The 48865-nt window shown below is 63.4% G+C and carries 38 protein-coding genes; 22 read left to right on the forward strand and 16 right to left on the reverse strand.

Translation table 11 applies throughout. The features are described 5' to 3' along the window. Window positions 1–904: FAD-dependent oxidoreductase (locus K675_RS0127465; RefSeq protein ID WP_037007306.1), on the reverse strand; the 904-nt coding region annotated here is incomplete at its 3' end. A gap of 166 nt (window positions 905–1070) precedes the next feature. Next, entirely contained in the window at window positions 1071–2087 is a 1017-nt protein-coding gene (locus tag K675_RS0127470) for an FAD:protein FMN transferase (RefSeq protein ID WP_017906673.1), read from the reverse strand. A gap of 317 nt (window positions 2088–2404) precedes the next feature. Between K675_RS0127470 and K675_RS0127475 the strand changes: the two genes are divergently transcribed. Next, a complete protein-coding gene (locus K675_RS0127475) occupies window positions 2405–3691 on the forward strand; it encodes an MFS transporter (RefSeq protein ID WP_017906674.1) in 1287 nt (428 codons plus the stop codon). A gap of 374 nt (window positions 3692–4065) precedes the next feature. Here K675_RS0127475 and K675_RS0127480 read toward each other — a convergent pair whose 3' ends face one another. Beyond that, window positions 4066–5529 (reverse strand): glyceraldehyde-3-phosphate dehydrogenase, encoded by a 1464-nt coding sequence (locus tag K675_RS0127480; protein WP_026145581.1) that lies wholly within the window; start codon window positions 5527–5529, stop codon window positions 4066–4068. Window positions 5530–5880: 351 nt separating this feature from the next. Here K675_RS0127480 and mfd point away from each other — a divergent pair, with 351 nt between their 5' ends. From mfd to K675_RS0127495, 3 genes are read left to right on the forward strand one after another with little or no spacing between them, the layout of a single operon-like run. Continuing rightward, entirely contained in the window at window positions 5881–9330 is a 3450-nt protein-coding gene (gene mfd, locus K675_RS0127485; protein ID WP_017906676.1) for a transcription-repair coupling factor, read from the forward strand. A 12-nt stretch (window positions 9331–9342) separates the two neighbouring features. Next, window positions 9343–9909 carry a CsiV family protein gene (locus K675_RS0127490; protein WP_017906677.1) on the forward strand — a complete coding sequence of 189 codons (567 nt, stop codon included), beginning with the start codon at window positions 9343–9345 and terminating at the stop codon, window positions 9907–9909. A gap of 31 nt (window positions 9910–9940) precedes the next feature. After that, window positions 9941–12619 (forward strand): SNF2-related protein, encoded by a 2679-nt coding sequence (locus K675_RS0127495; RefSeq protein WP_017906678.1) that lies wholly within the window; start codon window positions 9941–9943, stop codon window positions 12617–12619. 124 nt (window positions 12620–12743) lie between these two features. On the opposite strand, the gene nagZ is transcribed toward K675_RS0127495, so the two are convergent. Both nagZ and K675_RS0127505 read right to left on the reverse strand, forming a co-directional pair. Beyond that, complete coding sequence (gene nagZ, locus K675_RS0127500; protein ID WP_198291697.1) at window positions 12744–13742, reverse strand: beta-N-acetylhexosaminidase; 999 nt, start codon at window positions 13740–13742, stop codon at window positions 12744–12746. Between the two features lie 181 nt (window positions 13743–13923). Further along, entirely contained in the window at window positions 13924–14631 is a 708-nt protein-coding gene (locus K675_RS0127505) for a TetR/AcrR family transcriptional regulator (RefSeq protein WP_017906680.1), read from the reverse strand. 239 nt (window positions 14632–14870) lie between these two features. Between K675_RS0127505 and lexA the strand changes: the two genes are divergently transcribed. Next, on the forward strand, window positions 14871–15479 hold the full coding sequence (lexA, locus tag K675_RS0127510; RefSeq protein ID WP_026145583.1) for a transcriptional repressor LexA: 609 nt from the start codon (window positions 14871–14873) through the stop codon (window positions 15477–15479). Between the two features lie 10 nt (window positions 15480–15489). Continuing rightward, entirely contained in the window at window positions 15490–15954 is a 465-nt protein-coding gene (gene sulA, locus K675_RS0127515; RefSeq protein ID WP_017906681.1) for an SOS-induced cell division inhibitor SulA, read from the forward strand. A 128-nt stretch (window positions 15955–16082) separates the two neighbouring features. On the opposite strand, the gene K675_RS0127520 is transcribed toward sulA, so the two are convergent. The 7 genes from K675_RS0127520 to K675_RS0127550 form a co-directional block, all read right to left on the reverse strand. Beyond that, complete coding sequence (locus K675_RS0127520; protein WP_017906682.1) at window positions 16083–16319, reverse strand: hypothetical protein; 237 nt, start codon at window positions 16317–16319, stop codon at window positions 16083–16085. Window positions 16320–16504: 185 nt separating this feature from the next. Then, window positions 16505–17026: a DUF6586 family protein gene (locus K675_RS0127525; protein WP_017906683.1), complete on the reverse strand. Its 522-nt coding sequence runs from the start codon at window positions 17024–17026 to the stop codon at window positions 16505–16507. 165 nt (window positions 17027–17191) lie between these two features. Next, complete coding sequence (gene topA, locus K675_RS0127530) at window positions 17192–19813, reverse strand: type I DNA topoisomerase (protein ID WP_017906684.1); 2622 nt, start codon at window positions 19811–19813, stop codon at window positions 17192–17194. A 115-nt stretch (window positions 19814–19928) separates the two neighbouring features. Beyond that, window positions 19929–20165, reverse strand: a complete 237-nt coding sequence (locus tag K675_RS0127535) for a DUF1653 domain-containing protein (RefSeq protein ID WP_017906685.1) — start codon at window positions 20163–20165, stop codon at window positions 19929–19931. 86 nt (window positions 20166–20251) lie between these two features. After that, window positions 20252–21427, reverse strand: a complete 1176-nt coding sequence (fadA, locus tag K675_RS0127540) for an acetyl-CoA C-acyltransferase FadA (protein WP_026145584.1) — start codon at window positions 21425–21427, stop codon at window positions 20252–20254. Between the two features lie 29 nt (window positions 21428–21456). Next, window positions 21457–23604: a fatty acid oxidation complex subunit alpha FadB gene (gene fadB, locus K675_RS0127545; protein ID WP_017906687.1), complete on the reverse strand. Its 2148-nt coding sequence runs from the start codon at window positions 23602–23604 to the stop codon at window positions 21457–21459. Between the two features lie 457 nt (window positions 23605–24061). Further along, window positions 24062–24499, reverse strand: a complete 438-nt coding sequence (locus K675_RS0127550) for a hypothetical protein (RefSeq protein WP_017906688.1) — start codon at window positions 24497–24499, stop codon at window positions 24062–24064. A 107-nt stretch (window positions 24500–24606) separates the two neighbouring features. On the opposite strand from K675_RS0127550, the gene K675_RS0127555 reads away from it, so the two are divergent. Beyond that, the gene (locus K675_RS0127555; protein ID WP_017906689.1) at window positions 24607–25047 is read left to right on the forward strand and encodes a universal stress protein; all 441 of its coding nucleotides are present in this window, start codon (window positions 24607–24609) and stop codon (window positions 25045–25047) included. 206 nt (window positions 25048–25253) lie between these two features. On the opposite strand, the gene K675_RS0127560 is transcribed toward K675_RS0127555, so the two are convergent. Further along, the gene (locus K675_RS0127560; protein ID WP_017906690.1) at window positions 25254–27173 is read right to left on the reverse strand and encodes an ATP-binding cassette domain-containing protein; all 1920 of its coding nucleotides are present in this window, start codon (window positions 27171–27173) and stop codon (window positions 25254–25256) included. A 229-nt stretch (window positions 27174–27402) separates the two neighbouring features. Between K675_RS0127560 and K675_RS0127565 the strand changes: the two genes are divergently transcribed. After that, on the forward strand, window positions 27403–29331 hold the full coding sequence (locus tag K675_RS0127565) for a transglycosylase SLT domain-containing protein (RefSeq protein WP_017906691.1): 1929 nt from the start codon (window positions 27403–27405) through the stop codon (window positions 29329–29331). Between the two features lie 135 nt (window positions 29332–29466). Here the strand turns inward: K675_RS0127565 and K675_RS0127570 are convergent, their stop codons facing one another. Together K675_RS0127570 and K675_RS0127575 are read right to left on the reverse strand one after the other, a co-directional pair. Continuing rightward, entirely contained in the window at window positions 29467–30273 is an 807-nt protein-coding gene (locus K675_RS0127570; RefSeq protein WP_026145585.1) for an MOSC domain-containing protein, read from the reverse strand. Between the two features lie 115 nt (window positions 30274–30388). Then, window positions 30389–31324 carry a chemotaxis protein CheV gene (locus K675_RS0127575; RefSeq protein WP_017906693.1) on the reverse strand — a complete coding sequence of 312 codons (936 nt, stop codon included), beginning with the start codon at window positions 31322–31324 and terminating at the stop codon, window positions 30389–30391. Window positions 31325–31898: 574 nt separating this feature from the next. On the opposite strand from K675_RS0127575, the gene K675_RS0127580 reads away from it, so the two are divergent. The 3 genes from K675_RS0127580 to K675_RS0127590 all read left to right on the forward strand — a co-directional run bounded on the left by K675_RS0127580 (window position 31899) and on the right by K675_RS0127590 (window position 34380). Then, the gene (locus K675_RS0127580) at window positions 31899–32363 is read left to right on the forward strand and encodes an Hpt domain-containing protein (RefSeq protein ID WP_017906694.1); all 465 of its coding nucleotides are present in this window, start codon (window positions 31899–31901) and stop codon (window positions 32361–32363) included. A 464-nt stretch (window positions 32364–32827) separates the two neighbouring features. Next, complete coding sequence (locus K675_RS0127585; RefSeq protein WP_017906695.1) at window positions 32828–33718, forward strand: sensor histidine kinase; 891 nt, start codon at window positions 32828–32830, stop codon at window positions 33716–33718. Then, window positions 33715–34380, forward strand: a complete 666-nt coding sequence (locus tag K675_RS0127590; protein WP_017906696.1) for a response regulator — start codon at window positions 33715–33717, stop codon at window positions 34378–34380. The genes K675_RS0127585 and K675_RS0127590 overlap by 4 nt, the downstream gene beginning before the upstream one ends. On the opposite strand, the gene yegS is transcribed toward K675_RS0127590, so the two are convergent. After that, window positions 34364–35257 carry a lipid kinase YegS gene (gene yegS / locus K675_RS0127595; protein WP_017906697.1) on the reverse strand — a complete coding sequence of 298 codons (894 nt, stop codon included), beginning with the start codon at window positions 35255–35257 and terminating at the stop codon, window positions 34364–34366. The two genes, K675_RS0127590 and yegS, sit on opposite strands and share 17 nt — an antisense overlap. Before the next feature lie 437 nt (window positions 35258–35694). Between yegS and K675_RS0127600 the strand changes: the two genes are divergently transcribed. From K675_RS0127600 to K675_RS0127650, 11 genes are all read left to right on the forward strand, one after another. Next, the gene (locus K675_RS0127600; protein ID WP_017906698.1) at window positions 35695–37131 is read left to right on the forward strand and encodes an undecaprenyl-phosphate glucose phosphotransferase; all 1437 of its coding nucleotides are present in this window, start codon (window positions 35695–35697) and stop codon (window positions 37129–37131) included. 1 nt (window position 37132) lies between these two features. Next, window positions 37133–38590 (forward strand): mannose-1-phosphate guanylyltransferase/mannose-6-phosphate isomerase, encoded by a 1458-nt coding sequence (locus K675_RS0127605; protein ID WP_017906699.1) that lies wholly within the window; start codon window positions 37133–37135, stop codon window positions 38588–38590. A gap of 69 nt (window positions 38591–38659) precedes the next feature. Next, the gene (locus K675_RS0127610) at window positions 38660–39433 is read left to right on the forward strand and encodes a polysaccharide biosynthesis/export family protein (RefSeq protein ID WP_017906700.1); all 774 of its coding nucleotides are present in this window, start codon (window positions 38660–38662) and stop codon (window positions 39431–39433) included. A gap of 18 nt (window positions 39434–39451) precedes the next feature. Continuing rightward, window positions 39452–41446, forward strand: a complete 1995-nt coding sequence (locus K675_RS0127615; RefSeq protein ID WP_017906701.1) for a GumC family protein — start codon at window positions 39452–39454, stop codon at window positions 41444–41446. Continuing rightward, window positions 41446–42636: a glycosyltransferase gene (locus tag K675_RS0127620; protein ID WP_017906702.1), complete on the forward strand. Its 1191-nt coding sequence runs from the start codon at window positions 41446–41448 to the stop codon at window positions 42634–42636. The genes K675_RS0127615 and K675_RS0127620 overlap by 1 nt, the downstream gene beginning before the upstream one ends. Then, window positions 42626–43960, forward strand: a complete 1335-nt coding sequence (locus K675_RS0127625; RefSeq protein WP_051070776.1) for a beta-galactosidase — start codon at window positions 42626–42628, stop codon at window positions 43958–43960. Before K675_RS0127620 ends, K675_RS0127625 begins: the two co-directional genes overlap by 11 nt. Further along, complete coding sequence (locus tag K675_RS0127630) at window positions 43957–45177, forward strand: glycosyltransferase family 4 protein (RefSeq protein WP_017906704.1); 1221 nt, start codon at window positions 43957–43959, stop codon at window positions 45175–45177. Before K675_RS0127625 ends, K675_RS0127630 begins: the two co-directional genes overlap by 4 nt. Next, the gene (locus tag K675_RS0127635; RefSeq protein ID WP_017906705.1) at window positions 45168–46265 is read left to right on the forward strand and encodes a glycosyltransferase family 4 protein; all 1098 of its coding nucleotides are present in this window, start codon (window positions 45168–45170) and stop codon (window positions 46263–46265) included. The genes K675_RS0127630 and K675_RS0127635 overlap by 10 nt, the downstream gene beginning before the upstream one ends. Beyond that, the gene (locus K675_RS0127640) at window positions 46265–47653 is read left to right on the forward strand and encodes an O-antigen ligase family protein (RefSeq protein WP_017906706.1); all 1389 of its coding nucleotides are present in this window, start codon (window positions 46265–46267) and stop codon (window positions 47651–47653) included. Before K675_RS0127635 ends, K675_RS0127640 begins: the two co-directional genes overlap by 1 nt. Further along, window positions 47650–48471 carry an acyltransferase gene (locus tag K675_RS0127645; protein ID WP_017906707.1) on the forward strand — a complete coding sequence of 274 codons (822 nt, stop codon included), beginning with the start codon at window positions 47650–47652 and terminating at the stop codon, window positions 48469–48471. The genes K675_RS0127640 and K675_RS0127645 overlap by 4 nt, the downstream gene beginning before the upstream one ends. A 9-nt stretch (window positions 48472–48480) precedes the next feature. Then, the coding region (locus tag K675_RS0127650) for a lipid II flippase MurJ (protein WP_026145586.1) at window positions 48481–48865 on the forward strand (385 nt) is incomplete at its 3' end.

Genomic DNA, 48865 nt, shown 5'->3' on the forward strand with positions numbered 1-48865 from the left:
GGCAGGTACGATAGTTCTCGTCGACTTCGATCTGGCCGCGGCCGTTGACCTTGACGCCGATGTTCTCCATGCCCAGCTTGTCGGTGTTACCGGTACGGCCGTTACACCAGAGCAGGGCATCGGCCTTGATTTTCTTGCCCGACTTCAGGTGCAGGATCACCCCGTTGTCCAGGCCTTCGACCCGGTCATACTCCTCGTTGTGGCGCACGGTGATGTTGTTGTTGCTGAAGTGGTAACTCAACGCCTGGGAAATTTCCGAGTCGAGGAAGCTCAGCAACTGGTCGCGGTTATCCACCAGCTCGACCAGCACGCCCAGGCCACTGAAGATCGACGCGTACTCGCAACCGATCACCCCGGCGCCGTAGATGATCAGCTTGCGCGGGGTGTGGCCCAGGCTGAGGATGGTGTCGCTATCGTAGATACGCGGGTGGTTGAAATCGATGTCGGCCGGGCGATAGGGACGCGACCCGGTGGCGATGATGATGTGCTTGGCCACCAGTTTTTCGACCACGCCGTTGGGGCAGACCACTTCGACGGTCTGCTCGTCGGCGAAGCTGCCGGTACCGAAGAACAGGTCGACCCGGTTGCGCGCGTAGTAGCCGGTACGCGAGGCGACCTGCTTGGCGATCACCTTCTCGGCGCTCTTGAGCACGTCCGGGAAGGAGAACCAGCGCGGCTCGCCGATGGCCCGGAACATCGGGTTGGTGTTGAATTGCATGATCTGTCGCACCGAGTGACGCAAGGCCTTGGACGGGATGGTCCCCAGGTGGGTGCAGTTGCCACCGACCTGACGGCGGCTGTCGACCATCGCGACCTTGCGCCCTGCCTTGGCGGCGTTCATTGCCGCACCTTCTCCAGCGGGGCCGGAACCCAGTACCACTACGTCGTAGTTGTAGACAGCCATGCGTACTCCTCAGAACAGGCCGAGGCACCCCTCTGGCACCTGCGGCTAAATCACGTCGCGCCAGCGACATGAAGGATCAAATCTCGGTGTGCAGTCTATAGATGCGTGAACGCCGCGCACATTAACCCTTGGTCGCGTCGTAAGCCAGCTTTGCCTGCACTACATCTTAATGCGCTGTAGCCTTCAGCAATCTGTCAAACGCCAAATTCGCTCGTGTGACGAAGGCTTTATCGGCACGAATCACAAAAAATGCGGCGATATCGTGTTTTTCCGCGTAGTCCCAACCCCGCTCCGGGCCAAGAATCAACAACACTGTCGACAAGCCATCGGCCATCAGCGTCGACGGATGAACCACCGTGACCGCCGCCAGGTCGTGGCTGATCGGTGCGCCGGTCAACGCATCGAAGGTGTGGGAATAGCGCTTGCCATCCTGCTCGAAATAGTTGCGATAGTCACCTGACGTCGACACGCCATAACCGTCGATGTCGATGATCCGTTGCGCGACCCGCCGATCGTCCCGCGGCTCCTCCAGGGCAATACGCCAGGGGCTGCCATCGGGCTTGCGCCCCACCGCCTTGAGCTCACCCGTGACCTGGACGAGAAAACTGTCCACCCCCATCTGCATCAGCCGCGTGGAAATCCGCTCCACAGTGTAGCCGGCGGCGATGCTGTCGAAGTCGACCTGCACCGCGGCGTCCTTGCACAGGCGCTCGCCATCGACATGCAGATGGGCATGGCCCACCCGCTGGCGGACCGCCGCCAGTTGCGCGGCATCCGGCACCTTTTCCGCTCGCCCCTGCGGGCCGAAGCCCCAAAGGTTCATCAGCGGTTCGACTGTCAGATCGTAGGCTCCGCCGCTCGCAACGGACAGCGCCTCCCCCGTGCGTACCAGCTCGAGAATCGACGCCGGCATGACCTGGCAACGGTTGGCCGGCAATTCGTTGAAACGGGCGATGTCCGAGTCGCCGCGATAGGTCGACATCTGCCGGTCGACCCCGGCGAGGATCGCCTCGACCTCATCCTTGACCAGAGCAGGCGCCGGCCCGCCAGCATGACGGACGTACTGAACCGAATAGCTGCTGCCCATGGTCGGGCCGCCAAACCGCTCCAGCGGGTCCTGATCGCCGCAACCGGACAACAGCACCAGGAGCAGCCCCGCCAGCCATTGGCCGGATAATCGCAACACCATCCTGAAGGACTGAAGAAAAGACATAGGCTCGGCAAAGGCAAGGCTCAAAAGCGGGCATTATGCGCCAAACCAAGGCAAGCCCAGTATTCATCAGGGCAACGCATGCTTCCCATCCTCCTCGGATCCACAGCGAGCGCTCTAATCCGTGCCTTATGCCATTTAGCCAGCAGGCTCGTTTTTTTGTTGCCCGGCAACCTTAATACACATATCGTTACAAAACTGTTCTGCCAGCGTGCGTATGCTTGAAAGAGTCAGTAAGGACGAGCAAAACGAAGGATTGCTTATAAGACAGCCAAAGTGAGTGAATAAAAATGGCCTCGAATACGGGCAAGGGCAAGGCGATCTTTCGCGTTGTCAGCGGCAACTTCCTTGAGATGTTCGACTTCATGGTCTACGGCTTCTACGCCACGGCCATCGCTAAAACCTTCTTCCCCTCCGACAGCGCCTTCGCTTCCCTGATGCTCTCGCTGGCCACCTTCGGCGCAGGCTTCCTGATGCGTCCATTGGGGGCGATTTTCCTCGGCGCCTACATCGACCGCCACGGTCGCCGCCAGGGCCTGATCATCACCCTGGCGCTGATGGCCGCTGGTACGGTGCTGATCGCCTGCGTGCCGGGCTACTCGACCCTCGGCGTCGCCGCCCCCCTGCTGGTGCTGCTCGGCCGCCTGCTGCAAGGCTTCTCCGCCGGCGTCGAACTGGGCGGCGTCTCGGTCTACCTGGCCGAGATCTCGACCCCGGGTCGCAAGGGCTTCTTCGTCAGTTGGCAGTCCGCCAGCCAACAGGCCGCGGTGGTCTTCGCCGGCCTGCTGGGCGTGGGCCTGAACCACTGGCTGAGCCCCGAGCAGATGGGGGAATGGGGCTGGCGCGTACCGTTCCTGGTCGGTTGCCTGATCGTCCCGGCGATCTTCATCATCCGCCGTTCGCTGGAGGAAACGCCCGAGTTCCAGGCTCGCAAGCATCGCCCCACTCTGTCGGAGGTGATGCGCTCGATCGGCCAGAACTTCGGCCTGGTACTGGCAGGCATGGCCATGGTGGTGATGACCACGGTGTCCTTCTACCTGATCACCGCCTACACCCCGACCTTCGGCAAGGCCGAACTGCACCTGTCGGACTTCGACGCCCTGCTGGTGACTGTGTGCATCGGCCTGTCGAACTTCTTCTGGCTGCCGGTGATGGGCAGTGTTTCCGACAAGATCGGTCGCAAGCCACTGCTGCTGGCGGCAACCATCCTGGCGATTCTCACCGCCTACCCGGTGCTGTCCTGGCTGGTGGCCGACCCGAGCTTCAGCCGCCTGCTGATCGCCGAACTGTGGCTGTCGTTCCTCTACGGTTCGTACAACGGTGCGATGGTGGTGGCCCTGACCGAGATCATGCCGACCGAAGTCCGCACCACCGGCTTCTCCCTGGCTTACAGCCTGGCGACCGCGACCTTCGGTGGCTTCACGCCAGCCGCCTGCACCTACCTGATCCACGTGCTGGACAACAAGGCTGCGCCGGGCATCTGGCTCAGCGGCGCGGCGGTGCTGGGCCTGATCGCGACCCTGGTGCTGTTCCGTGGCAACAAGCATGCACTGCGTACCGCGCAGACCGCGGCGTGACACAAGGAGAGAGGGGTATCCATATTGCTGTGGCCACATCGCCGTGCCCATACCCTGTGGCAATATCTCTCCCCATTGCCATATCCCTGTGGCGAGCGGGCTTGCCCGCGCTGGGGCGCAAAGCGCCCCTGAAGCCTGCATGCTCGCTTCGCCTGACATACCGCGACTGCTGACCTCGGGGCTGCCTTGCAGCCCAGCGCGGGCAAGCCCGCTCGCCACAAGTGATCACTCACCAGAGCGGCCTATCCAATAGGGTGGTCAGCCCAACAGAGTGGGCTGCCAACCACAAAGGCCGGACCAGACTCAAAGCCAAAACCGGCTCCGGCACAAACAAAAACGCCCCGACAAGTCGGGGCGTTTTCATTTCCAGTCGCTTAGCGCGGGAACGCTGGCGGGTTGACCCCAGCCATGTCTTCCATCACGCGGACCACCTGGCAGCTGTAACCGAATTCGTTGTCGTACCAGACGTACAGAACAACACGGTTGTCATTGCAGATGGTCGCTTCGGCGTCGACCACACCGGCATGACGCGAACCGACGAAGTCGGTGGAAACCACTTCCTGGGAATTCACGAAGTCGATCTGCTTGTGCAGGTCCGAGTGCAGCGCCATGTAGCGCAGGTACTCGTTGATCTCTTCGCGAGTGGTGGCGGTGCCCAGGTTCAGGTTCAGGATCGCCATCGACACGTTCGGCGTCGGAACGCGGATCGCGTTACCGGTCAACTTGCCGGCCAGCTCAGGCAGGGCCTTGGCAGCCGCGGTGGCGGCGCCGGTTTCGGTGATGACCATGTTCAGCGCGGCGCTGCGGCCACGGCGATCGCCCTTGTGGAAGTTGTCGATCAGGTTCTGGTCGTTGGTGTACGAGTGAACGGTTTCAACGTGACCGTTGACGATACCGAACTTGTCGTTGACCGCCTTCAGCACAGGAACGATGGCGTTGGTGGTGCAGGACGCCGCCGAAACGATCTTGTCCTCGGCGGTGATCTCGGCATGGTTGATACCGTGCACGATGTTCTTCAGCTTGCCCTTGCCCGGCGCGGTCAGGACCACGCGGTCGATGCCCGGGCAGGCCAGGTGCTGGCCCAGACCATCGGCATCACGCCATACACCGGTGTTGTCCACCAGCAGGGCGTCCTTGATACCGTACTGGGTGTAGTCCACCTCGGTCGGGTTCTTCGCGTAGATAACCTGGATCAGGTTGCCATTGGCGGTGATGGTGTTGTTTTCCTCGTCGATGACGATGGTGCCGTTGAACGAACCATGCACCGAGTCACGACGCAGCAGGCTGGCGCGCTTGGTCAGGTCGTTGTTGGCGCCCTTGCGCACGACGATGGCACGCAGGCGCAGGCCGTCGCCGCCACCGGTCTTCTCGATCAGGATGCGGGCCAGCAGGCGACCGATACGACCGAAGCCGTACAGCACCACGTCGGTACCCTTGCGAGCGGCAGCGTTCTGCTGACCGACCACGTCGGCCAGCTCTTCACGGACGAACTGCTCGGCGGTACGGCCGTTGCCTTGTTCCTTGAATTTCACCGCCAGCTTGCCCAGGTCCACCGAAGCGGCGCCCAGCTTGAGCTCGCTCATGGCCTTGAGCAGCGGGAAAGTCTCGTGGACGGACAGTTCGGCATCGTCGCTCTGACGATGACGAGCAAAGCGGTGAGCCTTGAGAATCGCGATGACAGACTGGTTGATCAGGCTGCGGCCATAGATCGAACTCACCACATTGTTGTTGCGGTAGAGCTGACCGATCAGCGGAATCATCGCTTCTGCAAGTGCTTCACGATCAATCCACTCACCAAGACACTGGTCGGGCTTCTGAGTCACGGGAACCTTCCACATGTAGGGGCTTAAAAAAGGGGCTACATTATGCCGCCGAGTCGCCCCATGAGCAATGCGCGACTGCCACCCTTCGTCACAGAAAATGCCGACAGAAAAATCTCGAACTCGACGCAGGCCAGTAAACACGCGGCTTCCAGAGCGCCCCATTTTGGGGCGACGATCATGACTTGTCTGTAACCCTCCGAAACACCGCTGTCCTAGCACACTACATATTCAGTAAAAAACCGTCTTTTTTTATCATAGCCACTACATTTCCCCCATCATGCAATCGGCGCAGTCTGCGACTGACAGGCAGCCCCCAGGGCCGTTACAATTGATGAATTTGCCGCAACGCTTGGAGCTCAACCTTCCGTGCCCGTTCTGCGTCTACCGCTACTGCCTGCCGCGACAGGCAAACAACACTGGGGCAACCTCCCCGGTGCCGCCCTCAGCCTGGCCATTGCCGAGGCCGCCAGCGCCGCCAGGCGCTTTACCCTGCTCCTGACCGCCGACAGCCAGAGTGCCGAACGACTGGAGCAGGAGCTGAGTTTCTTCGCTCCCGATTTGCCGGTGCTGCATTTCCCGGACTGGGAGACCCTGCCCTACGATCTGTTCTCGCCACACCAGGACATCATCTCCCAGCGCATCGCCAGCCTCTATCGGCTGCCGGAGCTGGAGCACGGCGTGCTGGTGGTGCCGATCACCACCGCCCTGCACCGACTGGCGCCGACCAAATTCCTGCTGGGCAGCAGCCTGGTGCTGGATGTCGGCCAGAAGCTCGACGTGGAGCAGATGCGCACCCGCCTGGAGGCGGCCGGCTACCGCTGTGTCGACACCGTCTACGAGCACGGCGAGTTCGCCGTACGCGGCGCCCTGGTCGACCTGTTTCCGATGGGCAGCAAGCTGCCGTACCGTATCGACCTGTTCGACGACGAGATCGAGACGCTGCGCACCTTCGACCCGGAAAACCAGCGTTCCATCGACAAGGTCGACTCGGTGCGCCTGCTGCCGGCCAAGGAGTTCCCGCTGCAGAAAGAGGCGCTGATCCGCTTCAAGGCGCGCTTTCGCGAACGTTTCGACGTCGACTTCCGTCGCTGCTCGATCTTCCAGGACCTCAACAGCGGCATTACGCCCGCCGGCATCGAGTACTACCTGCCGCTGTTCTTCGAGGAGACCTCGACGCTGTTCGACTACCTGCCCCAGGACACCCAGGTGTTCTCCCTGCCGGGCATCGAACAGGCCGCGGAAAACTTCTGGAACGATGTGCGCAATCGCTATGACGAACGCCGCATCGATCCGACCCGTCCCCTGCTGCCACCGGCCGAGCTGTTCCTGCCGGTGGAAGACTGCTTCGCCCGGCTGAAAAGCTGGCCACGGATCATCGCCAGCCAGCAGGACGTGGAGACCGGCGTCGGCCGGGAACGCTTCGCCGCCCGCGAACTGCCGAACCTGGCGATCGAGGCCAAGGCCAACCAGCCATTGGCCGCTCTCTCCGGGTTCCTCGACCAGTTCCCCGGTCGCGTGCTGTTCACCGCCGAATCCGCCGGCCGCCGCGAAGTCCTGCTGGAACTGCTGGAACGCCTCAAGCTGCGCCCGAAAACCGTCGACAACTGGCCGGAGTTCGCCGCCGGCCAGGAGCGCCTGGCGATCACCATCGCGCCGCTGGACGAAGGCCTGGTGCTCGACGACCCGGCCCTGGCGCTGATTGCCGAAAGCCCGCTGTTCGGCCAGCGCGTGATGCAGCGCCGACGTCGGGAAAAACGCGCCGACGCCAACAACGACGCGGTGATCAAGAACCTTACCGAGCTGCGCGAAGGCGCGCCGGTGGTGCACATCGACCATGGCGTCGGCCGCTACCTGGGCCTGGCGACCCTGGAAATCGAAAACCAGGCCGCCGAGTTCCTCACCCTGGAATATGCCGAGGGTGCCAAGCTCTACGTGCCGGTGGCCAACCTGCACCTGATCGCCCGCTACACCGGCAGCGACGATGCCCTCGCCCCGCTGCACCGGCTGGGCTCGGAAACCTGGCAGAAGGCCAAGCGCAAGGCCGCCGAACAGGTCCGCGACGTCGCCGCCGAACTGCTCGACATCTATGCCCGCCGCGCCGCGCGCGAAGGTTATGCGTTCAACGATCCGAAGGCCGACTATGCGACCTTCAGCGCCGGCTTCCCCTTCGAGGAAACCCCGGACCAGCAGAGCGCCATCGAGGCGGTGCGCGCCGACATGCTCGCCGCCAAGCCGATGGACCGCCTGGTTTGCGGCGACGTCGGCTTCGGCAAGACCGAGGTGGCCATGCGCGCCGCCTTCATCGCCGTGCATGGCGGCAGGCAGGTGGCGATCCTGGTGCCCACCACCCTGCTCGCCCAGCAGCATTACAACAGCTTCCGCGACCGCTTCGCCGACTGGCCGGTGACCGTCGAGGTGATGAGCCGCTTCAAGTCCGCCAAGGAAGTCAGCGCCGCCGTGGCCGACCTCGCCGAAGGCAAGATCGATATCGTCATCGGCACCCACAAGCTGTTGCAGGACGATGTGAAGATCAAGAACCTGGGCCTGGTGATCATCGACGAGGAACACCGGTTCGGCGTGCGCCAGAAGGAACAGCTCAAGGCCCTGCGCAGCGAGGTCGACATCCTCACCCTGACCGCCACGCCGATTCCGCGCACGCTGAACATGGCCGTGTCGGGCATGCGCGACCTGTCGATCATCGCCACGCCGCCGGCGCGCCGGCTGTCGGTACGCACCTTCGTCATGGAACAGAACAAGAGCACGGTCAAGGAAGCGCTGCTGCGCGAGCTGCTGCGCGGCGGCCAGGTCTACTACCTGCACAACGACGTGAAAACCATCGAGAAGTGCGCCGCCGACCTCGCCGAGCTGGTGCCCGAAGCGCGTATCGGCATCGGCCACGGGCAGATGCGCGAGCGCGAACTCGAACAGGTGATGAGCGACTTCTACCACAAGCGCTTCAACGTGCTGATCGCCTCGACCATCATCGAGACCGGCATCGACGTGCCGAGCGCCAACACCATCATCATCGAACGGGCCGACAAGTTCGGACTGGCCCAGTTGCACCAGCTGCGCGGCCGGGTCGGACGCAGCCACCACCAGGCCTATGCCTACCTGCTGACGCCGGGTCGCCAGCAGATCACCGCCGACGCGGAGAAGCGCCTGGAAGCGATCGCCAACACCCAGGACCTGGGCGCCGGCTTCGTCCTCGCCACCAACGACCTGGAAATCCGCGGTGCCGGCGAATTGCTAGGCGACGGCCAGAGCGGGCAGATCCAGGCGGTGGGCTTCACGCTGTACATGGAAATGCTCGAACGCGCGGTGAAGGCCATCCGCAAGGGCGAACAGCCGAATCTCGATCAGCCGCTGGGCGGCGGCCCGGAGATCAACCTGCGCCTGCCGGCGCTGATCCCCGAAGACTACCTGCCGGACGTACACGCACGCCTGATCCTCTACAAGCGCATCGCCTCGGCGACCGACGAGGAAGGCCTCAAGGACCTGCAAGTGGAGATGATCGACCGTTTCGGCCTGCTGCCCGAGCCGACCAAGAACCTGGTGCGCCTGACGCTGCTCAAGCTGCAGGCCGAGCAACTGGGGATCAAGAAGATCGACGGCGGCCCGCAAGGCGGACGCATCGAATTCACCGCGGACACACCGGTCGATCCACTGGCACTGATCAAGCTGATCCAGGGGCAACCCAACCGCTACAAATTCGAAGGCGCCACGATCTTCAAGTTCATGGTGCCGATGGAGCGAGCGGAAGAACGCTTTAATACACTGGAGGCGCTGTTCGAGCGCCTCACCCCGAAATCTGCCTGATAAGGACGCCGTATGCGCCTGATCCCATCGCTGGCCGTGTTGTTGGCCCTGCTCACCCCGGCCGCCTTTGCCGATGAGCCGTACCAGGTCGAAATGATCCTGGTGCGGCAGAACCTCGAACAACCGTTCCAGAGCCAGCCGGCACCGGAGGACTGGGCCAAGGGGGCGAAAGCCATCACCGCCAGTGACGAGCGCACCCCCAGTCTGAACGACATGGTCGCCAAGCTCAACGCCAGCGGCAATTACGAGGTATTGCTGCACAAGGCCTGGCAACAGAACCTCAGCGACCAGCCGAGCGTGGTCTCGATCACCGCCGGCCAGGAACAGTTCGGCCAGTTTCCGGTGGAAGGCACCCTGAGCCTGACCCTCAAGCGCTTCACCGAGGTGCAGGCACAATTCTGGGTCAACGGCTTCGACAGCAACGGCGTGGTCAATGCCAGCGAGCGCCTGAACCAGACCAGCCAGACCAAGAACGGCCAGCTCAATTTCCTCGATGCCGGCCACCTCGGCCTGTTGCTCAAGGTGACCTCGCTGAACGCCTCCCGTCGCGAAGCGCCATCGCAGAGCCTCGATCAGTGACAGCTCGATGCCCGCGCTCGTGACATCCTCCATGACCAAGCCGCTGGCCCCGTCATGGGCCAGCCGCTTCAAGGAACAGAGTCTGGAGCGCGGTCGCCGCTACGCGATCGAAAACCGGGTGAGGATCGTCGAGGCGGCCGACAGCACCATCACCGCCAGTTGCGAAGGCTCTGGCGGCAATATCTACCGGCAGACCATCCGCCTTCGCGAGTCGGCCAAGGGCACCCTGCTCATCGTCGATGCCACCTGCACCTGCCCGGTGCGCAGCCACTGCAAGCACACGGCGGCGGTCCTGCTGAAAGTCCAGGAGACCCTGGCCTACCCGGCGGCGGAGAAGGACGCCGAACTGCTGGAAAAACTCCAGGCGGTACTCGACTCACGCCCACCACCGCCGCCCGAGCAACTGATCGATGACGTTCAGCCGCTACCGCGACTGTGGCTGGCGAGCGTCGAGTTCAGCGCCTTCGAACCGCGCAACGGGCGCATGCAGCGCTACATCCAGCACCGCGCGGCATTGTCCTTCAACTACCTGGGCGAGTACGCCAGCGGCCAGAAGAACGCCGATATCATCCTGCGCCAGGAACACCAGACCCTGCGCATCAGGCGCCAGCCCGAGGCTGAAAAGGCCTGTCGCGAGCAACTGCGCCTGCTCGGCTTCAAAGTCGCCACCCGGCAGAGCAAGGCCCTGCCGGAAAGCGCCGGCGAGCTGTATGAGATGGTCAACGACAGCGCCTGGCTGAACTTCACCCTCAACGAGCTACCGGGCTTGCGCGAGCTGGGCTGGGAACTGCAGATCGACGAGGACTTCGGCTTCGACCTGAGCCCGGTCGACGACTGGTACGCCACCGTCGACGAAGCGCCGGAGCGCGACTGGTTCGACCTCGAACTGGGAATCATCGTCAACGGCGAGCGCCTGAGCCTGTTGCCGATTCTGCTGAACCTGATGCGCTCGCACACCGAACTGCTCAATCCCGAGCGGCTGGCCCGGCGCCGGGACGACGAACTGATCCTGGTGAACATCCCCGCCTCGCCCAGCGGCAGCCACGGCCCATTGCAGGTCGCCCTGCCCTATGGGCGCCTCAAGCCGGTACTGACCACCCTCGGCGAGTTCTACCTGGAAGAACCCGGCGGCACCACGCTGCGCCTGAGCAATGCCGACGCCACGCGGCTCAACCCGCTCGACGGCCTGCCGCTGCTGTGGGAAGGCGGCGCACAGATCCGCAGCCTGGCCGAACGCCTGCGCGACATCCGCGAGTACAGCGCCAGCGTTCCCGAAGGTCTCAACGCCACCCTGCGCCCCTATCAGCACGAAGGCCTGAGCTGGATGCAATCGCTACGGCAACTGGAGGTCGGCGGGATCCTCGCCGACGACATGGGCCTGGGCAAGACCCTGCAGACCCTGGCCCACATCCTCAGCGAAAAGAACGCCGGCCGCCTGGATCGCCCCTGCATGGTGGTGATGCCCACCAGTCTGATCCCCAACTGGCTCGACGAGGCCGCGCACTTCACGCCGCAACTCAAGGTCCTGGCACTGTATGGCGCGGCCCGCAAGAAGCATTTCGCGCACCTGGGCGACCATGACCTGATCCTCACCACCTACGCCCTGCTACCCAAGGACATCGATAAACTCAAGGCCCAGCCGCTGCACGTGCTGGTGCTCGACGAAGCGCAATACATCAAGAACCCCGGCAGCAAGGCGGCCCAGGCCACCCGCGAACTCGTGGCAAGGCAACGCCTGTGCCTGAGCGGCACGCCCCTGGAAAACCACCTGGGCGAGCTGTGGTCGCTGTTCCACTTCCTGCTGCCAGGCTGGCTGGGCGATGTCAAGCGCTTCAACCGCGACTATCGTGTCCCTATCGAGAAGCACGCCAGTGAAGTGCGCCTGCAGCACCTGAACGGCCGGATCAAGCCGTTCCTGCTGCGTCGCACCAAGGAACAGGTGGCCACCGAACTGCCGCCCAAGACCGAGATCATCCACTGGGTCGAACTCAACGAGGCGCAACGCGACGTCTACGAGACCATGCGCCTGGCGATGGACAAGAAGGTCCGTGACGAAATCACCCGCAAGGGCGTGGCGCGCAGCCAGATCATCATCCTCGAGGCGCTGCTCAAGCTGCGCCAGGTCTGCTGCGACCTGCGCCTGGTCAGCGACGCCACGCCACCGGCCCGCGGCAGCGCCTCGGGCAAGCTCGACAGCCTGATGGAGATGCTCGAGGAACTGTTCGCCGAGGGGCGGCGGATTCTGCTGTTCTCGCAGTTCACCTCGATGCTGTCACTGATCGAGGCCGAGCTGAAAAAACGCCATATCACCTACGGCCTGCTGACCGGACAGACCCGCGACCGGCGTACACCGGTGAAGGACTTCCAGAGCGGCAAGTTGCAGATCTTCCTCATCAGCCTCAAGGCCGGCGGCGTCGGCCTGAACCTGACCGAAGCCGACACCGTGATCCACTACGACCCGTGGTGGAACCCGGCGGCGGAAAACCAGGCGACCGACCGGGCCTACCGGATCGGCCAGGAGAAGCCGGTGTTCGTCTACAAGATGATTGCGCGGGGCACGGTCGAGGAAAAGATCCAGCACCTGCAACAGGAAAAATCCGACCTGGCCGCCGGTGTGCTCGACGGACGCCAGGCCGGTGACTGGCAATTGCAGAACGAGGACATCGAGGCGCTGTTCGCGCCGCTGCCGGACAAGAAAGCCGGGCGTTGAGCCCCCTGAAAGCTTCGCGGGCAAGCCCGACGCCTACAGTGATGAGGTGTCCGCCAATGGTGTGCGCGACGCCCCCTGTAGGAGCCGGGCTTGCCCGCGAATGGGCCTTCGAATATGACGCCACTCAATCGATGAGCTGAGCCTCGCGCAACGCCCCCAGCGCCTCCAGCCACCGCGGCTGCTGGCGATAATCGGTCCGCGCAAACCCCCGCCCACGCATCCGCGCAATTCGCGGCGATGGCGTCACCTTCAGGCGCTGCGCCGCGCTCAAGGCCAGCTCCGCCGCCGCCCGGTCATTGCACACCAGCCCCATGTCGCAACCGGCCGACAATGCCGCCTCGATACGACTGGCCGCATCGCCCACCACATGAGCACCGGCCATGGACAGGTCATCACTGAAGATCACCCCATCGAACCGCAGCTCGCCGCGCAGGATGTCCTGCAACCAGCGCCGCGAAAAACCGGCAGGTTGCGCATCGACCTGCGGATAGATCACGTGAGCCGGCATCACCGCCGCCAGTTGCTGGCTCAGGTGGGCGAAAGGCACCAGGTCATGGGCGCGAATGGTGTCCAGGCTGCGCTCGTCGACCGGGATTGCCACATGGGAGTCCGCCTCGGCCCAGCCATGCCCGGGAAAGTGCTTGCCGGTGGCAGCCATGCCGGCCGTCTTCATACCCCGGATGAACGCACCGGCGAGCAGGGCCGCGCGCTCCGGATCACCTTCGAAGGAGCGACTGCCAACCACCGCACTGCGCTGGTAGTCCAGGTCCAGCACGGGGGCAAAGCTCAGGTCGAGCCCGACCGCCAGCACCTCGGTCGCCATCAGCCAGCCGCAGTGCTCGGCCAGGCGCTCGGCATTCGGGTTATCGGCAATCGCCCGCATCGCCGGCAGACGCACGAAGCCCTGGCGCAAACGCTGTACCCGCCCGCCTTCCTGGTCGACCGCAAGCAGCAGGTCCGGGCGAATCGCGCGGATCGTCGCGCTCAGTTCACGAACCTGGCGCGGGCTCTCGATATTGCGCGCGAAAATGATCAGCCCGCCCACTTGCGGCTGGCGCAACAACTGGCGATCCTCGGCCGTCAGCCAGGTACCGGCGATATCGACCATCAGGGAGCCTTGCAAGGCTGTACTCATAGGAAATCCTTGTGAAAAAGAGCCATCGGAAAAACCGCCAGGCGCGCGAACACCCTGCCGCACAGCGCATCCGGCAGATGAACGCAAAGAAGGGAAAGATCGGCAGGAAAGGAATCGGGCATGGGCGGCAAGCTTAGCCGATCAAGGCCGGCACGCCCACCCGAATGAGTCAGGCCTTGACGACAGGCGCCGCCGATTTACTGCGCGGACGCAATTGCGCGGCAGCCATGGCCTCGTCGGTGACACCGCTGTCGGCGCGCATGCCGGCCGCCAGGAATGGCACCATCAGGCGCATTACCGTCTCGATCGAGGTATTGACGCCGAAGTCGGTCTCGGCGATGGCCCGCAACGCCTTGATCCCGGACATGCTGAACGCCGCCGCACCGAGCATGAAGTGCACGCGCCAGAACAACTCGATCGGCGGGATACGCGGGGCCGCTTCGTTGACCAGCAGCATGTAGCGACGGAACACCTTGCCGTACATGTCTTCCAGGTAACGGCGCAGGTGCCCCTGGCTCTGGCTGAAGGCAAGACCCAGCAGACGCATGAAGATCGACAGGTCGTTGCCGCTGCGCGGCTGCACCACCAGGGCCTGCTCGACGAGGATTTCCAGCAGCTCCTCCAGGGTCGGCTTGACCTCCGGCCTGGCCTGGCGGCGCTCCAGCTCACGATCGAGGCTGACGCAGAACGGCCCGAGGAACCGCGAGAAGACCGCCTGGATCAGGGCCTTTTTCGAGCCGAAATGGTAGTTCACCGCAGCCAGGTTGACCCCCGCCTTGCTGGTGATCAATCGCAACGAAGTCTCGGCGAAACCTTTTTCCGCGAACAATTGCTCGGCAGCATCGAGAATGCGTTCAACGGTTTCCGACTGGGCCATGACTACTCCGCCTGACAAACACTTGTTTGAAACATACGTTTCAGCCCACGGAATGTCAAGTCTGCCGGTCCATTTCCGCCCAGCCAGTCAGGTATTAAATCATAGATCCCGCCCCCTGTAGCGCGGCGCTCGCCACGGATCCCGACAACCGTCCGGCGGGTAGCTTGAAAAGGAGGATTGCCAAGCGCCTCGCACTGTATATAATTCCAGTCACTGTATAAAAAGACAGAGCAATCAACATGCTAAAACTGACGCCCCGCCAAGCTGAGATTCTGGCTTTTATCAAACGTTGCCTGGATGACAACGGCTATCCGCCCACCCGTGCGGAAATCGCCCAGGAACTGGGCTTCAAGTCGCCCAACGCGGCCGAGGAACACCTCAAGGCCCTGGCCCGCAAGGGCGCAATCGAAATGACTCCGGGCGCTTCACGGGGCATTCGCATTCCCGGCTTCGAAGCCAAGGTCGACGAGTCCACCCTGCCGATCATCGGCCGTGTCGCCGCCGGTGCGCCCATCCTCGCCGAGCAGCATGTCGAGGAGTCCTGCAACATCAACCCGACCTTCTTCCACCCCCGGGCCGACTACCTGCTGCGCGTCCATGGCATGAGCATGAAGGACGTCGGCATCTTCGACGGCGACCTGCTGGCCGTGCACACCTGCCGCGAAGCCCGCAACGGCCAGATCGTGGTCGCGCGGATCGGCGAGGAGGTCACCGTCAAGCGCTTCAAGCGCGAAGGCAGCAAGGTCTGGCTGCTGGCGGAAAACCCCGAGTTCGCCCCTATCGAAGTCAACCTGAAAGAACAGGACTTCGTCATCGAAGGTTTGAGCGTCGGCGTCATTCGCCGCTGAAGGAGGCGTCATGCAATTCCAGACTCCACAACATGCCCAACTGCCCCTGTTCGAAGCGTTCATGATGCAGCCGCTGCCCCCCGTCCTGAAGGAGGTGGTCGAAACACACTGGAGCTCCGAACCCGAGGCCTTCAGCGAACTGTCGCTGCGCGGCGGGAATTGCCTGAGCCTGCTGGCCCCCATTCTGCGCGAACTGAGCCAGGACCAGGACGCCCGCTGGCTGACCCTGATCGCCCCACCCGCCAGCGTCACCCAGGCCTGGCTGCGCGAAGCCGGCCTGAACCGCGAGCGGATTCTGCTGCTGCAACCCAGTAGCGCCCAGAATGCCCAGCAATTGGCCTGCGAAGCCTTGCGCCTGGGACGCAGCCATACCGTGGTCAGCTGGCTGAATCCGCTGAGCAGCAGTGCTCGCCAGCAATTGATCAATGCTGCGCGCAAGGGCGACGCTCAGAGCCTGAACATTCGCCTGGGTTGACATCTGGGACAAGGAATAATGGCACGCAGGCTTCTCGGGCCTACTCCACAGGGCTTCTCCAGGACAGAGAAGCCGATCAGGACCAACGATTCATCGCAAAACGCGCCTGATATCAGGCACGAGCGATATCAGTGAAGAACCCTCGGACCGTCTTCTTCTTTCTCGATCTCACCTTCCACCAGACGCCCAGCCATCTGCACACCCACGCTCAACATGGCCTTGGCCACTTCAACATGCTGCCCCTGCAGGAAAGCCTTGGCATCTTCAGAGAAGTTCAGGGTGACCAGAGAACCCTCGTCCTCGGCGCGGCGCAGCTCGATACGGCCGTCCGGCAGCTCGACAATTTCTAGAAAGGACGTAGGCATAAAAGTCTGTTCTCCACGAAAGGCTGGTGGCCTGTACGGTCAATTCGAACTCAAGTACGTGAACTCACCGCATGAGCCACTATTATCATACCAGTCATTCATGGCAACTCGCTCAAGATCTCAACAGCTTTCGTTACCGCTTGATGAACAACTGACAGACGGGACCTACATTCCACCCCCGCAACTCAGCACTCGCTGAGCCCATCACGGAAGCGGATCGCCAGTGCCTTGAGGTTCTGCCGCCAGCTTTCAAGCTCCTCACGCCCCAGTTCCGGAGCAGTTTCCTCATCCAGGCTGACCGCCTCGATCAATGGCTGCAACACGTCGCCCTTGGGCTTCCTGGGCGCCTGGGGCGGCAGGTACAACGCCGAGTGGGCGGCGATCAGCCGGGCCAGCCAGGATTGCGGGCTGTGGGCCAGTTCCACCAGCTCAGCCATTTCCGGAATGGCAATGGACTCCAGTACCTCCCGGGTCAGCAACAGCTCTGCACGCGGAGCACTGGCCTGTGGCAGACGATAGAAACCGGCAATCTCATGGCACAGCCCGAGCAAGGCGCCATAAAGGTGAAATACCGCAGCCTCACGCTCGGCCTGGGTCAGCGCCAGCGCGTTCATCGCCCGGCTCTCCTCGGCCTTGCCAAGGGCTTCCAGGGCCAGGCCGGCGTAGAAGATCTTCTGGTTGGTACGGGTATAGAGTTCGTTGGCCATGCGGCGCACTCCTGAATAAGACCACACGCGCCCCTTGCAGGCGCGCGGCTTGTCCGCGAATGCGCCACCAAGGACGCCAGAAGCTTCGCGGGCAAGCCACGCCCCTACAGGGGCCTGCATCAGGCCCTGGCTTCACGAAGGCCAGGACCTCGACCGGTAAACGAATCAGGCGCCCTGACGCTTGTCTTCCACCTTCCACTTGCCACCGTCGTAGAACGCCTTCCAGCCCGTCGGCTTGCCATCGACCTCACTCTGCACGTACTGCTCCTTGGTCTTGCGGCTGTAGCGGATGACCGCCGGACGACCGTCCGGATCCTTCTGCGGTGCCTCGCAGAGGAAGTGGTACTTCGGATCGATCTCGGCCTTGTGCGGAACGATTTCGAGCACCAGCGGCGCACGGGTCTCGCGGTTTTTCGGGAACTGGCTCGCCGCCAGGAACAGGCCCGAGGCCCCATCACGCAGGATGTAGGTGTCGTCGACCTTCTCGCACTTGAGTTCCGGCATCTTCACCGGGTCCATTTTCGGCGGCGCCGCATCGCCGCTTCTGAGCAGCTTGCGGGTGTTCTTGCAGGTCGGATTGGTGCAACCGAAGAACTTGCCGAAACGACCGGTCTTGAGCTGCATCTCGCTACCGCACTTGTCGCACTCCAGGCTCGGCCCTTCGTAGCCCTTGATCCGGTAGCTACCTTCTTCGATCTCGTAGCCGGCGCAATCCGGGTTGTTGCCACAGATGTGCAGCTTGCGCTTCTCGTCCAGCAGGTAGGCATCCATCGCCGTGCTGCAGATCGGGCAGCGATGCTTGCCACGCAGCACCAGGGATTCCGATTCGCCCTCATCGTCCGCGGCGATCTCGTCGCCTGGCACCAGGTTGACGGTGGCCTTGCAACGCTCTTTCGGCGGCAGGCTGTAGCCCGAGCAACCGAGGAACACACCGGTCGAGGCGGTACGGATCTGCATCGGCCGGCCGCAGGTCTGGCATGGGATATCGGTCATCACCGGCTGATTGGCACGCATGCCGTTTTCCGCACCCTCGGCCACTTCGAGCTTCTTCTTGAAATCGCCGTAGAATTCGTCGAGTACGTTCTTCCAGTCACGCTCGCCCTGGGCCACGTCGTCGAGGTTCTCCTCCATGTCCGCAGTGAACCCGTAGTCCATCAGGTTCGAGAAGCTCTCCGCCAGGCGCTCGGTGACGATGTCGCCCATCTTCTCGGAGTAGAAGCGACGGTTGTGCAGGGCCACGTAGCCGCGATCCTGGATGGTGGAGATGATCGCCGCATAGGTCGAAGGACGACCGATACCACGCTTCTCCATTTCCTTGACCAGGCTGGCTTCGGAGTAGCGTGCCGGCGGCTTGGTGAAGTGCTGGCTCGGATCGAGCTGGATCAGCTTCAGCACCTCACCTTGGGCCATGTCCGGCAGGACGTCGTCGTCGCCCGGCTTGCTCAGTTGCGGCAGCACCCGGGTGTAACCGTCGAACTTGAGGATACGGCCCTTGGCACGCAGCTCGAAGTCGCCGGCAGCGACGCTGACGGTGGTCGACAGGTACTGCGCCGGCAACATCTGGCAGGCCACGAACTGGCGCCAGATCAGCTCGTACAGGCGCTCGGCGTCACGCTCCATGCCCGACAGCTTGCTCGGATCGGTGTTGACATCCGACGGCCGGATAGCCTCGTGCGCCTCCTGGGCGCCTTCCTTGCTGCTGTAGACGTTCGGTGCGGACGGCAGGTATTTCGCACCGAACTCGCTCTCGATATAGGTCCGCGCCATCGCCACGGCATCAGCCGAGAGGTTGGTCGAGTCGGTACGCATGTAGGTGATATAGCCGGCTTCGTACAGACGCTGGGCCATCATCATGGTCTTCTTCACCCCGAAGCCCAGGCGGTTGCTCGCCGCCTGCTGCAGGGTGGAGGTAATGAACGGTGCCGAGGGCTTGCTGCTGGTCGGTTTGTCCTCGCGCTTGGCGATGGTGTAGGCCGAGGCCTTGAGCTTCTCCAGCGCCGCCATGGCCTGGGCTTCGTTCAGCGGCTTGAAGGTCTCGCCGTTCTCGCGAGCCACCTCGAAGCGCACCTTGGCGCCCTTGCCCGTACCGAGGTCGGCATGCACTTCCCAGTACTCTTCCGGGATGAACGCACGGATCTCCCGCTCACGCTCGACCACCAGTTTCACCGCCACCGACTGCACACGGCCGGCGGACAGGCCACGGGCGATCTTCGCCCACAGCAGCGGTGAGACCATGTAGCCGACCACGCGGTCGAGGAAACGTCGCGCCTGCTGGGCGTTGACGCGGTCGATGTCCAGCTCGCCCGGTGCCGAGAAGGCCTCCTGGATCGCCTTCTTGGTGATTTCGTTGAACACCACGCGCTTGTAGCGGCTGTCATCACCACCGATGGCTTCGCGCAGGTGCCAGGCAATGGCTTCCCCCTCGCGATCCAAGTCGGTTGCGAGATAGATGGTGTCGGCATCCTTGGCGAGACGGCGCAGTTCCTCGATCACCTTCTCCTTGCCGGGAAGGATCTCGTAGCGGGCCTTCCAGCCGTGGTCCGGGTCGACGCCCATACGCGCTACAAGCTGCTTGCGCGCCTTCTCTTTCGCCGAGAGCGCGGGCGCCTCGCCGGCAGCGGCCTTGCCGCGCTTGGCGGCAGGCTCCTTGACGGCACTGGCCGAACCGCTGGTGGGCAGGTCTCGGATATGGCCGATACTCGACTTCACCACGTACTGGGTTCCCAGATACTTGTTGATGGTCTTGGCCTTAGCCGGGGATTCCACAATGACCAGCGATTTGCCCATGGATCGGAAAATTCCTGAATGCTAGAAGTGAGAGCGCAGCCCACGACTGGCGCGGCACCGCTATATATAGTGGCAACAAGGTGAGGTCAAGCACAGGGTGCTGCGCGACCAGCCCTCAAGCCCTGGAAAAAATGCTCGGCTCGGCCTGCACCAAAGCAAAGCGTGGGAGCCGTTCGCCGTCAACCTCGACCGACTCCAGGAACATGCTCAAGGGGCGTACCCAGAAGCCGTATTCGCCATACAGCGCCTGGTAGAACACCACTTCCTCCTCGGTCTCGGAATGCCGTGCCACGCTGAAAACGCGGTACTGCGGTCCCTTGTAGTGCTGATAGAGCCCGGGTTGCAAAGTCATGTATCGGCCCTCTTACAAAATAAAATAAAAAAAATCGGAAAAACAAAAACCGGGGCACCAGGCCCCGGTTTCCGTCACCGAAACGCTTAGACGCGTTCGAAGACGGTGGCAATGCCCTGGCCGAGGCCGATGCACATGGTGGACACCCCGAAAGTGCCGCCGTTCTGTTTCATCACGTTCAGCAGGGTGCCGGAAATCCGCGCACCGGAGCAACCGAACGGGTGACCCAGGGCGATGGCACCGCCGTGCAGGTTAACCTTCTCGTCCATCTTGTCGAGCACTTTCAGGTCCTTCAGCACTGGCAGGGCCTGTGCGGCGAACGCTTCGTTGAGCTCGATGAAGTCGATGTCGGCAATCGACAGGCCGGCCCGCTTGAGCGCCTTCTGGGTCGCTGGCACCGGACCATAACCCATGATCGCCGGGTCGACACCGGCCACCGCCATCGAACGGATCACCGCCATCGGCTGGATACCCAGGTCCTGGGCACGCTGCGCCGACATCACGATCATGCACGAGGCACCATCGGTGATCTGCGACGAAGTCCCCGCGGTCACGGTACCGCCCTTTGGGTTGAACGCCGGCTTCAACGCCGCCAGGCTTTCCAGGTTGGTTTCCGGGCGAATGGTCTCGTCGTAGTCGAAGACCTTCAGGAAGCCAGCCTCGTCATAGCCCTGCATCGGGATGATCTCGTCCTTGAACTTGCCTTCCACGGTCGCCTTGTGGGCGAGCTGGTGGGAACGCACGCCAAAGGCGTCCTGTGCTTCACGGGTGATGCCGTGCATCTTGCCGAGCATCTCGGCGGTCAGACCCATCATGCCCGAGGCCTTCGCCGCGTACAGCGACAGGTGCGGGTTCGGATCGACGCCGTGCATCATGCCGACATGGCCCATGTGCTCGACGCCACCGACGACGAAAACGTCACCATTGCCAGTCATGATCGCCTGGGCGGCGGTGTGCAGCGCGCTCATCGACGAACCGCACAGACGGCTGACGGTCTGGCCGGCCGCGGTGTGCGGAATCTGGGTCATCAGCGAAGCCATGCGCGCGATGTTCCAGCCCTGTTCCAGGGTCTGGTTGACGCAGCCCCAGATCACGTCCTCGACCTCGTTCGGGTCGACCTTGCTGTTGCGCTCCAGCAGCTTGCTGATCAGGTACGCGGACATGTCCTCGGCACGGGTGTTGCGGTGCATGCCGCCCTTGGAGCGGCCCATCGGAGTACGACCGAAGTCGACAATCACGACGTCTCTAGGATTCAAGCTCATATCGTTCACTCTCGCTCTAGTGTGGGCGCTTAACCGAAGAACCGCTGGCCATTTTTGGCCATTTCACGCAGCTTCGCGGTCGGGTGGTACAGCGCGCCCAGATCGGCGTACTGGTCAGCCAGGGCAACGAACTCGGCCACACCGATCGAGTCGATATAGCGCAGCGCGCCGCCACGGAAGGGAGGGAAACCGATGCCGTAGACCAGGCCCATGTCGGCCTCGGCCGCAGTGGCGACGATGCCGTCTTCCAGGCAGCGCACGGTTTCCAGGCACAGGGGGATCATCATCCAGTTGATGATGTCCTCGTCGGTCACTTCACGCTGCTCGTAGATGATCGGCTTGAGCACTTCCAGTACCGACGGGTCGGCGACCTTCTTCTGCTTGCCGCGCTTGTCGGTCTCGTAGGCGTAGAAGCCCTTGCCGTTCTTCTGACCCAGGCGCTTGGCATCGTAGAGGGCGTCGACGGCCGAGCGCCGGTCGTCCTTCATGCGATCCGGGAAGCCTTCGGCCATCACGTCGCGGCCATGGTGGCCGGTGTCGATGCCGACCACGTCCATCAGGTACGCCGGGCCCATGGGCCAGCCGAATTTTTCCATGATCTTGTCGATGCGGACGAAGTCCACGCCGGCGCTGACCAGCTTGGCGAAACCGCCGAAGTACGGGAACAGGATCCGGTTGACCAGGAAGCCCGGGCAGTCGTTGACCACGATCGGGTTCTTGCCCATCTTCTTGGCGTAGGCCACGGTGGTGGCGATCGCCTGTTCGCTGGATTTCTCGCCACGGATCACTTCCACCAGCGGCATCATGTGCACCGGGTTGAAGAAATGCATGCCGACGAAGTTTTCCGGACGCTTGAGGGCCTTGGCCAGCAGGCTGATGGAAATGGTCGAGGTGTTGGATGCCAGCACGGCATCTTCCTTGACCTGGGCTTCCACTTCAGCCAGCACCGCCTGCTTGACCTTCGGGTTCTCGACGACCGCCTCGACCACCAGGTCGACGTGACCGAAGTCGCCGTAGGACAGGGTCGGGCGAATGCCGTTGAGCACTTCGGCCATCTTCGCCGCGGTCATGCGGCCCTTCTCGACGCGGCTGACCAGCAGCTTGGCGGCTTCGGCCAAGCCCTGCTCGATACCGTGCTCGTTGATGTCCTTCATCAGGATCGGCGTGCCCTTGGACGCCGACTGATAGGCGATACCGCCACCCATGATGCCGGCACCGAGCACGGCGGCCTGCTTCACGTCCTTGGCGATTTCGTCATAGGCCTTGGCCTTCTTCTTCAGCTCCTGGTCGTTGAGGAACAGACCGATCAGGCTTTCGGCAGCCGAGGTCTTGGCCAGCTTCACGAAGCCGGCGGCCTCGATTTCCAGGGCCTTGTCACGGCCGAAGTTGGCGGCTTTCTGGATGGTCTTGATCGCTTCGACCGGCGCCGGGTAGTTCGGTCCGGCCTGGCCGGCGACAAAACCCTTGGCGGTTTCGAAGGCCATCATCTGCTCGATGGCGTTGAGCTTGAGCTTGTCCAGCTTCGGCTGGCGCTTGGCCTTGTAGTCGATCTCGCCGGAGATGGCGCGCTTGACCAGGTCCAGGGCGGCCTGCTGCAGTTGCTCGGGGGCGACCACGGCATCGACGGCGCCGACTTTCAGCGCGTCTTCGGCGCGGTTTTCCTTGCCGGCGGCAATCCACTCGATGGCGTTGTCCACGCCGATCAGGCGCGGCAGGCGGACGGTACCGCCAAAGCCCGGATAGATGCCCAGCTTGACTTCCGGCAGGCCGATCTTGGCGCTGGCGGACATGACCCGCAGGTCGGCGGCCAGGCACATTTCCAGACCGCCGCCCAGGGCGATGCCATTGATCGCGACCACGGTCGGAACGGCCAGGTCTTCGAAATCGCTGAAGATCCTGTTGGCTTCGAGGTTACCGGCCACGAGCTCGGCATCGGGCAACTTGAAGTTGTCGACGAATTCGGTGATGTCGGCACCGACGATGAACACGTCCTTGCCGCTGCTGACGACCACACCCTTGACCGAGGCGTCGGCCTTGAGGGTGTCCACCGCCTGACGGAGCTCGTTCAGGGTGAGACGGTTGAACTTGTTGACGGACTCACCCTTGAGATCGAACTTGAGTTCGACGATGCCACTTTCAAGAGCCTTAACCGTGATGGCTTTACCTTCGTAAATCATCAACTGATCTCCACGATATGGAAGCTGAACAGTACACGTCGGTCGCTAACTTCCGGCCCCGCATTGACGTCACCGTCATTGCCACGCCAAGCCGCCAGGCACACCCGCCGACGCGATAGTCGGGATTCTGTAAGAGCCGTCTGTCAGACAAACGCTCAATTCATACGCCCGTTTGATTTGGGTGTGGACACCTTCACGGAATTCGCGGCAATTGTCAATTGCCGAAAACACCCCGAAAAATGCGACTTTCCGGTCACTTTCCAGGCGCGCAGGTGCTGCAGCAGCCGGCCTGATGGCGCTTCACTGATGAAATCAATAACGTACGAAACGACCAGGTCAGGCACAAAACCAGGAACAGGCCTACCAGACTCCAAGAAAGAGCCTAGTGGAAAATATGGACACTTTTTATGAAGGGTACGTGCCGGGGCGATTGGTCCGATGAACTGCCCCTACCCGGTCAGGCCAGAGCCTTGAGCACTGCGGCGATGTCCTGAAGCACCCGCACGGCACCCCGCTCGCCCCAGTAGAGAGCGATCATCCGCGCGTCCGCCTCGACCTTGTAGACATTGGCCGGCAACGTCCGCAAATGCGGCAGCAGGGCCTCGTCCGCGAGCACCTCGCGCCACTGGTTGACCCAGACACCCGGCTCCACCTGCCAGTAGCACCAGCACGAAGGCGCCTTGCCGCGTCGCGGGCGATGATACTGCGCGCACGGACTCGGCGGTTCCGGGGACAGCCAGTGCGGCCACTCCTGGGGCGCCAGTTGCATGCCCAGGCCAATGCGCCGCGCCTCCATGCGCAAGGCCATCCGGTCGCTCTGGCGGCGCGACGGACGCAGCCAGGCCAGAGGACTGAGAACCACCGCCAGGATTGACACCACTATCCAGACCGTCATATCTCTACTCCCCGAAGATTATTCATGAGCGATTGATTCAGGGCAGAACCAATCAACTTGAAACGAGCCATAATCAATACAATTGCGATCCTCAGGAGGTGCCTGCAATGCCCTACAACCACATTCTGGTTGCCGTCGACCTGACGGAAGAGTGCGACCCGGTCATTCATCGCGCACGCGAACTGTCGGTCAGCAACAACGCCAAGCTCTCGCTGGTCCACATCGTCGAGCCCATGGCCATGGCCTTTGGCGGCGACGTGCCGATGGACCTGTCCCAATTGCAGCAACAACAGTTCGACCAGGCCAAGGAGCGCCTGGAGCGACTGATCAACAAGTATCCCGAAATCTCGAAAGACACCTGCCACCTCACCTACGGCCAGCCGCGCCAGGAGATCCATCACCTGGCCAAGGAGCAGCACTGCGACCTGATCGTGGTCGGCAGCCACGGACGTCATGGTCTGGCCCTGTTGCTCGGCTCCACGGCCAACGACGTGCTCCACGGCGCCCCCTGCGACGTCCTCGCCGTGCGCCTGCAGAACAAGAGCTGATCCGTACCGCTCGCTCTCGTGCAGGAGCCGGGCTTGCCCGCGAATGGCATTGCACGGTGAAACCGTCAAACCGCGCCGCCTGGTTCGCGGGCAAGCCCGGATCCCACAAGGGCACGGCGGCGCATGAGCCAACCCACCAGGACAATCCCTGAAAAAAGCCCGGCCTCACAGAATGAAGCCGGGCTTTTTTATCGCAGCGTCACCCATCAGGCATCCAGTTCGGCCCAGCGCTCGACCATCGCATCCAGTTCGGTCTGCAGCGTTTCCAGCCTGGCCAGCACGGCGGTCGTTTCGGCAACCGGGCGCTGATAAAACCCTGGCTCGGCCATCTCGGCCTGCACGGCGGCGATTTCCTGCTCCTTGGCCTCAATCTCGCCTGGCAGGGCCTCCAGCTCGCGCTGCAACTTGTAGCTGAGCTTCTTCTTCGCCGCCGGCGCTTCGGCCACCGGCGCCACCTGCGCAGGGGGGGCAGTGACGATAGCCGATTCAAGCTCGGCCTTGCCCGACTTGCTCTCGGTCACCCCCAGCAAACGTGGCGAACCGCCCTGGCGCAGCCAGTCCTGATAACCGCCGACGTACTCGCGAACCTTACCCTCGCCTTCGAACACCAGGGTGCTGGTCACCACGTTGTCGAGGAACGCCCGGTCGTGGCTGACCATCAGGACGGTACCCTGGAAGGTCAACAGCACCTCTTCCAGCAACTCGAGGGTTTCCACATCGAGGTCGTTGGTCGGTTCGTCGAGCACCAGCAGGTTGGCCGGTTTGCTGAACAGCTTGGCCAGCAGCAACCGCGCACGTTCACCACCAGACAGCGCCTTGACCGGCGTGCGTGCCCGCTGCGGGCTGAACAGGAAATCGCCGAGGTAGCTGAGCACATGGCGGCTCTGGCCATCGATCTCGATGAAGTCCCGACCTTCGGCGACGTTGTCGACCACGGTCTTTTCCAGGTCCAGTTGATGGCGCAACTGGTCGAAATAGGCCACCTCGATGCGGGTGCCTTCCTCGACCTTGCCGCTGGTCGGCACCAGGCCGCCGAGCATCAGCTTCAACAGGGTGGTCTTGCCGGTGCCGTTGGCCCCGAGCAGGCCGATACGGTCGCCACGCTGCAGGACCATGGAGAAGTCCTTGACCAGGAACGGGCCGTCCGGATGGGCAAAGCTGATGTTGTCGAGCACCATCACCTGCTTGCCGGACTTCTCCGCCGCTTCCAGCTGGATGTTCGCCTTGCCGGTGCGCTCGCGGCGCTCGCTGCGTTCGACGCGCAGCGCCTTCAGCGCCCGCACGCGACCTTCGTTGCGGGTACGCCGGGCCTTGATGCCCTGGCGGATCCAGACCTCTTCCTGGGCCAGGCGCTTGTCGAACAGGGCGTTGGCGGTTTCCTCGGCCGCCAGCATGGCTTCCTTGTGTACCAGGAAGCTGGCGTAGTCGCCGTTCCAGTCGATCAACCCGCCGCGATCCAGTTCGAGAATACGGGTCGCCAGGCTCTGCAGGAAGGAACGGTCGTGGGTGATGAACAGCACCGCGCCCTGGAATTCCTTGAGCGCATCTTCCAGCCAGGCGATCGCGCCGATGTCCAGGTGGTTGGTCGGCTCGTCGAGCAGCAGCAGGTCCGGCTCGGCCACCAGGGCCTGGGCCAGCAGTACGCGACGACGCCAGCCACCGGACAGCTCGGCCAGGGTCTTGTCGGCCGGCAACTGCAGACGGCTCAGGGTGCTTTCGACCAGGGTCTGCAGGCGCCAGCCATCGCGGGCCTCGAGGTCGTGCTGGACACGCATCAGCTTGTCCAGGTCGGCATCGGTCACGATGTTCTGGCTCAGGTGGTGATACTGCGCCAGCAGTTCGCCGACCCCGTCCAGGCCCTGGGCGACCACATCGAACACGGTACGCTCGTCGGCCACCGGCAGTTCCTGCGGCAATTCGCCGATCTTGAGCGCGGGCGCCCGCCAGACGGAGCCGTCGTCGGGCTTCTGGTCGCCCTTGACCAGCTTCAACATGCTGGACTTGCCTGTGCCGTTGCGGCCAATGATGCACACCCGCTCACCACGGGCGATCTGCCAGGACACCTTGTCCAACAACGGCATGGCGCCGAAAGCAAGGGACACATCGCTGAATTTGAGCAGGGTCATGAGCTTCTCCAAAAACCGGGCGCGCATTCTACCCGATGTTGACCGGGGAAGCGGTCGCGATTTTCGCCAGCGGTCGAAGCCGGTGTCGCCTGCCACATGACATTTGGTATCAAGTTGCGTACACAAGGCCGGCAAAACTTTCGCCTCCTGCCGGCAAAAGGCTAAGCTACCCGGCAATCAGCACCGGCCTCGGGGCCTGTGCTTGTCCGTTTTTTTACCCGGAAGTCTCATGCGCAGCCGTCTTTTCAACTTTTTATCGTGTCTGCTTCTTTCCACCTGCGCCGTTCAAGCTGCACAGGCCGCCGATCTCGCCCAGCAACGCCAGCTCTACGATGACGCCAAGCGCGCCCTGGCCAAGGGCGATTCAGGCCCGTACTTCCAGTACCGCGGCGCCCTGCAGAGCTACCCACTGGAACCCTACCTGGCCTACGACGAACTGACCGCCCGACTCAAGACCGCCAGCAACGCCGAGATCGAGCGGTTCCTCGCCGAACACGGCGACCTGCCCCAGGCCAACTGGATGAAACTGCGCTGGTTGCGCTGGCTGGCCGAACGCGGCGACTGGGCGCCCTTCGTCAAGTACTACGATCCGAAGCTTAACTTCACCGAACTGGACTGCCTCAACGGCCAGTACCAGCTCAGCCACAACCTGCGTGCCGAGGGTTTCGCCACCGCGGAAAAGCTCTGGCTGACCGGCAAGACGCAACCCGCCGCCTGCGACGCCCTGTTCGACAGTTGGGCGGCCCAGGGCCAACTGACCGAACAGAAGCGCTGGCAACGCGTCAAGCTGGCCGCCGAGGCCCGCAACTACGGCCTGGCCACGGCGCTGGTAAAAGGCCTGAGCACTCTCGGTGCGCAGGGCCGGCTGATGATCGACGTCGCCCAGAAGCCCGACCTGCTGGGCCAGCCGGCGCGCTTCGTCCCGGCGGACGAGGCGATGTCCGACGTGGTCGGCCTGGGCCTGCGGCGCCTGGCACGCCAGGACCCGGACAAGGCCATGGCGCTGCTCGACGGCTATGCCTCGAGCATGCACTTCTCCCGCGACGAGAAGGTGTCCATCGCCCGCGAGATCGGCCTGACCCTGGCCCGCCGCTACGACGGCCGTGCCTTGGAAATCATGACCCAGTACGACCCTGAGCTGCGCGACAATACCGTCACCGAGTGGCGCCTGCGCCTGCTGCTGCGCCTGGGCCGCTGGGAAGAGGCCTATCAGTTGACCCGCCGCCTGCCCCAAGACCTGGCCAACACCAACCGCTGGCGCTACTGGCAAGCCCGCAGCCTGGAACTGGCCCAACCGCAGAACCCGCAGGCACAGATCCTGCTCAAGAGCGTCGCCCGCGAGCGTGATTTCTACGGTTTCCTCGCCGCCGATCGCTCGCAGACCCCCTACCAGTTGGCCAACCGCCCGCTGGTCCTCAGCCAGCAGTTGATCAACAAGGTCCGCAACACCCCAGGCGTGCGCCGCGCCCTGGAACTGCACGATCGCGGCCAGATCGTCGACGGCCGCCGCGAGTGGTACCACGCCAGCCGCCACCTCAGCCGTGACGAAATGGTCGCCCAGGCCAAGCTGGCCTACGACCTGAAGTGGTACTTCCCGGCCATCCGCACCATCAGCCAGGCGCAGTACTGGGATGACCTGGATATCCGCTTCCCCATGGCCCATCGCGACACCCTGGTCCGCGAGGCCAAGCTGCGCGGCCTGCATTCGAGCTGGGTATTTGCGATCACCCGTCAGGAAAGCGCCTTCATGGATGATGCGCGCTCCAACGCTGGCGCCACCGGCCTGATGCAACTGATGCCCGGTACCGCCAAGGAAACCGCGCGCAAGTTCAGCATCCCGCTGGCTTCGCCGCAGCAGGTGCTGGATCCGGACAAGAACGTCCAGTTGGGCGCGGCCTACCTGAGCCAGGTGCACGGCCAGTTCAACGGCAACCGCGTGCTCGCCACCGCCGCCTACAACGCCGGCCCTGGCCGCGTACGGCAATGGCTCAAGGGCGCGAATCACCTGAGCTTCGACGTCTGGGTGGAGAGTATTCCGTTCGACGAGACCCGCCAATACGTGCAGAACGTGCTGTCCTACGCGGTGATCTACGGACAGAAACTCAATGCGCCACAACCGCTGGTGGATTGGCACGAGCGGTTCTTCGACGATCAGTGATCCAGGCACCGACCTGTGCCACTTGACTCACGGATCACATCCTGACCTGTAGGAGCCGGCTTGCCGGCTCCTACAGGTCAGGATGTGATCCGATATTTGATGCAATCCGTTGAGCCCTCCACAGAGCCCGACGGATCACTCGAGAATCGTTACCGGCATCCCCACTTCCAGCCGCCCCAGTCCGTCATTGACCAGGTTCTGCCCGAAAAACACATCCCCATCCTTCTCGCGATAGGTCTTGAGCGTGGTCAGCGGCTCGCGGTCGGCGCTGCGTTCCCCGGTCTGCGGGTCGATGGTGGTGAGGATGCAGCGCGAGCACGGCTTGACCAGGCGAAACTCGATCTCGCCAATGCGGATCCGCTTCCAGCGATCCTCGGCAAACGCCTCGCTGCCCTCGATGACCAGGTTCGGTCGAAAGCGCAGCATCTCCAGCGGGCGCCCGACCTTCCGGGACAGATCCTCCAGCGACGCCTGGCCGATCAACAGCAACGGAAAGCCATCGGCAAATGCCACACGATCATCATCCCTGCCATAGCCGGCCTGAGTGACCCGCGCCCGCTCCAGCGGCACATGAACCAGGCGTACCGACTTGCCGATAAAGCCGCTCAGCCAGACAGCGGCTTCATCTCCGGCATCGGGAACACGCAGGCTATCGCTCCAGACGGTCACGCCGCGCAAGGCTTCATCGGCACCGGGCAACGCCACTTCCAGCGGCGGGTGCCCCGGCGCGCTCAAGGTCAAGCCACCGGCGGCATTCCACAAGGCCGACAACTGGCTCATGCCGGCCACGGCACGTTGGGTCAGAAAACGTCCGCTGGCTTCGTCCACCACCATCCAGCGTCGATCCCCCGCCAACCCCAGCTCGTCAAGCGAGGCCCGGGACAGGGATTCGCCCCTTGCGGACTTGAGGGGATAACGGTAAAGCGCGCTCAGACGCAACATGGGGGCCGGCTCCTGGAGAAAAGCCCACGATATACGAGCCGTTCGCCCAATCAAAGACGAGCCGATGACAGCGCGGATCGAGGGCAGGCCTTGCACCCGCCCCCAGGGCAGCCGATCAGGCGCCGGGATGATCCAGCAGCAGGCGCTGGCGAACCACGTCCACCAGCTTGTCCGGCTGGAACTTGGAGAGGAAGTTGTCGCAACCGACCTTCTTCACCATGGCTTCGTTGAAGCTGCCGGACAGCGAGGTGTGCAGCACCACATAGAGGCCACGCAGGCGCGGGTCGTTTCGGATCTCGGTGGTCAGACGATAACCGTCCATCTCCGGCATCTCCGCGTCGGTGAACACCATCAACAGCTTCTCGGTCATCACCGCGCCGGAATCGGCCCAGTTCTTGAGCATGTTCAGTGCCCGGAGGCCATCACTGGCGATGTGCAGCTTCACCCCCAACTGGCCCAGGGTATCGCGCAACTGCGACAGGGCCACCTTGGAATCGTCGACCAGCAACACCTCGCGCCCACGGGCGTGCTCCATGACCGGATCATCGAGTTTTTCCCGGGAAACCTTGGCGTTGTACGGCACGATTTCGGCCAGGACTTTTTCCACGTCGATGATTTCCACCAACTGATCGTCGACCTTGCTGATGGCGGTCAGGTAATGCTGGCGCCCGGCACTGCCCGGCGGCGGCATGATCGCCTCCCAGTTCATGTTGACGATGCGATCCACGCCACCGACCAGGAACGCCTGCACCGAGCGGTTGTACTCGGTGACGATGATGGTGCTGTCGGGGCCCGGCACCAGCGGACGCATGCCGATCGCCTGGGACAGGTCGATCACCGGCAGGGTCTGTCCACGCAGGTTGACCACCCCACAGACAAAGGGATGGCGCTGGGGCATCAGGGTCAGTTTGGGCAGTTGCAGGACCTCCTGCACCTTGAACACGTTGATCGCGAACAACTGGCGACCGGCCAGGCGGAACATGAGAATCTCCAGACGATTCTCTCCCACCAATTGCGTACGTTGGTCTACCGTGTCGAGAATGCCGGCCATCAATCACTCCTGGGGCGCTGATACAAAGAACTTCATTGAGAGAGTTATCGGCCGCTTTCGCCGGACCTTGACCCCCATGCAAAATGTCACGCAAAACGTTTGATGTCACATTAACATCATGCTTTACTGAGCGCACTGTCCAGACCCGACAGATCCCGCGCGAGGCGACCACCGGATCGGTTTTTTGTTCCCCTGCCTAGGGGAATCCCTTAGCAACAATCAGGCGCAACCTGATATTCGCAATATCCAATAGCCATTAATGTGACGCCATTCTCATTACATGAATGGAGTCAGGCTTTTGCTTTCAATCGCGGTAGGGTGGCCGGAAAGCCAGGCAAAGCGCCTGACAGCTCCGGCTAAAACGCTCTGGATCGGTGCTTTTGAGCGATCCTTGCACTCGTCGCGAGTTGGCTTGGTGAACATCGACTGCCAATGCCTGAGAATCCCTTGCAATCACTCTGCCCCGAAACAATCGACGGCAGATCACTGCCATGCCCTGTTGGCCGACATTAACTTAACGCCGTTCGCCAAGCGCGACCTTCTATCGCCTGCCGATGTTTCATGGAGATAAAGCATGCTGAACGGTAAAGAACGGCAGGCCAAACTGCCGGAATTCCTGGTTGAAGCAGAGAACCTGCAGACCCGGATGCAGGAGTGTTGCCAGCACCTGGCGCTGATCCGTAACGACAGGGATGCGATCGACTGCCTGCTCGCCGCCCTGCACAAGCTCAGCGGACGGGCCGACGTACTTGGCGTACACTGCATGGCTGACTTCGCCCGACATATCCACGACGTCCTGAGCCATGCGCCTGACCGGCTCAACCTGCACGACGACGCCTTGCAGGCCCTGCAGGGCTGCCTGACGCTGCTGGCGTGGCAGTTGGAACTGATCGATCCGCATACCGGCCAACTGGGCCTGGACGACAGCGAACAAGCCGAACTGATTGCCACCCTGGCGGAACGGATCGAAGTCTCGACGGCCCTGCTTGCCGAAGCGAAAGGCCTCACGCTGATCACCTTTCCCGGACATTCCGCCTGAACCGCAGCGCCCGGCCCCGCCCCTCGCCAGGCGCGGGCACTCACCAAGCCCTCCAAACAAAGCCAAGACCAACTAACCGGCAACTTTCGGTGTTGAACCGGGCGCTCTTACGCGCAGAAAGAACCGCGCGATAAACTGCAACGACTTCAAACATAAACACGATAGCGAAAACTGCCTGGCGAGTCTTCTGGAACCGGCGCACAGAAAAGCTGACCGGCCGGACATATACCGACAGGGACGACCAACCTTAAACGAAGTGCTACTATGCTGCCCGCTTGCTTATGTACTTGATGGCAAAATGTTTTCTGGCACTTCGGCACAGGACCCAAAAAAGTAATAGCACTTAGCCGCAATCCCTCTATTAAGTTGTACATGAATATTAAACCGTATCGGTTTTCAAACGGAGTCCTGTCAGTCATTACGACCGGATTCTTCGCACCGGACATTTATTGGCTCCACACGCTATGTACGCCAGCCTCAAGTCACTAAAGCCTTGGCTCCGCTCACGCAGGAACGCTCGCCGGCTGTCCGCCCTGCTCTGCATCGCCTCGGCGATCACCAGCCTGGCGCTCTACCTGAACGGTTCGCTGCTGTCCCTGGGGTTGCTGCTGCTGAACCTGGCGACACTGGCCAGCATCTGGCTGCAATACCGCGACTCGCGCACCTCGATCAATTTCCAACCCCAGGAACTGGCCGACCGCCTGCTGCAGGTGCAGGAAAACGAACGCCACCGCCTGAGCCGCGAACTGCACGATGACATCGGTCAACTGCTGACCGCGGCCAGGTTGCAGACCCAGTGGCTGCAAGGACGCCTTCCGGAGGAACTGCGCGGCCACTGCGCGGACCTCAACAACACCCTGGAGGAAACCCTGGCCAAGGTGCGCGACGTCTCGGCCATTCTCAATCCACGCCAATTGACCAGCCTCGGGCTGGAAGCCAGCCTGCGCGCCCACCTGCTCAAGACACTGGGCAACACCAGCCTGCACTGGAGCCTGGAATGCCATCAGCAGTTGGCCGGGCTGTCCGAGGAGATGGCCGTGACCGCCTTTCGCATCACCCAGGAGGCCGTCACCAATGTCCTGCGCCATGCCAGGGCCGACAACCTGCTGGTGCGTCTCAAGCGTCTTCCCGAAGGCCTGTCGTTGTACATCGCCGATGATGGCCAGGGCTTTTCCCCGGCCGCCAATCCCGCCGAACAGGGACAACGCGGCATGGCCGGCATGGTCGAGCGCGCCGAACAACTGGGCGGCCGATTGACAGTCAGCAGCGGACCCGGCAAAGGTACGCAAATCGAAGCCCTTCTTCCCTGGGCCCCCCGCGCCCTCGAACGAGCCAGTACGAATAGGGTTCTATGACCTGCAACTTACTTCTTGTGGATGACCACTCACTGATCAGGGCCGGTGTCCGCGCCCTGGTGCTGGAGATTCCCGGTTACGCCGTGATCGGCGAAGCCAGCGATGGCGCACAGTTGCTCGAAGCCGTCGAGCGCCTGAATCCGGACATCATCCTGCTCGACCTGTCGATGCGCGATACCGGCGGGCTCGATGCCCTGCGCCAGTTGCAGGCGGTGCGCCCGCAGAGCAAGGTGCTGATCCTGTCGATGCACACCGACCCGCAACTGATCATGCAGGCCCTGGAAATCGGTGCCCACGGCTACCTGCTCAAGGACACCACCGCGACCGAACTGGCCCAGGCCCTGGAGGCCCTGCGCAACAACGAGCGCTACCTCAGCCCGGCGATCGCCCATACGGTGATCAACCAGGCCCTGACCCAGGCCCAGCGTCACTCGCCGGTGCAGGTGCAGGCCCAGACCCACAACCTGACCGGACGCCAGCTGGAAATTCTCCGGTTGATCGTGCGCGGCAAGTCCACCCGGGAGATCGCCAACGGCCTGGGCCTGAGCATCAAGACCGTCGAGACCCACCGCGCACAGATCATGAAGCGCCTGCAGATTTTCGATGTGGCCGGGCTGGTGCTGTTCGCGGTCCGCGAGCGCATCATCAGTCTGGACGACTGAGCAGCGGCGAGTCCGCCGGCAGGTGCACCCGCAGTGCCCCGGGGCGGGCCTCGAAACGCAGGCTGTCACTCTCCAGGGGCTCTCCGTCGAGATTCAGGTACAGCCCCTCGGCGACCTTGATCTCGACCCATGGCAGGCGGGCCCGGACGAACATGTTGTCCAGCCCCCAACCGTCGCTCATCAGTTGGCGCAAGGTGCCCACCACTTCCTGGGGTGCCGGCAGGATGCCGATATCGAGCAGGCCGTCATCGACCTGCGCCTGCGGACACAGCACATGCCCGCCGCCAGCCTGGCGGCCATTGCCGATGCCCAGCGCGAGCAGCTCGCCCCGCCAGTGGAAATCCGGCCCCTGCAGCTCGCCATAGGCGGCATGCAGCTCACCGAAGCGCGACAGCCCGGTGAACAGATAGGCCGCGGCGCCCAGTACCTTCTTCAGGTCCTCGGAGGTATTGGCCGTCACCTGGCTGCCGAAACCGCCAGTGGCCATATTCAGAAACACTTGCTCCCCGACGGCACCGAGATCGATCGGCCGGGCCGGTGCATCCAGCAGTTGCAAGGCCGTGGCTGGCTCCAGCGGCACACCGGCGGCACGGGCGAAATCGTTGGCGGTGCCCAGCGGCATCAACACCAGGCTCGCCTCGGTCCCGGCCAACGCCTCGGCGATATCGCGCAAGGTGCCGTCGCCGCCGCCGGCGATCAGTTGCCGATACCCCATGCCCAGCGCCTCCTGGACCAGTCGCTGGGCATCGCCCGCTTCCCAGGTCAGGCGAACGGCCAGCTCCCAACCTTCGCGGCGCCGGTCTTCGACCGCCGTCCTGACCTCCTCGTTGAGAGCCTGCTTGCCGTGCAGAATCAGCAATGCCTTGCGCTCGCTCATCGGCGTTTTCTCCTGTGTCGATGGCTGTAAGAAATGTGGACCGCAGCCGGATGAAAACGACTTGACGTACCAGGTATTTATTTCATTGCCAACCACCGCACCGGCTCTAGACCGGGCTCGACCTGTAAAACAGCAACATCCGATTTTTTTCAGCGACATGATGTCATTCAATTAGCGACCGACTCTTTCATGAGCTTTACTCAAGCCTGTGTCCTGTACACAGGAGGAAAAAATGTACAAATGTGCCGGTGAAGACAACTAAAGCAATAAGACTTGTCCTTGCCTGAATGACAGACAGGAACGGTCGCATCTGACAGCGGAACCAGCTACCAGGGAGGGGGGCAGCGCAAGAAGCCCTGGTGCGTTGCTACAGGAATTACCTACCGAAGTGTTTCGTAGTTGCCATTTCGAGATGGTAGAAAAGGAAGGGGGTCTCAATGCGCTTGCAACCAGTCGACAGTCTGTTCCTCACCCGGCCCAGCATGGTCGAGTACTTTCTGTTCGGCATTCGCCTGGTCCACGGACTCACCGCCATCCTTCCCGGCCTGCTGCTGATGGTTTACCTGCGCGAGCAAACCCCCGACATCACCGAGAGCTATCTGACCATCCTGCTGTTCTTCGGCGTCATCAGCGTGCTGATCTTCCAGGCGCTGGGGGTCTACGCCGAGGCGATCTTCAGCAACATGCTGCGCTTCCAGATCACCCTGTTCGCCTGGTCGTCGGCGTTCTGCCTGCTGCTGTTCATGCATCATGGCCTGCAACTGTTCAACTACCTGGATAACACGCAACTGCTGGTCTGGTTCATCGCCAGCCTGACACTGTTCGGCATCGAGCGGCTGATCCTGCTGGCGCTGTTCCAGCAACTGATGCAACGCGGCATTTTCCTGCAGAACGCGGTGATTCTCGGCGCTACCGAGAACGGCCAGCGCCTGGCCGAATACCTGTCCCAGCACCAGGACATCCGCTCGGGAGTGATCGGCTTCATCGACGACCGCATCGGTCGACTGCCGAAGACCATGGTCAACCTGCCGCTGCTGGGCAACTCCGGCGACCTGGAACAAATGATCCGCGAAGAGCGGGTCACCCAGGTGCTGGTCGCCCTGCCCTGGTCGGCGGAAAACCGCATGGACTACATCATTCGCGAACTTCGCCGGTTGCCGGTCAACGTGTTGCTGGTGCCGGACATGGTTGCCTTCCGCCACGCCCACAACCGCATCACCGAAGTCGCCAACCTGCCGATGTTCAACGCCTCCGAAGTCCCCCTGCGCGGCTGGTCGCCAATGTTCAAGCGCCTGGAAGACATGGTGCTGTCGAGCCTCGCGTTGATCCTGCTGTCACCGATCATGCTGCTGGTGGCGATCGCGATCAAGATCGACTCACCGGGGCCGGTGCTGTTCCGGCAGAAACGCTACGGCTACAACAACCGGCTGATCGAGGTGTTCAAGTTCCGCTCGATGCACCAGCACCAGGCCGACGCCAACGCCGAGAAACAGACCACCCGCGGCGACCCGCGAATCACCCGGGTCGGGCGGTTCATCCGCAAGACCAGCCTCGACGAACTGCCACAACTGTTCAACGTGTTCGTCGGCAGCATGTCCATGGTCGGTCCGCGCCCCCATGCCACGGCAACCAAGGCCGCCGGCATCCTGTTCGAGGAAGCGGTGAAGGAATACACCTCGCGCCATCGGGTCAAACCGGGAATCACCGGGCTGGCGCAGATCAACGGCTATCGAGGTGAAACCGACACCCTGGAGAAGATCGAGAAACGAGTAGAATTCGACCTCGAATACATCGAAAACTGGTCGATCTGGTTCGATCTCTACATTCTGTTCCGCACTGTCCCGGCAGTGCTCCTGACGCGCGAGGCCTTCTGACATGAGCCTGCTCATTCCCTGCATCATCGCCGGCGGTGCCGGTACCCGACTCTGGCCGGTTTCCCGCGAAGCCATGCCCAAGCCCTTCATGCGCCTGCCCGACGGCGAAAGCCTGCTGCAGAAGACCTTCCGCCGCGCCACTGGCCTGGCCGACGTGCAGCGCCTGCTGACCGTGACCAATCGCGAAGTGTTTTTCCGCACCCTGGATGATTACCGGCTGCTGAACAGGGGGGGCACGGCGCTGGACTTCATCCTCGAACCATTCGGCCGCAACACCGCGCCGGCCATCACCGCCGCCGCCCTGCATGTCGCCCGACTGTACGGCGAGGATGCGCAATTGCTGGTGTTGCCGGCAGACCACCTGATCAAGGACCTGGACGCCTTCGCCAAGGCGGTGCAAAGCGCGCGCAAACTGGCCGACCAGGGTTGGCTGGTGACCTTTGGCCTGGTCCCGACCAAGGCCGAAACCGGCTTTGGCTATATCGAGAAAGGCCAGGCGCTGGACGACGGCAGCTTCCAGGTCGCGCGCTTCGTCGAGAAGCCCGACGCGGCCACCGCCCAGGGCTACGTCGACGGTGGCCTGCACCTGTGGAACGCCGGCATGTTCTGCCTGCGCGCCGACGTGGTGCTGCGCGAACTGCAGGAACATGCCCCGGACGTGCTGGCGGCGATGAGCGAATGCCTGGCCCACAGCCATAGCCGTGAGGGCAGCCAGGAGTTGCAACTGGAACTGGACAGCAAAACCCTGGGCCTCGCCCCGGACATCTCCATCGACTATGCGTTGATGGAACGCTCGAAGAAGGTGGCAGTAGTGCCCTGCCAGCTCGGCTGGAGCGACATCGGTTCATGGCAGGCGGTCCGCGAGCTGACCCCGGCCGACGCCAACGGCAACCAGTGCAACGGCGAAACCGTGCTGTATGACGTGAACAACTGCTACATCGACTCACCCAAGCGTCTGGTCGGCGGGGTCGGGCTCAAGGACCTGATCATCATCGATACCCCCGACGCCCTGCTGGTCGCTGACAGCAAGCGCAGCCAGGACGTGAAACTCATTGCCCAGGAACTCAAGCGCCAGGGCCACGAAGCCTACCGCCTGCATCGCACGGTGAGCCGCCCCTGGGGTACCTACACCGTGCTCGAAGAGGGCAAGCGCTTCAAGATCAAGCGCATCGTGGTCAAGCCCGACGCCTCGCTGTCGCTGCAGATGCACCATCACCGCAGCGAGCACTGGATCGTCGTCAGTGGCATGGCCCTGGTCACCAACGGCGAGAACGAATTCCTCCTGGACACCAACGAGTCGACCTTCATCAAGCCGGGCAAGACTCATCGCCTGGTCAATCCGGGCGTGATCGACCTGGTGATGATCGAGGTGCAGAGCGGCGAATACCTGGGCGAGGACGATATCGTGCGCTTCACCGATATCTACGGGAGGGTTCCCGTCGAGGCCAGCAAGTCCTGAAACCCGGCAAGCACAGTACCACCCAGCCCGTCAGGGAGCTGTAAACATGCACGACAGGAAGAGTGACCAATGAAAACCCCCTTGCTGATCTTCAGTGTTCTACTACTCAGCGCCTGCAGCATCCCGGCCAAGGTGGTGCTGCCACAGAAAAACGTGCTGCAGGAAGGTCACAGGGCTGGCGAGGCGCTGGCCGGCAAGCCCCTGCCCGCGCAGCGGATTCGGGCCGGCGATACCTTGCGTATCGTGCGCAACACCGGCGAGGCGCCGTCGATCTCCGCGTTCACCGCCAACTCCATCTATGAATTGACGCTGTTCACGGTGATGAACGACGGCAGCTTCGCCTACCCCTACATCGGCAACGTCAAGGCGGCGGGCATGACGCCGCAGGAGCTCACCGTGTTCCTGCAGGACAAGCTCAAGAACATCTACCAGGACTCGGCGCTGACGGTGAACATTTCCGCCTCGCCGGGCAACACCGTGTTCGTCGGCGGCTCGGTGCGCAATCCGAACAACCTGTCGGTGACCACCGCCACCACCCTGGAACAGGCACTGATCGGCGCCGGCGGCCTGCTGCCGGTGGGTGACAGCCGCAACGTCGCGCTGCTGCGTCAGGAAGACGACGGCCGCTACAAGACCTATTTCTTCGACTACCGCGACACCATGCTCGCCGGCGTCAGCAACCGCCCGCCGGTGCTGCTGCAACGCGGCGACGTGATCTTCGTGCCCAAGTCCCGCGTGGGCAATGGCATCGAGTGGGTCGACCTGTACCTGAACCAGCTGATTCCGTTCCAGAAATCGATTGGTATCGGGGTGAACTACAACTTGCGTGAAAACAGCAACTGATCGTTAAGGACAACAGACATGATCAATATCCGCTCCTTCCGCGATTTGTTGCGCCTGTTTTTCATCTTCAAGCACGAAGTGAAAATCACCGTGCTGGTGACGCTCATCATCATCCTGCTCGGCGCCTTCCTGCTGCCCAACCGCTACGAGTCCACCGCTCTGCTGCTGGTCAAGCCGGGGCGCGACACCAGCACCCTGCCGATCGAGATCTCCGATCGCCAGGCGACCATCATCCCCAGTGCCCAGCGCGATCCGATTCTCGACGAGGAACGCATGCTCACCGGGCGCCCGATCGCCCGCCTGGTGGCCGAGCAGTACCTCAACGAACTGTCCCGGATCCCGCCGCAGGAGGGCTTCCTGGCAACGGTCAAGACCCTGGTCAAGAGCACCCTGCAAGCGCTGGTCGACGCTGGCCGCGGGCTCCTGCAACTGCTCGGCGTGGTGGAGAAGCAGACCCCGGTCGAACGTCTGGCCGACCAGTTGCTGAAGAACTTCAACGTGACCCACGCCCCCGGCTCCTCGGTCATGGAAATCAGCTTCACCTGGAACAACCCGGCGGTGGCGCAGACCATCGTCCAGAGCTGGATCGAGCAGTACGAACAGGAGCGTACCCGCAGCCTCGGACGCAAGAGTCTCTATACCTTCTATGAAAGTGAAAGCAAGGCGACCCAGGCGCGAATCCTCGACTACAAGAAAAAAATCGAGGCCCACCTCAACGAGCTGGGTGCGGTCAGCATCTCCGAGCGCCTGAACGATATCTCGCGCAACCTCAACAACCTGCGCGGCGAACACCTGAACACCACCCGGGCCGTGGCCTCGACCCGTAGCGGCCTGGAACGGATCCAGGCGCAGCTCAACAGCATGAAGAAAGAAATCAGCATCGGCCGGCAGATGAGCATCAACCCCGACCGCCAGGACCTGCAGCAACGGATCAACTCCAAGCAGATCGAACGCCAGGAAATGCTGCGCACCTTCAAGGAAGGCGCGCCACCGGTGAAGGCCATGGACACCGCCATCGCCAACCTGCAGAAACTGCTCAAGGAGCAGAACGCGGTGGTCCAGCGCTCCGACAACCTGGCACCGAACCCGGTTTATACCCGCCTGCAGAACAGCTTCGCCGACCAGCAGGCCAGCCTCAGCCGCCTGCAGACCCAGGCCGCACAGCAGAAGACCCAGCTCGAGCAACTGGAACAGGACCGTCGCCAGGCTCTGGCCATCGAGCCGGAGATGTCGCGCCTGCAACGCGAACTCGATGCCGCCGAGAAGAGCTTCGCGCTGTACAGCGAAAGCACCGAGAAAGCCCGCATCGACCGTGAACTGGACAAGAGCCGGATCAGCAACATCGCGGTGATCGAGCAGGCCACGCTCAATGAAGCCAGGGTGTTTCCCAAGAGCCTGAGCATGATCCTGCTGGCGATCCCGCTGAGCCTGGCGGTCGGCCTGCTGGCGCTGTACTTCTTCTACCTGCTGGACCAGCGCATCCACGATGGCGACAAGATCGAGTCGCGCTTCGGGGTCAAGGTCTGGACCAGCCTGCAGGATATCAGCGACAACGATCCACGGCGGCGCACCGCCTTCACCGCCAGCATGTACCGGCTGTATGGCGTGCTACCGCTGGAGCGGGTCGCCGAACATGGCCTGAGCATCGGCCTGACCTCGGCCCGTCACGGCGAGGGGGTCACCTTCGTCATCGAACACCTCGGCGAGCTGCTGCGCCAGCGCGGCCACAACGTACGCGTCGAAGGCGACGGCCCGGCACAACCCGGCGAGATCCTGCTGCTCAATGCCGGTGCGTTCTTCTCCAACCAGGAAGCCTTCGTGATCCTGCGCCAGGCCGACCTGATCACCCTGATCATCGAGGCGGAAACCACCACCGTGCCGATTCTGGAAAATGCCCTGACGACGCTCAATACCGCGTTCAAGCGGGTCGACGGCATCATCCTCAACCGCCGGCGCTTCGAGATTCCGGAACGGGTTCTCAACACCCTGGCACGGTTGCGGAGTCACGCCTGATGCATATCGCCCTGCTCGCGCCCCTGCCGCCGGAACAGAACGGTATCGCCGACTATGCTGGCCACCTGAAGGCGGCCCTGGAGGGCCACGGGGTGCGCGTCAGCACACCGCTGGCCGGATTGGGCAACGCCCCGCAGCGGGCGGCCCAGGCCGTCGCCGAGCATGACTGGCAGGGCATCGATCTGGTGCACGCGGAAATCGGGGGCGGCCGACTCGCCGAGTTCACTGCCCTGAAGAGCCTGCGCGCGCGCTTTGCGCGGTTGCCACTGACGGCCACCGTCCATGACCCGGAACGCCTGGTCTGGCGCCGCGAACGCCTGCCCTGGCCGCTGTCGCTGGCCAGCCGGCTGCCCTCGCCCCTGCCGCAGGTGGCCACGGTGCTGGCCGACCCGCTGTGCCTGCGTGAGGAACGGCAGTTGGCGCGCAGCCTGACCCGACTGATCACCCTGACCCAATCGGGCAGCCACTGCCTGCGTCAGCGCATGGGCCTGCGTGGCGAGCAGATGGCGGTGATCCCCCACGGCAACCTGGCCATCGAACCGGCGCCGCTGCCACCGCTGGAGCCGCTGAAACTGCTGTATTTCGGCTTCATCTATCGCGGCAAGGGCATCGAGGATCTGCTCGATGCCCTGGCGATGACCCTCGCCCAGCAACCCGACCTGCGCAGCCGGTTGCGCCTGACCCTCGCCGGCGGCAGCGAACCGGAAATGGCCTTCGGCCCGTCCGGCAGCTACCTCGATCAACTGCGCCAGCACATCCGGCGCCTCGGCCTGCAGGACAGCATCGACTGGCAGCTCGACCTGCCGGCCGCCGACATTCCCAAGGTGATCCAGGCCCACCACGTGATGGTGCTGCCCTACCGTGAGTCGAGCAAACTCAAGCTGCTCGGCCAGTTGCGCGGCACCAGCGGCGCGCTGTCCTGGGCCGCCGCCTGCGGGCGCGGCGCGATCACTTCCGACGCCCGCTCGTTCGCCGAAGAGGTCGCCCAGGGCAACGGCGTGATCTTCCCCCAGGGCAACGTCGCCGCCCTGGCGGCCGAGATCAGTCACCTGTGCGCCACCCCCGAACTGGCGATCCGCTGGGCCGAACACGCCAGCATGATCGGCAACCAGCGGGTCTGGAGCCAGACCGCCAACCGTTTCCTGCAGGTGTTCGAGCAGGCGTGTCGAGGGCATGAAAATGTGGCGTAAACCGATGCTCTGGGTCCCGCTGCTGGTCGCGCTGGCCGGTGTACTCAGCAGCCTGCAGTGGCGCGACACCGGCGCCCAGTCGTCCTCCCAGGTGCTGCTCAAGGCACCGCGGGCGATCGAGTGGAAAGACTTCCTCGGGGTCAACGTCCAGTTCCAGTATTTCGAGCCGGACATCTACCGGAAACAGATGAGCCGGCTCGACGAGCTGGGCCTGAACTGGGTGCGCCTGACCATCCACTGGCCGATGATCGAGCCGCAGCAGGGGGTCTATGACGTCGCAACCCTCGACGCGGCGATGAAGCAGATGCAGGCGCACAACTACAACATCCTCGCCTACCTGGTAGGTTCGCCGGCCTTCGCCAGCAGCGCCCCGGCCGACGCCACCAACACCGACCAGTACCCGCCCAGGGACTTCGACCTGTTCGCCAACCGCATGGCGACCCTCGCCGAACGCTATCCCCAGGTGAACACCTGGCAGGTGTGGAACGAACCGAACATCATCTGGCTGCCCAAGGAGGATCCGACCGCCTACTACCGGCTGCTGACCACCACCGCCAAGGCGATTCGCGCGAAGGTCCCGGGCAAGCCGGTTGCGACAGCCGGCCTGGCCTACTACAGCCAGATGCACAGCACGCCGGGGCTGATGCTCGACAGCCTGGTCAGCCAGGGGCTGGCCAGCCAGAACCTGATTGCCGCCTACCACCCCTATTCCGAACTGCCCGAGGGCGACAGCGCCGCCGCCAGGGACTTTCTGAGCAAGGCCAACAGCCTCAACAAATCGCTGCACGGCGCCGGGGTGTCGCAAGTCTGGGCCACCGAATGGGGCTGGTCGAGCTATGCCGGCCCCAGGGAGATGCAAGCGCTGATCGGCACCTCCGGCCAGCAGGACTACACCCTGCGCCGCCTGGCCCTGATGAGCGCGATGGACTACCAGAGGATCTTCCTGTTCAACCTCAGCGACCTCGACGCACGGGCCACGCCCCGCGATCAGTTCTACGGCCTGGTGGACCTCGACGGCGAGCCCAAACCGGTCTATACGGCGCTGAAGAACTTCTTCGAGGTGACCGGTCCGAAACTGCAACCGGCCGATACCCCCAAACTGCGCAACGCCCCCGACGACCTGTTCAGCGTCACCTGGACCCGCAACGACGGCGCACGCGTCTGGATGTTCTGGAGCGCCAGCGGCAGCAGCCTGCAACTGCCCGGGGTCACCCAGGCGGCCCTGTACGATCCACTGGCCGGCAGCCGTACCGACCTGAGCGACGCCCAGGCCGTGACCGTACCGCTGAAAACCAGCCTGCAACTGTTGGTGTGGTCGCCATGAAAATTCTCTGGACCCTTCCTTACCTGCCCTGGCCCACCACCAGCGGTGGCAAGACCCGACAATTCCACCTGCTGCGCAGCCTGGCAGCCCGCGGGCACCGGATCACCCTGCTGGTGCAGTCCAAGAGCGCGCTCGACGAAGCCACCCGCCAGACCCTGCTGCCGCACCTGGAACGGTTGATCGTGGTACCGCGTCGGCCCTTGCGCAGCCTGCGCACGCTGGCCACCGTACTGCTCGCGCCCTACCCGATGCTGGCCGCCGTCAACGGCTCTGCGCCGTCGCTGCAGCAGCAGTTTCGCGAGTTGCTGGAAGAACACTGGGACGTGATCCAGATCGAGCACAGCTACAGTTTCCAGCCGTTCGAACAGCCGCTGATCGAGACCGGGCGTGACTTCATCCTCACCGAGCACAACGTCGAATCGGCCCTCGGCGCGGCCAGCTACGACCGCCTGCCCGGCTGGCTGCAGCCCTTCACCCTGTACGACCAGTGGCGCTACCGGCGCTGGGAAGCCCGGGTGTTCCGCCAGACCACCGAACTGGTCGCGGTGACCCAGGCCGACGCCGAGGTGCTGCGCGAGCAGACCGGCAAGCCGGTGGCGGTGGTGGTCAATGGCGTCGACACCGGCCATTACGCCGGTGTGACACCCGACCTGCACGCCCAGCGCCTGTTGTTCATCGGCAACTACGAATACAGCCCGAACCTGGATGCGGTGGAATGGGCCCTGGAGGAAATCCTGCCGGCGCTCTGGCAGCACAATCCGAGTGTGCGTTTCGCCATTGCCGGCTACGGCCTGCCGGACGCCTGGCGCGAGCGCTGGAGCGACCCGCGCATCGAGTGGCAGGGCTTCGTGCCCGACCTGCGCACCCTGCAAAGCCGCGCCTCGATATTTTTCGCCCCCCTGCGCCAGGGCGGCGGTTCCAAGCTCAAGGTGCTGGAGGCCATGGCCGCCGGCCTGCCAGTGGTCACCACCGACCAGGGCAGCTCGGGCCTGAAAGTCGAGAACGGCCACCACTACCTGGGCAGCGAAGATCCGCAGGTACTGGCACGGATACTTGCCGAAGCCCTGGCCGACCCGGCTCGCCTGCAACAGATCGCCGACGCCGGTCGGGCCTACGTCAAGGCCGAACATGACTGGGCCGTGGCTGCCGCGCAGCTCGAAGCGGTCTACACCCGACTCCCACAGTTCAAAGAAGAAGAAGTGTCCGCATGCGTATAGGACTGGATTACCGCGCGACGAGCTACACCCACACCGGCATCGGCCGCCAGAACCTGGCACTGGAAGAGGCCCTGCGGGCCCATCCGGACGTGCAACTGCAACTGTTCGGCGTGGCGCCGGAAGATCATCCCCTGCGCCGCCGCGTGCATTGCCCACGCTGGGAGGCACCGCTGCAAGGCATTCACCGCCTGCCCCTGCGGCTGAGGTTCGAAGCCGGCTTCCTGCCCGGCGCCTTGCGCGAGGCCGGGGTCGAGATCTACATCTGCAACTTCAACATGGGCCTGCCGCTGGGCCGCAAGCCGGCCGGCATGCGCTATGTGCTGCAATTGCACGACCTGTTCCAGTTGACCCTGCAGAACAGCCATGGCTCGCGGCTCAAGGAACGCTTCTATCGGATCACCGATCGACTGTCGATCGGCCATTCGGTCAAGGTCGCCGACCGGATCTGGACACCCTCGCAGTACACCGCCGACGAACTGGTGAAGCTGTTCCCCGAAGCCCGCGACAAGGTCAGGGTCCTGCCCAACCTGGTCGACGGCTTCAGCGGCGAACCGGCCGACATCGCCGACCTGCAACTGCCCGAGCGCTACTGGCTGGCGGTCGGCACCCGCGAGCCGCGCAAGAACATCCCCTGGTTCGTCAGCGCCTGGCAGACCGCCCGCCAGCAATCGGACCAGGTCCCGGAACTGGTGCTGATCGGCGCCCCCGAACACCTGCCCTCGCCGCTGCGGCACCTGCCGGGGCTTCACTACCTCAGCGGTCTCAGCGACGCCCAGTTGCACGCGGTGTATCACCAGGCCCAGCGCCTCTGGCAACCGTCGTATGCCGAGGGGTTCGGCTTGCCGGTGGTCGAGGCACTGAGCGTCGGCACGCCGGTCGCGGTCGCCAGCGGTTCGTCACTGGATGAAATCACCCCGCCGCACAGCCCGCGCTTCTCGCCCACCGACAGCACGGCCCTGACCGCGCTGATGCTGAGCCTGGCCGAGGCACCGGCCGAAGACCCCGCCGTGCTGCGCGAGTGGGCCGCCCGGTATGCCACGGCGGCGTACCGGGAGCGCTTCAACCTGTTGCTCGAGGAGCTGCAATAATGCCGATCGCGATACCCATAGCACTGCTGTTCAGCCTGGTCTTCGGTGTGCTGGTCTGGCTGTTGCCGGCATTCAAGGTACTGGTGGTGCTGGTCGGTATCGCCGGGGTGGTGACGATCGTCCGCCACCCGCTGTGGGGACTGTTGCTGTTCACCGTGCTCGCGACCTTCCTGCCCTACTCCACGGTGCAGCTCGGCATCCGTACCACGGTCTCCGAGGCGCTGATCCTGCTGGTCTGGGGCAGCGTGCTGGTGCAGGGCCTGTTCAACAACCTGCCGGACAAGCCCCCCCTGCTGCGTACCGAGCGCCTGCTCGTGGCGCTGATGCTGTTCAGTGCCTTTCCCTTCGTCATCGGCCAACTGACGGTGAACGCCGAAGGCAACGGCCCGGTGAACTGGATCCGCTGGCTGCTGAACCTTTCGGTGCTGTTCCTGGTACCGCGCCTGCTGGACACCACCAGGGCCCGCGAGCAGGTGGTGACCGGCCTGCTGCTCGGCACCCTGATGATGCTGCTGCTGTCGATCCCGGTGTTTCTCAAGAACGGCACCGCCACCAGCATGACGCCGATCCTGGGCAAGCTCGGCTATGGCGGCATCTCGGTGCTGGGCGACAGCCTCAGCGCCATGTCCAACCGCATGGGCTCGCCCTGGATGCACCCCAACGTCACGGGTGGCGCCATGGCCCTGCTGATGCCGCTGGCTTTCTGCTTCGGCGTGACGCGCCAGGGCTGGCCGCGGGCGCTGGGTCTCGCCGTCGCCGGTCTCGGCGCGGTCGCCCTGCTACTGAGCGGCTCACGCGGTGCGTTGCTGAGCCTGATCGTGGTACTGGTCTGGCTGACACGCAAGCGCGTGCCCTACACCGGCCGCCTGCTGATGGGCGGCGCCGCCTTCGGCGCGCTGCTGCTGATGTTCTACCCGCCGCTGCAGGACCGCCTGCTGACCATTTTCTCCACCAATGACGCCAGTACCAGTGTGCGCTTCGACGAGTACTCGCACTTCCCGCAGGCCATGGCGATGTTCCCCTTCGGCATCGGCTTCAAGACCGAGCCACCGGTGCCCGGCACCGGCCTTTGGGGGATTTCCAACCTGTGGCTGAACTTCATCTACAAGCTCGGTATTCCCGGCATGCTGCTGTTCGTCGCGGTGATCTGGAGCTGGTGGCGGGAGACCCATACCCACCGCGAAACCATCGGCCTGACCGCGGACAACGCCATCTGGCTCGGCACCACCGCCGGCCTGATGGCCGCACTGCTGAGCGGCATCTTCGACCACTATTTCAGCTTCACCCAAGTACTGATCGCCCTGTTCTGGCTGCTGCTGGGCCTTAATCTGCACGAAGCCCAGCGCCTCAAGCCCAAGGCCCCGAGCCTTTCTGGAGCCCACTCATGAAACACCGTATGTTCCACTCACTGAACCTGCAGGCGGCCCTGCCCGAATACGCGGAGAAAATGGCCGTCAGCCTGGAAGAACTGCAAGCCGCCTACGAGTGGATGCTGGCCAATGACGTCTGCTTCGAACAACCGCTCAAGGGCAACGTGCTGTGCTTCATCAGCTACCTGAACATCGAGCCCCGTATCGAAAATCCGCTGGCCAGGCGCTTCTACGCCCTGCTCGGGCGCGAAATCAAGGGCGCCCTGATCCCGCTCTACGGCATCAACTGGCCAACCCTGCGCGACCGCCTGCTGCGCTGGTGGGAGCTGGCCTACAACATCCTCATCTGCAAGATTCCCAGCCATACCCTGCGCCTGCTCTGGCTACGCATCGGCGGGGCGAAGATCGGCAAGGGCTCGACGGTCTGGCGCAACACCGAGGTGCTGGGTGTCGACAGCCTGCGCATCGGCAACGACAGCACGGTCGGCTGGCACTGCCAGCTGGATGCCCGTGGCGGGCTGATCATCGGCGACCACGTGACCATCGCCTCCCATGTGCTGATCATCGCTGGCGGGCATGACGTCCAGGCACCGGAGTTCTGGGCCGTCGGTGGGCCAGTGTACATCCGCGACTACGCCTGGATCGCCAGCCGCGCGCTGCTGTCCTTCGGTGCCGACATCGGCGAGGGTGCGGTGGTCGGCGGCCAGTGCGTGGTGTCCAAGCCGATCCCTCCCTATGCCATCGTCGGAGGCCCGGATGCGGCGATCAAAGGCGAACGCTGCCGTGGCCTGAACTACAAGGTGGGCGGCAAAGGCCTGTTCACGTTGTTCCACTGAGCCGCGCCCATGTTCGGATCGACCCTCTGGCTGACCCTGGCGACCCTCACCGGTCTGGCCGCCGGCTTCGCCCGCGAGTGGCTGCTGGTGGCCGCCTGGGGCGCCGGCGGGCGCAGCGACAGTTTCCTGGTCGCGCTGTTCCTGCCGGAAGCCCTGCGCATGGCCCTGGCTGCCGGCCTGCTCAGCGCGGCGGCATTGCCGCTGTACCAGCAACGCTCGGCCGGCGACCAGGCCCACTGGCTCGGGGCCCTGGCGCCACGCCTGCTGTTGGGCGGCCTGCTGCTGGGCGGCGTAATGAGCGTGGGCGCGCCGCTTTGGGTGCGGCTGATCGGACCCGGCCTCGACAGCCAGGGTTATCAACTGGCCGGCGGCAGCCTGCACTGGCTGGCCTGGT

Source organism: Pseudomonas fuscovaginae SE-1 (genome assembly GCF_000364705.1).
In the GTDB taxonomy this organism is placed as follows: domain Bacteria; phylum Pseudomonadota; class Gammaproteobacteria; order Pseudomonadales; family Pseudomonadaceae; genus Aquipseudomonas; species Aquipseudomonas fuscovaginae_A.

Excerpts from the sequence above, each read along its gene's own strand:
- K675_RS0127520 (WP_017906682.1), bottom strand. The coding sequence starts at position 16,319 with ATGCCTACGTCCTTTCTAGAAATTGTCGAGCTGCCGGACGGCCGTATC.
- K675_RS0127550 (WP_017906688.1), bottom strand. The coding sequence starts at position 24,499 with ATGACGGTCTGGATAGTGGTGTCAATCCTGGCGGTGGTTCTCAGTCCT.
- K675_RS0127635 (WP_017906705.1), top strand. The coding sequence starts at position 45,168 with ATGCGTATAGGACTGGATTACCGCGCGACGAGCTACACCCACACCGGC.
- K675_RS0127605 (WP_017906699.1), top strand. The coding sequence starts at position 37,133 with ATGAGCCTGCTCATTCCCTGCATCATCGCCGGCGGTGCCGGTACCCGA.
- K675_RS0127610 (WP_017906700.1), top strand. The coding sequence starts at position 38,660 with ATGAAAACCCCCTTGCTGATCTTCAGTGTTCTACTACTCAGCGCCTGC.
- K675_RS0127645 (WP_017906707.1), top strand. The coding sequence starts at position 47,650 with ATGAAACACCGTATGTTCCACTCACTGAACCTGCAGGCGGCCCTGCCC.
- lexA (WP_026145583.1), top strand. The coding sequence starts at position 14,871 with ATGCTAAAACTGACGCCCCGCCAAGCTGAGATTCTGGCTTTTATCAAA.
- sulA (WP_017906681.1), top strand. The coding sequence starts at position 15,490 with ATGCAATTCCAGACTCCACAACATGCCCAACTGCCCCTGTTCGAAGCG.
- K675_RS0127495 (WP_017906678.1), top strand. The coding sequence starts at position 9,941 with ATGACCAAGCCGCTGGCCCCGTCATGGGCCAGCCGCTTCAAGGAACAG.
- K675_RS0127600 (WP_017906698.1), top strand. The coding sequence starts at position 35,695 with ATGCGCTTGCAACCAGTCGACAGTCTGTTCCTCACCCGGCCCAGCATG.
- K675_RS0127565 (WP_017906691.1), top strand. The coding sequence starts at position 27,403 with ATGCGCAGCCGTCTTTTCAACTTTTTATCGTGTCTGCTTCTTTCCACC.
- K675_RS0127480 (WP_026145581.1), bottom strand. The coding sequence starts at position 5,529 with ATGTGGAAGGTTCCCGTGACTCAGAAGCCCGACCAGTGTCTTGGTGAG.
- yegS (WP_017906697.1), bottom strand. The coding sequence starts at position 35,257 with ATGAGCGAGCGCAAGGCATTGCTGATTCTGCACGGCAAGCAGGCTCTC.
- K675_RS0127570 (WP_026145585.1), bottom strand. The coding sequence starts at position 30,273 with ATGTTGCGTCTGAGCGCGCTTTACCGTTATCCCCTCAAGTCCGCAAGG.
- K675_RS0127575 (WP_017906693.1), bottom strand. The coding sequence starts at position 31,324 with ATGGCCGGCATTCTCGACACGGTAGACCAACGTACGCAATTGGTGGGA.
- K675_RS0127555 (WP_017906689.1), top strand. The coding sequence starts at position 24,607 with ATGCCCTACAACCACATTCTGGTTGCCGTCGACCTGACGGAAGAGTGC.
- K675_RS0127525 (WP_017906683.1), bottom strand. The coding sequence starts at position 17,026 with ATGGCCAACGAACTCTATACCCGTACCAACCAGAAGATCTTCTACGCC.
- K675_RS0127585 (WP_017906695.1), top strand. The coding sequence starts at position 32,828 with ATGTACGCCAGCCTCAAGTCACTAAAGCCTTGGCTCCGCTCACGCAGG.
- K675_RS0127615 (WP_017906701.1), top strand. The coding sequence starts at position 39,452 with ATGATCAATATCCGCTCCTTCCGCGATTTGTTGCGCCTGTTTTTCATC.
- fadA (WP_026145584.1), bottom strand. The coding sequence starts at position 21,427 with ATGAGCTTGAATCCTAGAGACGTCGTGATTGTCGACTTCGGTCGTACT.
- K675_RS0127580 (WP_017906694.1), top strand. The coding sequence starts at position 31,899 with ATGCTGAACGGTAAAGAACGGCAGGCCAAACTGCCGGAATTCCTGGTT.
- K675_RS0127490 (WP_017906677.1), top strand. The coding sequence starts at position 9,343 with ATGCGCCTGATCCCATCGCTGGCCGTGTTGTTGGCCCTGCTCACCCCG.
- K675_RS0127535 (WP_017906685.1), bottom strand. The coding sequence starts at position 20,165 with ATGACTTTGCAACCCGGGCTCTATCAGCACTACAAGGGACCGCAGTAC.
- K675_RS0127630 (WP_017906704.1), top strand. The coding sequence starts at position 43,957 with ATGAAAATTCTCTGGACCCTTCCTTACCTGCCCTGGCCCACCACCAGC.
- K675_RS0127620 (WP_017906702.1), top strand. The coding sequence starts at position 41,446 with ATGCATATCGCCCTGCTCGCGCCCCTGCCGCCGGAACAGAACGGTATC.
- K675_RS0127505 (WP_017906680.1), bottom strand. The coding sequence starts at position 14,631 with ATGGCCCAGTCGGAAACCGTTGAACGCATTCTCGATGCTGCCGAGCAA.
- K675_RS0127475 (WP_017906674.1), top strand. The coding sequence starts at position 2,405 with ATGGCCTCGAATACGGGCAAGGGCAAGGCGATCTTTCGCGTTGTCAGC.
- K675_RS0127625 (WP_051070776.1), top strand. The coding sequence starts at position 42,626 with ATGTGGCGTAAACCGATGCTCTGGGTCCCGCTGCTGGTCGCGCTGGCC.
- topA (WP_017906684.1), bottom strand. The coding sequence starts at position 19,813 with ATGGGCAAATCGCTGGTCATTGTGGAATCCCCGGCTAAGGCCAAGACC.
- K675_RS0127640 (WP_017906706.1), top strand. The coding sequence starts at position 46,265 with ATGCCGATCGCGATACCCATAGCACTGCTGTTCAGCCTGGTCTTCGGT.
- K675_RS0127560 (WP_017906690.1), bottom strand. The coding sequence starts at position 27,173 with ATGACCCTGCTCAAATTCAGCGATGTGTCCCTTGCTTTCGGCGCCATG.
- fadB (WP_017906687.1), bottom strand. The coding sequence starts at position 23,604 with ATGATTTACGAAGGTAAAGCCATCACGGTTAAGGCTCTTGAAAGTGGC.
- K675_RS0127590 (WP_017906696.1), top strand. The coding sequence starts at position 33,715 with ATGACCTGCAACTTACTTCTTGTGGATGACCACTCACTGATCAGGGCC.